This window comes from Lysobacter daejeonensis GH1-9 (assembly GCF_000768355.1).
Taxonomy (GTDB): Bacteria; Pseudomonadota; Gammaproteobacteria; order Xanthomonadales; family Xanthomonadaceae; genus Aerolutibacter; species Aerolutibacter daejeonensis.
This window is the reverse complement of sequence record NZ_AVPU01000008.1, coordinates 57,320-114,990: the sequence shown is the minus strand read 5'-3', so window position 1 is coordinate 114,990 and position 57,671 is coordinate 57,320. Positions and strand designations below refer to the sequence as shown.

General features: G+C 65.5%; 49 protein-coding genes (2 of these 49 running past the window's edge). 21 read left to right on the top strand and 28 right to left on the bottom strand.

All coding sequences use genetic code 11. The features are described 5' to 3' along the window. Positions 1-500: the final stretch of a glutathionylspermidine synthase family protein gene (locus tag N800_RS06745; RefSeq protein ID WP_036136279.1), read on the top strand. 685 nt of this gene lie to the left of the window's left edge; only the last 500 of its 1,185 coding nucleotides appear in the window; its start codon lies off the left edge, out of view; the stop codon is at positions 498-500. A 164-nt stretch (positions 501-664) separates the two neighbouring features. On the opposite strand, the gene N800_RS06740 is transcribed toward N800_RS06745, so the two are convergent. From N800_RS06740 to N800_RS06715, 6 genes are all read right to left on the bottom strand, one after another. Continuing rightward, positions 665-2,212 carry an efflux transporter outer membrane subunit gene (locus N800_RS06740; protein WP_198032487.1) on the bottom strand — a complete coding sequence of 516 codons (1,548 nt, stop codon included), beginning with the start codon at positions 2,210-2,212 and terminating at the stop codon, positions 665-667. Positions 2,213-2,268: 56 nt separating this feature from the next. After that, positions 2,269-2,739 (bottom strand): cytochrome c, encoded by a 471-nt coding sequence (locus N800_RS06735; RefSeq protein WP_036136277.1) that lies wholly within the window; start codon positions 2,737-2,739, stop codon positions 2,269-2,271. Between the two features lie 37 nt (positions 2,740-2,776). Next, complete coding sequence (locus N800_RS06730; protein WP_036136275.1) at positions 2,777-3,502, bottom strand: ABC transporter ATP-binding protein; 726 nt, start codon at positions 3,500-3,502, stop codon at positions 2,777-2,779. Further along, a complete protein-coding gene (locus N800_RS06725; protein WP_232227557.1) occupies positions 3,495-4,628 on the bottom strand; it encodes an ABC transporter permease in 1,134 nt (377 codons plus the stop codon). The genes N800_RS06730 and N800_RS06725 overlap by 8 nt, the downstream gene beginning before the upstream one ends. 68 nt (positions 4,629-4,696) lie before the next feature. After that, a complete protein-coding gene (locus N800_RS06720) occupies positions 4,697-5,848 on the bottom strand; it encodes an efflux RND transporter periplasmic adaptor subunit (RefSeq protein WP_036136271.1) in 1,152 nt (383 codons plus the stop codon). Beyond that, positions 5,845-6,453 carry a TetR/AcrR family transcriptional regulator gene (locus N800_RS06715; protein ID WP_036136269.1) on the bottom strand — a complete coding sequence of 203 codons (609 nt, stop codon included), beginning with the start codon at positions 6,451-6,453 and terminating at the stop codon, positions 5,845-5,847. The genes N800_RS06720 and N800_RS06715 overlap by 4 nt, the downstream gene beginning before the upstream one ends. Before the next feature lie 435 nt (positions 6,454-6,888). Here N800_RS06715 and N800_RS06710 point away from each other — a divergent pair, with 435 nt between their 5' ends. The 3 genes from N800_RS06710 to N800_RS06700 are packed head-to-tail and all read left to right on the top strand — an operon-like array spanning position 6,889 to position 10,357. Further along, complete coding sequence (locus N800_RS06710; RefSeq protein WP_036136267.1) at positions 6,889-8,304, top strand: MBL fold metallo-hydrolase RNA specificity domain-containing protein; 1,416 nt, start codon at positions 6,889-6,891, stop codon at positions 8,302-8,304. Then, positions 8,301-9,194, top strand: a complete 894-nt coding sequence (locus tag N800_RS06705) for an LOG family protein (RefSeq protein WP_084087295.1) — start codon at positions 8,301-8,303, stop codon at positions 9,192-9,194. Before N800_RS06710 ends, N800_RS06705 begins: the two co-directional genes overlap by 4 nt. Positions 9,195-9,241: 47 nt before the next feature. Further along, positions 9,242-10,357, top strand: coding sequence for a lipid A deacylase LpxR family protein (locus N800_RS06700; protein WP_232227556.1), 1,116 nt, complete (start codon positions 9,242-9,244; stop codon positions 10,355-10,357). Between the two features lie 447 nt (positions 10,358-10,804). On the opposite strand, the gene N800_RS06695 is transcribed toward N800_RS06700, so the two are convergent. Both N800_RS06695 and N800_RS06690 read right to left on the bottom strand, forming a co-directional pair. Further along, a complete protein-coding gene (locus tag N800_RS06695) occupies positions 10,805-13,783 on the bottom strand; it encodes a DEAD/DEAH box helicase (protein WP_036136265.1) in 2,979 nt (992 codons plus the stop codon). A 2-nt stretch (positions 13,784-13,785) separates the two neighbouring features. Further along, positions 13,786-14,577: a Hachiman antiphage defense system protein HamA gene (locus N800_RS06690; protein ID WP_036136263.1), complete on the bottom strand. Its 792-nt coding sequence runs from the start codon at positions 14,575-14,577 to the stop codon at positions 13,786-13,788. A gap of 437 nt (positions 14,578-15,014) precedes the next feature. Here N800_RS06690 and N800_RS06685 point away from each other — a divergent pair, with 437 nt between their 5' ends. After that, complete coding sequence (locus N800_RS06685; RefSeq protein ID WP_198032486.1) at positions 15,015-15,827, top strand: S1 family peptidase; 813 nt, start codon at positions 15,015-15,017, stop codon at positions 15,825-15,827. 522 nt (positions 15,828-16,349) lie between these two features. Here the strand turns inward: N800_RS06685 and N800_RS15855 are convergent. The 17 genes from N800_RS15855 to N800_RS06590 all read right to left on the bottom strand — a co-directional run bounded on the left by N800_RS15855 (position 16,350) and on the right by N800_RS06590 (position 37,075). Then, positions 16,350-17,480, bottom strand: a complete 1,131-nt coding sequence (locus tag N800_RS15855; protein WP_156962897.1) for a hypothetical protein — start codon at positions 17,478-17,480, stop codon at positions 16,350-16,352. A 346-nt stretch (positions 17,481-17,826) separates the two neighbouring features. Continuing rightward, positions 17,827-20,955, bottom strand: a complete 3,129-nt coding sequence (locus tag N800_RS06665) for a type I restriction endonuclease subunit R (protein WP_036136249.1) — start codon at positions 20,953-20,955, stop codon at positions 17,827-17,829. A 74-nt stretch (positions 20,956-21,029) separates the two neighbouring features. Beyond that, positions 21,030-21,530: a hypothetical protein gene (locus N800_RS06660; RefSeq protein ID WP_036136247.1), complete on the bottom strand. Its 501-nt coding sequence runs from the start codon at positions 21,528-21,530 to the stop codon at positions 21,030-21,032. Between the two features lie 30 nt (positions 21,531-21,560). Further along, a complete protein-coding gene (locus N800_RS06655) occupies positions 21,561-22,514 on the bottom strand; it encodes a phospholipase D family protein (protein WP_156962896.1) in 954 nt (317 codons plus the stop codon). A 36-nt stretch (positions 22,515-22,550) separates the two neighbouring features. Beyond that, positions 22,551-25,142 (bottom strand): DUF4268 domain-containing protein, encoded by a 2,592-nt coding sequence (locus N800_RS06650; RefSeq protein ID WP_036136240.1) that lies wholly within the window; start codon positions 25,140-25,142, stop codon positions 22,551-22,553. Beyond that, positions 25,139-25,363 carry a hypothetical protein gene (locus tag N800_RS06645; RefSeq protein ID WP_198032485.1) on the bottom strand — a complete coding sequence of 75 codons (225 nt, stop codon included), beginning with the start codon at positions 25,361-25,363 and terminating at the stop codon, positions 25,139-25,141. The genes N800_RS06650 and N800_RS06645 overlap by 4 nt, the downstream gene beginning before the upstream one ends. Positions 25,364-25,401: 38 nt before the next feature. After that, entirely contained in the window at positions 25,402-26,643 is a 1,242-nt protein-coding gene (locus N800_RS15280) for a restriction endonuclease subunit S (RefSeq protein WP_156962895.1), read from the bottom strand. Continuing rightward, positions 26,633-28,231 (bottom strand): type I restriction-modification system subunit M, encoded by a 1,599-nt coding sequence (locus N800_RS06635; protein ID WP_036136235.1) that lies wholly within the window; start codon positions 28,229-28,231, stop codon positions 26,633-26,635. The genes N800_RS15280 and N800_RS06635 overlap by 11 nt, the downstream gene beginning before the upstream one ends. A gap of 113 nt (positions 28,232-28,344) precedes the next feature. Then, a complete protein-coding gene (locus N800_RS06630) occupies positions 28,345-28,971 on the bottom strand; it encodes an HD domain-containing protein (RefSeq protein WP_036136306.1) in 627 nt (208 codons plus the stop codon). A 763-nt stretch (positions 28,972-29,734) separates the two neighbouring features. Then, positions 29,735-30,439 carry a YiaD family glycine zipper/OmpA-like lipoprotein gene (locus tag N800_RS06625; RefSeq protein WP_425476501.1) on the bottom strand — a complete coding sequence of 235 codons (705 nt, stop codon included), beginning with the start codon at positions 30,437-30,439 and terminating at the stop codon, positions 29,735-29,737. A 76-nt stretch (positions 30,440-30,515) separates the two neighbouring features. Further along, positions 30,516-31,931: a WS/DGAT/MGAT family O-acyltransferase gene (locus N800_RS06620; protein WP_232227555.1), complete on the bottom strand. Its 1,416-nt coding sequence runs from the start codon at positions 31,929-31,931 to the stop codon at positions 30,516-30,518. A 110-nt stretch (positions 31,932-32,041) separates the two neighbouring features. Beyond that, positions 32,042-33,466 (bottom strand): cryptochrome/photolyase family protein, encoded by a 1,425-nt coding sequence (locus N800_RS06615; RefSeq protein ID WP_036136227.1) that lies wholly within the window; start codon positions 33,464-33,466, stop codon positions 32,042-32,044. 59 nt (positions 33,467-33,525) lie between these two features. Further along, positions 33,526-34,938 (bottom strand): replicative DNA helicase, encoded by a 1,413-nt coding sequence (locus N800_RS06610; RefSeq protein ID WP_036136226.1) that lies wholly within the window; start codon positions 34,936-34,938, stop codon positions 33,526-33,528. Positions 34,939-35,272: 334 nt separating this feature from the next. After that, complete coding sequence (gene rplI, locus N800_RS06605; RefSeq protein WP_036136224.1) at positions 35,273-35,725, bottom strand: 50S ribosomal protein L9; 453 nt, start codon at positions 35,723-35,725, stop codon at positions 35,273-35,275. 131 nt (positions 35,726-35,856) lie between these two features. Continuing rightward, positions 35,857-36,087: a 30S ribosomal protein S18 gene (gene rpsR, locus N800_RS06600; RefSeq protein WP_036136221.1), complete on the bottom strand. Its 231-nt coding sequence runs from the start codon at positions 36,085-36,087 to the stop codon at positions 35,857-35,859. Between the two features lie 11 nt (positions 36,088-36,098). Beyond that, entirely contained in the window at positions 36,099-36,530 is a 432-nt protein-coding gene (gene rpsF / locus N800_RS06595; protein ID WP_036136217.1) for a 30S ribosomal protein S6, read from the bottom strand. Between the two features lie 206 nt (positions 36,531-36,736). Next, a complete protein-coding gene (locus N800_RS06590; RefSeq protein ID WP_036136214.1) occupies positions 36,737-37,075 on the bottom strand; it encodes a HesB/IscA family protein in 339 nt (112 codons plus the stop codon). A gap of 172 nt (positions 37,076-37,247) precedes the next feature. Between N800_RS06590 and asnS the strand changes: the two genes are divergently transcribed. From asnS to N800_RS06510, 16 genes are all read left to right on the top strand, one after another. Continuing rightward, positions 37,248-38,648, top strand: a complete 1,401-nt coding sequence (asnS, locus tag N800_RS06585) for an asparagine--tRNA ligase (RefSeq protein ID WP_036136211.1) — start codon at positions 37,248-37,250, stop codon at positions 38,646-38,648. Between the two features lie 3 nt (positions 38,649-38,651). Then, the gene (locus tag N800_RS06580) at positions 38,652-38,960 is read left to right on the top strand and encodes a hypothetical protein (protein WP_036136208.1); all 309 of its coding nucleotides are present in this window, start codon (positions 38,652-38,654) and stop codon (positions 38,958-38,960) included. Then, entirely contained in the window at positions 38,957-39,259 is a 303-nt protein-coding gene (locus N800_RS06575; protein ID WP_036136204.1) for a hypothetical protein, read from the top strand. The genes N800_RS06580 and N800_RS06575 overlap by 4 nt, the downstream gene beginning before the upstream one ends. Positions 39,260-39,265: 6 nt before the next feature. After that, positions 39,266-39,901, top strand: a complete 636-nt coding sequence (locus N800_RS06570) for an FMN-binding negative transcriptional regulator (RefSeq protein WP_036136202.1) — start codon at positions 39,266-39,268, stop codon at positions 39,899-39,901. A 1-nt stretch (position 39,902) separates the two neighbouring features. After that, a complete protein-coding gene (locus N800_RS06565) occupies positions 39,903-40,691 on the top strand; it encodes an SDR family oxidoreductase (protein WP_036136200.1) in 789 nt (262 codons plus the stop codon). Between the two features lie 140 nt (positions 40,692-40,831). Further along, on the top strand, positions 40,832-42,256 hold the full coding sequence (locus N800_RS06560) for an aldehyde dehydrogenase (RefSeq protein ID WP_036136198.1): 1,425 nt from the start codon (positions 40,832-40,834) through the stop codon (positions 42,254-42,256). Positions 42,257-42,263: 7 nt separating this feature from the next. Further along, positions 42,264-42,926 carry a carbonate dehydratase gene (gene can, locus N800_RS06555; RefSeq protein ID WP_036136196.1) on the top strand — a complete coding sequence of 221 codons (663 nt, stop codon included), beginning with the start codon at positions 42,264-42,266 and terminating at the stop codon, positions 42,924-42,926. 1 nt (position 42,927) lies between these two features. Next, entirely contained in the window at positions 42,928-43,371 is a 444-nt protein-coding gene (locus N800_RS06550) for a RidA family protein (RefSeq protein ID WP_036136193.1), read from the top strand. 24 nt (positions 43,372-43,395) lie between these two features. Further along, the gene (locus N800_RS06545) at positions 43,396-43,944 is read left to right on the top strand and encodes a 3-hydroxyanthranilate 3,4-dioxygenase (protein WP_036136190.1); all 549 of its coding nucleotides are present in this window, start codon (positions 43,396-43,398) and stop codon (positions 43,942-43,944) included. A gap of 13 nt (positions 43,945-43,957) precedes the next feature. Beyond that, complete coding sequence (locus N800_RS06540; RefSeq protein ID WP_036136187.1) at positions 43,958-44,968, top strand: amidohydrolase family protein; 1,011 nt, start codon at positions 43,958-43,960, stop codon at positions 44,966-44,968. A gap of 49 nt (positions 44,969-45,017) precedes the next feature. After that, a complete protein-coding gene (gene kynU, locus N800_RS06535; protein ID WP_036136304.1) occupies positions 45,018-46,313 on the top strand; it encodes a kynureninase in 1,296 nt (431 codons plus the stop codon). After that, the gene (locus N800_RS06530; protein ID WP_036136185.1) at positions 46,303-47,661 is read left to right on the top strand and encodes an FAD-dependent oxidoreductase; all 1,359 of its coding nucleotides are present in this window, start codon (positions 46,303-46,305) and stop codon (positions 47,659-47,661) included. Before kynU ends, N800_RS06530 begins: the two co-directional genes overlap by 11 nt. A 4-nt stretch (positions 47,662-47,665) precedes the next feature. Next, positions 47,666-49,108 (top strand): exodeoxyribonuclease I, encoded by a 1,443-nt coding sequence (sbcB, locus tag N800_RS06525; protein WP_036136182.1) that lies wholly within the window; start codon positions 47,666-47,668, stop codon positions 49,106-49,108. Between the two features lie 39 nt (positions 49,109-49,147). Then, positions 49,148-49,834, top strand: coding sequence for a DUF2461 domain-containing protein (locus N800_RS06520; RefSeq protein WP_036136181.1), 687 nt, complete (start codon positions 49,148-49,150; stop codon positions 49,832-49,834). Positions 49,835-49,836: 2 nt separating this feature from the next. Further along, positions 49,837-51,150 (top strand): MFS transporter, encoded by a 1,314-nt coding sequence (locus N800_RS06515; protein WP_036136179.1) that lies wholly within the window; start codon positions 49,837-49,839, stop codon positions 51,148-51,150. Then, positions 51,147-51,710 (top strand): DUF2939 domain-containing protein, encoded by a 564-nt coding sequence (locus tag N800_RS06510; protein WP_036136177.1) that lies wholly within the window; start codon positions 51,147-51,149, stop codon positions 51,708-51,710. Before N800_RS06515 ends, N800_RS06510 begins: the two co-directional genes overlap by 4 nt. Positions 51,711-51,719: 9 nt before the next feature. On the opposite strand, the gene N800_RS06505 is transcribed toward N800_RS06510, so the two are convergent. From N800_RS06505 to N800_RS06495, 3 genes are all read right to left on the bottom strand, one after another. Beyond that, positions 51,720-52,628, bottom strand: coding sequence for a 5'-nucleotidase (locus N800_RS06505; RefSeq protein ID WP_036136174.1), 909 nt, complete (start codon positions 52,626-52,628; stop codon positions 51,720-51,722). Positions 52,629-52,892: 264 nt separating this feature from the next. Then, the gene (locus N800_RS06500; protein WP_036136172.1) at positions 52,893-53,666 is read right to left on the bottom strand and encodes an NAD kinase; all 774 of its coding nucleotides are present in this window, start codon (positions 53,664-53,666) and stop codon (positions 52,893-52,895) included. 66 nt (positions 53,667-53,732) lie between these two features. Next, positions 53,733-57,671, bottom strand: partial view of an NAD-glutamate dehydrogenase gene (locus tag N800_RS06495; RefSeq protein WP_052107979.1) — the 3' portion only. The gene runs 1,044 nt beyond the window's last position; only the last 3,939 of its 4,983 coding nucleotides appear in the window; its start codon lies beyond the right edge, outside the window — the gene reads right to left on this strand; its stop codon occupies positions 53,733-53,735.

Genomic DNA, 57,671 nt, shown 5'->3' with positions numbered 1-57,671 from the left:
CGCTGTTCAAGCTCTACCCGCTGGAAGACCTGTTTTCCGATCCGTTTGGTCTTGAGTTGCTGCGGTCAAACCTGCAGTTGCTGGAGCCGGCGTGGAAGCTGGTGTTGAGCAACAAGGGTGTGCTGCCGTTGTTGTGGGAACGCCATCGCGGCCACCCCAACCTGCTCGAGGCCCACTTCGACGATGGCGTCCGTCTCCCGCCGGGATGGGTGCGCAAGCCGCTGTTCTCCCGCGAGGGAGCGAACGTCGAGATGCACTTTGCCGACGGGCGGTTCCTGCACGAGGTGGGGCCATACAGCGATGCGACCATCCGGCAGCAACTGCATTCGCTGCCGTCCTTTTCGGGGCACTATCCGCTGATCGGCAGCTGGGTAGTGGGCGACGCGGCCAGTGGCATCGGCATTCGCGAAGACTCCAGCCCGATCACGCGTGACTCGGCGCGGTTCGTGCCCCATGCGATCGTTGGCGAGGCCGGCGGGCCCATCACCATCGAGGTTTGAGCGCTGTCGAGCCGCTACGGGTGGGCCCCGAGTGCACCTTGCCTACCCCCGATAAACAGCCCTAATCCCCTCTCGTGCCCCCAGCAGGTCGACTGCAATCGGCTCGCAACGGGCATGGCGAAGATGCGGTTGCGACTACGTCGGCCACTAACGCGAATAATCTGTCAGGGAAATTCCCATCGAGGTGACTCAGCGTGCACATCCTCTGAGGGTGGCAATTCCACCTCGGTCGGAATCGCGTATAGGGGACTTGGCATCGGCGCTTCCGCGCGCCTGGAAACGCTGAGGGCGTGGCTTTGAGCTGCGCCGCGCTCGCCGCTCGTCATGGCTCGCATGAGATCGGCGGTAGCCACCAGTCGGTCCGCCATTGCGTTGCTCAATCGGACTTCTGCCTCCGCCAACGCGATCAGTTCCGGCAGCAGACTTGCTCGGCTAAGGGCCCCATTGGCGTGCATTGTGCGTCGACTCTCAACGACGACGACGGTGTCTTTGTAGGCTTCGTTGGCGAGGGAAAGGTTCGTGGCGGAAACTTCAACTTTTTTCAATACGTCCGCGACATCTGCTAGTGCTGAGAGGACCTTGCCACGGTATTGGGCAGCAGCGGCGTCAATGGCAGCGAGCTTGACGCGTTGCATGCCGCGGAGCTCCCCATCAAGCAACGGCGCGGTTAACTGGGCCAGCAGGCTCCAAGCCTGAGTGGCGCTGCTGAAGAGACCTCCGGCGCCCAGTTGATATACGCCAGCGGTGGCGTTGATGGTGATGTCAGGGTAGAGCGCGGCCACCGCGACGCCATAGTCCGCGGTCGCCGCCTCGAGCAGCGCCTCGGCCGCTAGGATGTCGGGCCGGCTTCGGACTAGCTCGGATGGGATTACCACGGGGAGGTTCGCTGGAAGCTCGAAATCGCGCGTCGAGAAAGGCTCTCCCTGGTAGGCTGACGGCTCCACGCCCGCGAGCACGGCCAGCCGCCGGTTAAGCGTTTCGATGTCGGTCTCGAGCTCAACGACAGTTTGCTCGGAGAGTCGCAGGTCTCGCTGGACCGCATGCACATCGGCTCTCGTCGCGTGACCCAACCGCAGACGCTTGAGGGTCAGGGACAGTAGTTCACCGAAGGCGCCACGCCTCGCGCTCTCCGCGCGCAACTGCTCCAGCAGCCGTGCCTGCTGGATTGCCGTCACGACTATCTCGTGGGTCATGTCCCGACGTGCCGCCAGCGCTTCGTACTGGCGGGTATTGGCCCGTGCAGCCAGGACCTCTAGTTCACGACGTGTTCTACCTGCCATGTCCAGACGAAAGCTTCCGAGGAGGCTGACACCCTCCTTGCTGACGACTTGGCCCAGTGCGCTACCGGACGTGCCGGGCAGACCATTGGTCCGCTCGCCGGTCACCCCCCCCATCAACCGTGGCAAGGCTGCCCCACTACGCTTTGCCATGTAGAGGGCGTCGGCCTCTCGCACCCGGGCGAAGGCCTCTTCTACTGTTGGGCTATTGGCCAACGCCTGGTCGATGAGCTGGGTCAGGCGCGCAGACTGGAATACATGCCACCAGTCACCATCGAACGAACCGGTGGGCTCAAGGCGCTGAGCGTGGCCGTGCAGGATATGCGAATGCGTTGTTTCTACTTGCATTTCCCCAGACAAATACGCGTCGCTAGCCGGTTCCTGCGGGCGGATGAAGTCTGGGCCAACAGTGCAACTGGCCAGCGTCAGACTCACTAGCGCGGCTAGCCATAGGGGCTCCAAAGAGCCGAGGTGTGAGCATCGGACGGGCATTAGGGACGGTTTCCATAGAAGTGCGCCCGAAATTCCTGCCGGTGAGCCTGATGGCAGGCTAAGCAGGCCTGCTGCACTTCCGCGTAAGCATTGATCGCGGCGGCGCCGTCGCGTCGCTGCGCCGCTACGCCCATTTTCATGGCAGCCCGCTCGACTTGCCGATCCGCTGCGCGAAATTGGCCAGCGTTGCTGCCCAAGAACGCCATGATGCGGGCCTTCTCGCTAAGGGCTGGTGTTCGGTGCTTGCCAATCTTGGGCGCCGCTGATGCGACCGCATCCCAATCCTCACGGGAAATGGCGCCGGCGACGAATCGCATTTGCTTGCCGAGTTCCTGCATGATTTCTTGCAGTTCCAGTGGTTGACTGACCGCAGCCGCCACAGAAGAAGTAAAAAAAAGCGAGAGCGCCAGTAGGACAGTTGCGGCTCCCGTGCCCGAGGGGACATTCGGGCTAATTGGCTCAGTAGTCATAGATGGGATTCTCCGAGTGCTGGGCGGGATTCGGGACTCAAGGACTATCAATTGGCCTGCCCTCTCCTGCTTCTTCATGCGTTACGCCGTCGCGGATGTGGTAGATGCGGCGGAACGTCGGAATGATCTTTTCATCGTGGGTGACCACGATGATTGCGGTCTCGTATTTCATGGCCATGGTGTTGAGAATGCGGATTACCGCCATGGCGCGTTCGCTGTCGAGCGGCGCCGTGGGCTCGTCGGCCAGGATCACGGGCGGGCGGTTCACCAGACCACGGGCGATGGCCACGCGCTGCTGCTCGCCACCGGAGAGCTGAGAAGGCATGGCCATCGCCCGGTGCTGGACATCCAGCGCCGTGAGCAGCTCCAAGGCACGTTCGCGAGCCGCGCCGTTGGCCATCCCGGCGAGCATAGGCAACAGCGCCACATTGTCGGTCACGTCCAGAAATGGGATGAGGTACGGCGCTTGGAACACGAAGCCGATCTTGTCGCGTCGCAGGGCGCGCAGGTCGTGGGTGATCCAGCCGTTGTCGTAAATCACCTCCCCGCCTAGGGTCATCTTGCCGGCCGTGGGGTCAATCACCGCCCCCAGACACTTAAGCAGGGTGCTCTTGCCGGAACCCGACGGGCCGATGAGTCCGACCACTTCGCCCGGGGCGACATGCATGTCGACCCCCTTGAGCGCGTCTACGGCCGAGTCACCGGCCCCGTAGCGCTTGCGCAGCCCTTCGATTTTGATACCCAGTCCACGCGAGTCAGCCACCGATCGCCTCCGCAGGATCCACCTTGAGGGCCATCCGGATGGCGATCAGGCTCGCCAGGGCGCAGATGACCAGAACCGAACCGAATCCCATGGCGGCGTCCACGGGCAAGAGCAGCACGTATTTCGGGAACAGCGGCGCAGCAAACGTGGCCGTGATCTTTCCGACCACGAAGCCGATCACGCCCAGCACCAGCGACTGCTGCAGGATCATCCAGGCGATGGTGCGATTCTTCGTGCCGATGAGCTTGAGGACCGCGATCTCGCGGATCTTGTCCATCGTCAGGGTGTAGATGATGAAAGCCACGATTGCGGCACTGACGACGGCCAGGATCATCAGAAACATGCCGATCTGCTTGGCCGAGGTGGCGATGAGCTTACCGATCAAGATCTTTTCCATGTCGGCCCGGGTGTATGCCGTCAGGCGCTTCCACTTCTCGATCTCGTTGGCTGTCTGTTCGGGGTCGACGCCGGGGTCTAGACGGACCAGGACGGCGTTCACGAAGCTGTTCGTTGCCTTAGACGCGTTCACCGACTCGAGCAGGTCGGGTACGCCGGGGCGGTTGAAGGCCGGGTTCTCCGCAGTGCGTCGGCGGCTCTGGTGGATGGCGTCGTTGTCGCGCAGGAACTGCGCTTCCTGAGCATCCTTGAGCGGAATGAATACCATCGGGTCGCCGCTAGAGGACACCATGCGGCGAGTCAAGCCGACGACGGTGTACTGGTTGCGCCGGATGGTGAGCCGGTCGCCGAGGGTAAAGCCGGTGGCCACGTCGGCCACGGCCTCGTAGTGGCTCCGGGTTATCTGGCGGCCGGTGATCAGGTACGGGGGCCAGCCGGCGCTCGTGCCGTTGCCGCCCGGGGCGATGCCGACCACCATCGCGCGCACGTCGGATTCGTCCTTGCGCACCTGCATGGTCAGGTAGGTGATGTTGGAGGCTTCCTCCACGCCCTGCATGGCCGAAAGGGTGCGGTACATGTCGTCATTGACACTGGAGGATTCCGCATAGGGCCCGAGCGTACCCTGCTGGACCACCCATAGGTCGGCGCCGCTGTTGTCGAGCAGCGCCTTGCCGTCATCCACCATCCCCCGGTACACCCCGGCCATGACCAGGGTGACGCCGATCAGCAAGCCCAGGCCGATGCCCGTGAATACGAACTTTGCCCAGGCGTGCAGGATGTCGCGGCCGGCGAGGCTAATCACGGAGCGGCTCCCGGCAGCGCCCCGGCCTCGCTGATCCGGGTGCGGGCGGTCAGGGTGGATTCGCTATAGAGCACGACTATGTCGCCCACTTTCAGCCCGTCGAGCACTTGGACGTAGCCGTGCAGGTCCGTCGGGCCGGTTCGCACCGGGGCGAACTCGATATCGCCGTCGACCACCTTCCAGACGCCGGTCGCGTGGTCAACCCGGCGCAGCGCGGCCGAGGGGATGGCGAGGGCTTCCTTGCGCACCGGCAGTTGCACGGTCAGGTGGACGATCTCGCCCAGCGGCGGCAGCGGCTCGACTTTCTCCGCGAACGCTATCTTCGCGACGGTTTCCTCGGTGATCGGGTCGGCCTTGGGCTCGGCGCGGACGACTTCGCCGTCGAAGAGCTCACCTTCGCGCGAGCGAAGTTCGATGACGGCCGGCAGGCCGGCGGCGAGCCCGTTGGCGCTGACCTGGTCAAAGCGGGCGTTGAGCCAGACCTCGCCTGGCTCGATGACCTCGATCACCGACTGGCCGGCAACGACCGTCGTGCCGGGGTCCGCCGTGCGGGCGGCGACGATGCCGTCGACCGGGGCGCGCAGGATCAAGCTGTCGCGCTGGATCTCGGCCGCCCGGACATCGGCGCGGGTGCGAGCAATCTCCTTGTGCCCTGCATTGAGGGCCGACTCGGCGATCCGTAGCTCCTGGCGCTTGGTGATGACCTGTTCCTCACTCACGACCTGGGCCGTAAAGAGCTTTTCGTAGCGATCAGCCTGCGAGGCCGCGAAGGCATGCCGCGCCTTGAACTCGGAGAAGGCCGCCTCGGCGCGGTCAGCGGCGGCGCGCACGGCGTCGAGCCGCTGTTCTAGGTCTATCGGATCCAGTTCGGCCAGTACCTGGCCCGCCTCGACGGTATCGCCCGGCTGCACGTCGACCCGAAGCAGGCGGCCGGGCGTGATCGGGCCCACGCGATGGGCATACCGGGCCTCGACCGTCCCGATGCCGGCGATCTGAGGCTGAAGCTCGCGCATGGTCGTCGAGACCGTCGTGACCGACACCGGCGCCATGGGGCCGGAGCGAATCACGACGTAAATGAACAAGGCGATCAGCGGGATCGCTACGGCGATTAATCCCCAGGTGCGCCGGAAGACGGGTGCTAGCTTCATCGACTTGCCTTCAAGCCACGGCGGTAAATAGCAAACGCCTTGGGCGCTTCGGCCTTGAGCACCTTGAGGTCACCTGCCAGCATCGACTGCATGACGATCCCTTGGATCAGCCCGATGAACAGGATCGATGCGGTATCCGGATCCGTTTCCGGGTCGATCTCGCCCAAGGCAATGCCATGCTGGATCTGCATCCGCAGGCGATCGCCATAACGTGCCATCAGGGTGCGGGCCATTTCCTTGGCTGGGCTGGACTCCTTGCGCTGCAGCTCGCTGAACATCATCCGGGGGATGCCCGGATGCTCGGACACGAACTCGATATGGCTCAGGAACATGGCCTCCATGGCGGCCAGCGGGGACTCGACGCCTGCCGCGGCGTGCTCGATACGCGTAAGGAGCCGGGAGGCCACCCACTCCATGACGGCCTGCCAGATGGCGTCCTTGGAGGGGAAATGGCGGAACAGCGCGCCCTGGGTCAGTTTCATGTGCTTGGCGATGGCCGCGGTGGTGATCTCGGCAGGGTTGCTCTCGCCCGCCAGCGCCACGACGGCTTCCACCGTGACAGTGCGGCGCTCATCGGCAGGCAGATGCTTTGGATGCGTGCTCACAGGTCGCTCCGTGAATTGCGTGAGTGAGTACTTACTATCTTTGTGGAAATTAAAGGCGTCAAGCCCCTCGGTGCGAACTCGGCGGCTCGGTTGGCGATTGTTCAGCCTACGTCCCGTCTGCCGGGCCGAGGCTTATGGCTGCTAACCATGGCAAATCTTGCTATCAGCGTGACGGCGGCGGGGGGAACCGTGACCTCCGCCGCTTCGGAAAACTGATCGGTACCCAGACGAGCGAACTTGCCAACCTATGGGGCGAGTAATAAGGTAGTGATCGCTTACTTTGCTCGACGGGATGCTCCCCCGCGGCCCGGGCACTACGCCGGCGCGCGGGCAGACCCCTCCCCTCCCGGCCTGCCGGAGGGAGGCGAGCCACCCCTCCAAGCGCTGCGATCTCCCCGTGATCCCAGGCAGCGCTCGCCGAAGAAGGTCTCCCACGTGAAGATCCATTTTGTTGGCGCAGCCCGAGAGGTCACGGGCTCCTGCTACCTCATCGAAACCGACCAAGTTCGCTTCCTCGTCGATTGCGGCATGGTCCAAGGCGGACGCGAGGCCAAGGCGCGTAACCATGCGCCCTTCCCTTTCAATCCCGCGTCCATCGATTTCGTCCTGCTCACGCACGCCCACATCGACCACAGCGGCTTGTTGCCCAAGTTGGCCCGCCACGGTTTTAAGGGACCGATCCACACGGTGTCGGCCACACGTGACCTGCTGGAGGTGATGCTGCGCGACAGCGCCCACATCCAGGAGTCCGATGCAGAGAGGGCCACGCGGCGACACCCCAAACAGCGCAAGCCGCCGCGCCCGGAAGACGCGGCCATCTACGGGATGGCGGATGCCGAGCAGGCCTTGCGGCAGGTTCGGCCCACCCCCTACGACCAGCGCGTGGAGGCACATCCACAGGTGATGTGCATCTTCCGCGAAGCGGGCCACATTCTCGGGTCGGCCATCATCGAGGTCTGGGTCTCGCAGAGCGGAGGACGAACGACGAAGGTCGTATTCAGCGGTGATCTTGGGCAGCCAGGTCGTCCAATCCTGCGGGACCCTACGCTGATCGATGACGCCGACCTGCTGTTCATCGAATCGACGTACGGCGACCGGTCGCACAAGGACCAGGAAGCCACGCGCGACGAGCTGGCCAGGATCGTTGAGCAGACTCTGGCGGGCGGCAACGTCATCATCCCCGCGTTCGCGGTGGGTCGCACTCAGGAAGTCATCTACCACCTCCACCGACTGACGCGCGAGGGGCGCATCGCCCCAATTAACATCGTCGTGGACTCTCCCATGGCCACGCAGGCGACCCGCATTACCCAGAAGCATGCAGCGCTTTTCGATGAAGCCGCCCGGGAGTTGGTGCAGTGGAAGGAGGCCGGCACCGGCTTGCCCCGCCTGCGCTTCACTGAGACCGCGCAGGAGTCGATGGCGCTCAACAATGTGCAGTCGGGGCTGATCATCATCTCGGCTAGCGGCATGTGCGATGCAGGTCGGGTCCGGCATCACCTCTTCCATAACCTCAGCCGACGTTCTAGCGCGGTGCTCATTACCGGCTACCAAGCCCGCGGCACCTTGGGCCGCCGCCTAGTCGAGGGTCACCAGACGGTGCACCTGCTCGGCCAGGATATACGCGTCCGGGCCAAGATCCACACGGTGGGAGGCCTCTCCGCCCACGCCGATCGGGAAGCCCTGATTGGCTGGGCCGATGGCTTCAGCAAGCCTCCGCGGCAGGTGTTTGTCATCCACGGTGAGGACGCTTCGGCCCAGGCGCTGGCCAGCGCGCTTGCCAGCCGTCCTGGCTGGACGGTCACCGTGCCGCGCGTGGGCGATGTCTACGAATTGCCGGATGCCGTCGCATGAGCGCCGTCAACGACGAAGCTCTGGCGAAGCCGGCGGAAATGGCCGACCAGATTGCCGCGGCCAGCGCCTATCGCCTAGCCCACGAGGATGCGGAGCTATTGTCCTCCGATGACCTGCGTCCCCTCCGACTGCAGCTCGAGTATCTCAAGCCTGAGCGCGCGATGCGGGCGGCCGGGATCAAGTCGACGATCGTGGTATTCGGCAGCGCCCGGATCCTGTCCCTCGGGGACGCTGCTGCTCGACTCGATCAGGTTCAGTCCCAGAACCGTGAGAATCCGGGGCGCCCGAATGCTCACACCGAGATGATGGCTGCACTGCGGGCGGTTAAGTACTCACGCTACTATTCCGAGGCCCAGCGATTTGCCTCCTTGGTCTCGCGCCGTTTTCAGCATGAAGGGCGCCGCGAGTTTGTTGTGGTCACTGGCGGCGGCCCTGGCATCATGGAGGCCGCAAACCGAGGGGCCTTTCAGGTCGGAGCCCCCTCGGTAGGGCTAAATGTGGCACTTCCGCATGAGCAGCAGCCGAACCCCTACATCACCCCCGAGCTTGCCTTTCGCTTTCGCTACTTCTCCTTGCGAAAGATGCATTTTCTAATGCGGGCCAAGGCGCTCGTCGCATTTCCCGGCGGTTTCGGCACGATCGACGAGCTCTTCGAGGTTCTGACCCTTGTGCAGACCTGCAAGATGCCCAAAGTCCCGGTGATCTTGGTCGGGTCGGCGTTCTGGAAAAGCCTGATCGACTTCGACTTCCTCTGCGAAGAAGACCTGGTCTCCCGTGAGGACCTGACGTTGTTCTCCTACGCGGAGTCCGCCGATGACATCGTCCGGCAACTCGAGACCTACTACGGCGATCAGGTGCCGAGCGCCACCACGCCGGAGTCGGTGCCATGACGCGCCGCCGACCGAATACGCAAGGGACTGGCTCGCTCTCGGGAACTATGCAACAGAAGTCGATGGCGGCGGTCCTGCTCTGGGCTGCAGCCGGAGCATCGGTGGCCAATGCGCGGGAGGCCTGCGAGCCCGGATCGGGTTTCGAACTCCGTGGCGGCGCCCTGCGTCTGGAAAACGATCTGTTCGCCGGGACGGATCAGAACTACACCAACGGCGTGTCGGCCACGCTGGTCTCGGAAGACCGCCCATCGGGAGCCTCCCGCGATTGCCTACCCGGCCTGCTGCGTGCTCAGGCGGAGGTGATCGATGCCATCAACCCGAGCTTCTGGGCTGGCGACCCTGCGACGACGCGCGAAAATGTCGTGGTGAAGTTCGGGCAGTCGATGTACACGCCCGAGGACTACGCGAGGTCCGATCTGATCGAGAGCGACCGCCCATACGCGGGACTGCTCTACGTCGGCTCGTCCTGGAATCGACGTCGCCCGCTACCGGCCCCGGGGCGCGAAGTACTCGACACACGTGAATTGACCTTCGGCGTGATCGGCCCGCTCTCGCTCGCCAAGCAGTCCCAGGACTTTGTGCACAAGTTGATCGGCGAGGAGACCTTCCAGGGCTGGGATCACCAGTTGGGGAGCGAACCGGCTTTCCAGGTCGCGGCCGACCGGAAAATCCGGTACCGAAATGCTGCGTTCGGCGAGACCGGCGCGTGGGGCATAGACCAGATCACCACCAAGGGTGCTCGTCTGGGCAGCATCGAGACGTCCGCCACCCTCGGATGGGAAGCCCGCTTTGGCTTGAGCCTCCCCGACGACTTCGGCACCTACCCCATACGGCCCGGCGCCGAAAATCGCTCGCCAAGGTCTGCTGGCGGCAATACCGAATCGCCAGAGGACACCCCTTTCCAAGGTGGCCATTTCTTCGTCCTGCTTGAGGCCAAGGCGGTGGGCTATGACTTTTCGCTGGACGGGAACCTGTTCGCGGACAGCCATTCCGTGAACCGTCGTCCCTTCGTCGGCCAGGCTGCCGTCGGATTCGCCATGCAGGGGTCGCTATTCGGGCGGCGAACCAAGCTCGCGGTCATGCGTGTCTTCAAGACGCGGGAGTTCGACGAGCAGGAATCACAACATGCTTATGGTTCGCTTGCGCTGAGCGTTGATATGTAAAAAATGACCGGCTGCCGGCGCAGTGAGTCACTGATCCGCGTGTCGGGCCGCATGATGAGCGATCGTGCACGACGAATCTTCCGCTAACGAATCCCGATAACCATTGTTTATCCGGTACCCGAATCCTGTCCGCTTTCGGCCACAAGCGGCCATTCGATGAGCAGGCAAAGCCTGAGCTAGGCGGCCGTTCCAATCGCAAAGCGTTTAAGCGTATGGCCATGCGAATTTCAGGCCTGAGCCCCGTTCCTTCGGGTAATCAAGATACTGCAGCCGGAACGCCCGGGCGATCTGTTGGACTTCAGTGCCGAGGCCCTCGTGCACCGCACAGCGCGGGGCCGCGAGAGCGCCGACGCGTTTCTGGCGCAGTACGCGAAGTGGCTCGAGTCCGTGACGGCTTTCCGCGCGAAAGCGGCCCGTGCCCGTGAGGCCTGAGCCGAGTCACTCGGCTCAGGCCAGGTCCTTGAGTGTGTTGGCGTAGACCAGGTCGCCCAAATAGGCGCGCCACTCGGCCTCATGCTGGCGCAGTCCGTCGCGCGCGTTGGCCTTGATGTTCGTGAGATCCGGCGGTGGCCCGGGTTGAGTGATGGCGTTGCCCAGCGCCACGTAGGCACGACGGTGACGCACGCCCAACTCCGCGAGCAATCGCGCAGCGACATTCGGCGCACCAAAGCGCAGCTGTTGCGTGAAGTTCGACACACCCGCCGCGAGTTCCAGGCCATCGGCCTGCAGGCGGCGCGCAAGCAGGCTCAGGCCCTGCTCCACCAACGTTTGCAGGGTGTAGGCGATCGCCCGTGTGTGGAGGGCCAGCAGGTCGCCCATGTCGATCTGGAGCTGTTGACCGATCTCGACGAACGACTCCCCAAACATCCACCGCCGGACGATCTCGAAGAAGCGCGGCTTCGCGACTTCCACCTGATCTGCCTCGACACGAAACCCCTGCAACACCGCGTGCTGCAGTTCGGCGTGCGTCCACGCCCATTCGAGGATTACCGTGCGCAATCCATCATCCAGGACATCGACCGGATCCTGCCAATTTGGCCGAGCCGGCCAAAGCCCGGCCGATACCGATGCGAGCATGCGCACTTTCGCGCCCGTCTCGCGCACCCATGCCAACTGGCCGGTCGGTCGCAGCCCAATGAGCCGGCGAGCCCGTAGCTCGAAGACATCGCGCAGCAACTCCGCCTGGGCAGGTTCCAACTGCCTAGCCGCAAAGGTCTGCTCGGCGAGTTCCCGAGCACGTGCGACAAACAGATCTTCTCCCACCTCTTCGGAAATGAGGTCGATCAAGGTCGAATCGACGCCGTCCACGACGGGGTAGACGGCGTCGACGCCCTCGAGGAACTCGTTGCTCAGCGACATTCCCTGTCGTGCGAGGAAGTTGCTCAATTGCCGGACCAGGCTCACCAATGAGCCGCGCACCGGCTCCCCGGCCCCTTGCGCCGCGACCGGCAGGACCAGCCCCCATTGGCCGGGATTCGCACAGATCACCAAGCCCTTGGTGTTCACGCCCGCGCGACCGGCACGGCCAACCAGATTCTTGATGTCCCGCGCGAGCATGGCTTCGGGCTGCTGCCTACCGGGTCTGCGACGCTGCACCGAGTATAGGACCAGGCTTCGGATGGGCAGGTTGACGCCCTCGGCCAGCGTGCTCGTGCAGATGACCAGACGAACCGCGTTGTCCCGGATCAAAGCCTCCAGGACCTCGCGCGTCTCTTGCGGAATATCGCCGTGGTGAAGCACTGCACCGTGGCGCACGGCTTGCGTGCCGATCCACGCTGCCCCGTACTCGGCCTCCAGGTAAGCGATGCATGGTGGCAAGGCCCCGGGTTGCGCGTAGTCCATGGGCGCTGGCAACGGCATCGGTTGTCTCAACTGGTTGACGAGTTCTCTCGCGAGGCCCTCGGCTCCCTGGTCGCCTCGCTTGTTGGCGGCGAAGATCGCGGTGGTCCCCATCGGCAGGAGCTTTCGGGCGGCGGCGATGGCCTGCGTCTTGACGGAGGCGAAGCCGTAGGTGTTTGGGCGCCGCGTGACTGGATTGGTGAAAGTGAAGCTGTTGCGATCCAGGAAGCGATCGAGGGTGAAACGCCGCTCGGGCGCTTCGTGCGGGTGCATGGCCAAGCGAATGGTCGCGGCCGCGCCGGTTCCCAGCGGCTGAAGCACGGCGAACTCGGCCGTCGCAGGGCGGTAGTCGCTACGAATGACGGTCTGGTCGGTGCCGCCGAGCCACGCATTGATCTCCTCAATGTTGGGCACGATAGCGGACACGAAGACGAAGCGCGGTGCGGCCCCCGCACGCGACTTCATGCGCGCCAGCAGCAACTCGAGCCCGATGCCGCGCGCATCGCTGTCCAGCAAGTGGCCCTCGTCGCAGATCACCAATGAAATGCGCTGGGCGAAGGTCGGCTCGGCGCTGAGGATTCCCGACAGCGACTCGGGCGTCGCCACCATGGCCCGGATCTGGTCTAGGCCGTGGACTTCTTCGCCCGAGGGCACCGTGCCACCGTATGCGCAACGCGCAGGCAAGCCCATCGCGTTCAAGCGGGTGACGAGGGTTCCTTTCAGTTCTGAGGCGAGGGAGCGGAAGGGCACGAGCAGCACCGCGACATCGTCGGGATGAACGCCCAGGTGCCAGTAGAGCAGGGTCTCGCACAGCGTCGTCTTGCCGGCGCCGGTTGGCATCTGCATCGCGTAACTGTTCGCGTTTGTCAGCAACCCGCCGCGAATGGCCTGGATCTGCGAGGGAAAGAACTCCCAGCTTGAGGGCTGTCGGTCGACCAGCGAACGCACCAGCGGCGTCCAGAATGGGCTGGCGCCCTGCGGCAGGACCGCCCGCAAGTTGGTCTGCTGAAAACGCTCGAGCAGGCCGCGCAGCAGTCGGGCCACGATCCAAACCTCGGGGCCCTCTTCCAAGGCGCGGACCTCTCGCTCCCGCAGCGCCGCGCTCCGCAACGCGATGCGATCCAGGTCGCCGGCTTTGAGCTCGTCCTGGACGGCCCGCGAAAAATCGGACTGCAACGTGCCCGGTCGCGCCAGAAAGTCGTAGCAGGCAGCGCGCAGGCTGGCCGGATTGGCCGGCCGTGCAGAACGCCGCATCGCCAGGCACGCCGATGCGGGGAAGTCGCCGAAATAGAACGCCGCCGCGGCGAACAACGTCGCGTCTTCGCGGGAAATGCCCCGGTCACCCAATTGGTCATCGGCTATCTCGACCGAGAACTGCAAGAACGCATTGCCCAGCTGCGCCCAGTCCGCGGGCGCGACCTGGGGTTGGTGCAGGTTGGCGAACAGCTCCCCGACCAAGGATATGTAGTAATCGTCGAGGCGATGGTCGATGGCCCCCAGCTCGATCGGAAGTTGCGCGAACTGGAAGTGACGCAGGTGTCGGGCGGTGTCGGCATTGTTGATCCACCGCTGCAGAGACGCGCGCATGACTAGGCCGAGGCCTGCGCGGCTGCGAATGCCGCCGTGTACGTCTGCTGCAGGTTTGGCACGCCGATCACGACGAGGGTGAACTCCGGATCGGCCACGCTCGGCGCTGCGACCAGCTCGTTGGTCAACAGCGCGTTGCAGATGACGGCCACCGCGCGGAAACGCTTGGCGACCGGCGGGCTGTCCACGGCTTGGATGAATCGGTCCAGCAACGGCAGGTCAACATCCCCGAGGTCCGTGGTCAGGGCCCGCTCGCGTAACCACACCAGCGTGCTGGCTAGGCGGCTGGTTCGATCCTTCTTGCAGTCGGCAATGGCATCCGCGATCGGGGTGGACGTGCCGGCGGTGGCCTTGGCCTTGACCTCCGCACACAGGATCGCATCCGCCGCACTGGGATGCGGACGGTTCGGCATCACGAAATGCACCACGTCCGACTTGGGCGCCGGCTTGGTCCGGTCCTGCTTCAGGCGCCACTTCTTCGGACCGATGGCGGTGGCCGGCAGTTCGCGGGCCGCCTGATAGAAGTAGCCGAGCACCTCGCCAAAATCGCCGGACATAGTCGCCCCGGCGTCGGGAAGCTTGGAGCGGATGATCTCGGCGCGCGTCACGCCGGGTCGCTGCGCCGCGGAATCGAGATCGGCATCGGTGATGTAGCAACGCCTGAGTGGCACGCCGATGCTTTCCACCAGTTGCGTGACACTCGCCGGGCTGACATGGATCAGGACGTACGGCTGGTCCTGAGCGTGTGCGAACCACGGCACGGCGTCCACGAAATCAATCCCAAGTTCATCCATGGCGCCGACTTCCCTGCAGTCTCGAACGGGCTTGCGATCGGTTCACGGAAGAACCGGCCTGACCCGGCCTATGGGTGGGGGGTGGCGTCAGTGTGCCCGACTTTTGTGAAGGTCAGGGGCAAGGGATGCATTGGGAGCCTGGCCTTGCTTAAGGGCAGATCGCTTTCTAAGGCTGAGCGGCGGTGATCGCAGCGACGATCTTCCGGAGCGAGACCAGATTCTCACCGTCGACCCGCGGCATCTGCCGGGATGGCTCGCCGTCGAGTGTGAGAAATTTTCCCACCCCCCCCATCGATCGGGATCCTGGCGCCGCACCGTTGCACGCCGAGCCGAGGTTGCCGTTCAATCACTACATTTAGCCAGTGGACCAGAAGGCGACCTCGATTAGTACCTACCAACAGACTAGGCCGGACGATTCCCGGCTCCACTACACGGGCGTGCTGGTCGCCGGCGATGCGTGGGACACCGTCGGCCACAGCCTGCTGCCCTTGGGGTCCGGCTTCTTCGTTGCGCCCTTCCTCGTACTCACGGCGCGCCACGTCATCGACGAGGTCTCCGAGCAGTTCCACGGCTGCCGCATCCACGAGATCGTCGGCGACATGAAGTTCGGCATTGACTTTTCGATCCAGCACCCACGACACGGCCAAATGAAGTGGGCCGTGATGGGCTACGGTTACACACCGACCATCGACGTGGTGGCCCTGTGGGTCGAGCTGCGCACGCCGGCCGAATTGCCGGCGGACTTCGTGTGGGAACTGCCAACCCTGTCGCTCGCGCAGGCTAGGGTCGACCAGGCGGTCAACGCGCTCGGCTATCCGCACTCCACGCATCGCCTGGATGAGCAGGGCCATGCGAAGGTCGGCCTCAATCCCCACGAGTCCTCGGGCACCATCGCCGCGATCCACGAGCGCAGCCGGGACCGCGTCATGCTCCCGTACCCGTGTTTCGAGGCGAGCGCCGCCACCAAAGGCGGGATGAGTGGCGGGCCGGTTTTCTCGGGCGACGGGCACGTCATCGGAGTGGTCGGGTCCAGTTTCGAACTGGGGGAGAGCGACGAGTCGGAGGTGTCCTATGTCTCGGCCGTCTGGCCCGCGGTCGGCATCGAGTTGCGGCACACCGCCGCCCCGGTAACGCCGGCGGCGGTACCCTATCTATTGCAGGCGCTGGTGGATGCCGGCGCTGTTCGCGCCGTCGATCGCTTCACCTCGGTGGATGCGGCGGGCACGGTCACGCTGCTCATTCCAGGCTGATTGGCGAATACGAGCACGCCTGCGCCACGGCGAGAGCCGTCGGCGGGGCTCAGTCGGCGAATCCGTAGATCGTCCGGCGCAATCTCGCGAACCGTGCCGATCTGGCCCTCCGCCACGAGGAGCACCAACGACCGCCGTTGCGAGGGCCCGCGGCGAGCAGCCAACGCGTCGCGGCCTCCGGGGTCTCGAACAGTCGCTCCAACGCGGCGGCGAACGCCGGCTCGATGTCGAGCAGGGCGAGCCACACGCTGCGCCGCTTGATCTCGAACGCCCCCTGCGTATCACACGTCGTCGGCGTAAGCTGAAGCCATTCCAGCTGAGGAGCCGACCGATGCTAACGTCGCGACAGATCGAACCGCTGTTGAGGCCGAAGGCGTACCCCGCGGACGTGGCTGCGCAGATCCGCGCTACCTCGCCGTTGGCGGTGCAGATCGCGAACCGCTGGATGCTGGGCTGGCCGACCCGGGTCAAGACGCTGCTGGCAGCGGGGAGCTATTTGCCAGCGCTCAAGGAGCAGGAGACTCAGGAACGCGAGGTGTTGGCAAACAGCCAAGTGACACACCTGGCGCGGCACGAACTGATGGAGGAGTTCGGGCTGAGCCCCGCGCCGCCGCTGGCGTAAGCAACTTCGACCTGATCTATGAGGCGATCGGCACTGATGGCCTCCTGAACCTCCAAGCTCTTACTCGTCGGATCGTTCCAAGCACGCTGAAACTCATTGCAGTGCACGAAATCGCCATTGACGAAGCACTGCTGGCCTGTGCGGGTTTCGGTGGCGAAGTTGGAACCCGAAGGCTGGGTGTAGCTGTTGCCTTGGTAGTCACGGAACTGGCGCGGTTCTGGCGCTTCTGGAACGGCGTGCCGGTAGGGTGCGGTCTCGTAATTACTGGCCGAGGCGGTGCCGTAGCTGCGACTCGCGTACGAAGCCTCGCGCTCGGCACGACGTGCCTGATAGCTGGCCTCGTCCGCCGCTCGGCGTGCTTGGATCCGCTGTTCCTCGGCCAGGCGTCTGGCCTGGTACTCGGCCTCGGCGGCCGCTCGCCGCTGTTGGCGCTGTTGCTCGAGGTAGATCGCCTCCTGTTGGGCGGCCTGCAAGGCGCGCGTGTTGCCCTGCTCGACCTCGGCGCGGTGCAGGGCCTCAGCCCGTTCGGAGTATCCTCCTGCCAGCGCTATGCGCGCCTTGGCACGGTTGAGTGTTTCGACGTAGCTGATAGTGCCCTTGGATTCTTGAAACACAGCGTTGAGCGTCGTTTGGAACGTCGCGCGTTGGGCTTCGCTGGCCAGAAGCCCGACATTGTCCGGGGCGGCGAAGAATGCCGCTTGGGCGTACCGCCAGGCTCGTTCCGCTTCCTGTTCGCTCGCGTAGGCGCTTGCAGGTGGATTCGGGTCGACGCCCGCGGTTGAGGCGATAGAGCCCCCTGGGCCGACGACCTCGCCGGGCGCCGCCGCTGAGCCCGGGCGATCAGCTATACCCTGCTGCCTCTCGCAAGACTCCGTTCGCGGGTTATAGGTGGTCCCTTCAACGCAATAACCCCAGGGCGCTAGGGGTTGGGGGTTAGCTTCCCCCTCTTTGCTCGGGATAGTAACGATGACGCCTGCGATGGCGACACCAAACACGCCCGCGCCCAGAATCGACCAACCATGCGCTCTCATGACATCCCCTCGTCCTTAGGTCGCCGGATTGACCATTGGGGTTTTACGCGCAAACCGGCCTCTTTGGACCGGCGAAAATGTCTTAGTGGGGCGCTGAGCGGTGCGGGACAACGCGACACCCAGTCCTGCAAGCCCCGGATTAGCAATGCGGCCGTGATCAAGGCCCCGCGCAGCCGGCGTCCCCGCAAGGCCCTGATCAACTCGAATCAAGGCTCCCATTATGCGAGCGATGCTTGGCGGCGCTTTTGCAAGGACATCCGCCTTGAGTCCAGCATGCAGGCGTGCCAACTGCTGGGGCATGGCGGTCGCCCAGTCCTCTGACCTGCCCCTCTGGTGCCGGGGCCCTTCAGGCCGGCACTGCTCTACCCTCCGCGCTCCACGTATCAGCCATTAGTTCCGCCTGCGCGATCACCTTCTCGGTCGCCTCGGCCTGCTTGTCCGGCGGGTACTTGTGGATCGCCAGCAGCACCTTGACCATCGCGATCATCCGGGCGCGCGCGTCCTTGCGGTTCTGCCAGTTGATGCTGGCCGAGCGGCGCAGCTTGTCCGTCAGCTCCTGTGCCAGTGCGCGCAGCGAAGGGTGTCCCAGCTCACGGACCGCCGATTCGTTCTCGCAAAGCGCCTGGTAGAACGCGTACTCCTCTTCGCTCATGCCGTCGGGCGGGCGGGCGTCGTTGATCTCGCGGGCCAGCTTGATCAGTTCCTCGATCACCTCAACCGTGGTCAGGGCGCGATTCTGGTAACGCGACACCGCCTCTTCCAGTCGCTCGTTGAAGGCCTTGCCCTGCAGCGCGTTGCGTTGCCCACGCGCGCGGATCTGATCGGCAATCAAGCGCTCCAGCAGCTCGGCGGCCAGGTTGCGCGTGGGCATGGTGCGGATCTGTGCCAGGAAGGCCTCGTCCAACAGTGAGATGTCGGGCTTTCCCAGTCCCAGCGTGCCGAAGATGTCGTTGACCCCATCCACCAGTACGCCCTTGGCCACCAGCTGGCGCAGCGCGGCCTCCTTCTCCAGGCGCGAGCGGGTCTCGCCAGCCCGGGTCAGCTTGATCAGACACACGCGCACCGCCTGGTAGAACGCGATCTCCTCGCGCAGGGCCATGGCCTCGGCTCGGGTGCCGGCCAGCGCCTGCGCCTTGGTCAGCTTGGCCACCTGGTCCATGTAGCGGCGGATACCGCGATTGCGGCCCTTCTCGTCCGCCACCGGGTCCAGTTGGGTGATGTGTTCCATGGCCGCGCCCAACAGCGCCACCGCACGCTTGGCATCCTCGATGCCGCTGCAGTCAAAGCCATGGAAGAACTCGCGGCGCACCACGTCCAGCGTATCCAGCAGGATCGCCAGCGCTTGGCCGGAGGTGTCCACCGGCTCGCGGCCGCTACCGGCGTCCTTGGTGTACTGCTTGATCGCCTTCTTCAGTTCCTCGCCGATGCCGATGTAATCGACGATCAGCCCACCCGGCTTGCCCTTCCAGATGCGGTTGGTGCGCGCGATGGCCTGCATCAGGCCGTGGCCTTGCATGGGTTTGTCCACGTACAGCGTGTGCACCGGCGGCGCGTCGAAGCCGGTCAGCCACATGTCGCGCACGATCACCAGTTGCAACGGGTCGTCGGCGTCCTTGAAGCGCTTCTCCAACAACTTGCGCTGCTGCTTGTCGGTGCGGTGCGGCTGGTAGTGCAGCGGGTCGGACGAGGCCCCGGTCATCACGATCTTGATCCGGCCCTTGGTGATGTCCGCGTCGTGCCAATCGGGACGCAGCTTTACGATCTCCTCGTACAGGCGCACCGCTGCCTCGCGGCTGATCGCCACGGTCATCGCCTTGCCCGACAGCGATTCGGTGCGCGCATCCCAGTGCGCCACCAGGTCGGCGGCCAGCGTGGCCAAGCGGTCGTCGGCCATGGCCAGCGCCTCCAGCCGGGTCAGGCGGCTGGCGGTCTTGCCCTGCTCGCTTTCGTCCTCGTCGTCGGTGACCTCCAGGAACTCGTCCAGCAGCGCCTGCTTTTCGGCCTCGTTGAAGCGCAGGGCGATGATCCGCGACTCGTAGCTGACCGGCACCACCGCCTCGTCCTCCTGCGCGGCGATCATGTCGTACACGTCCACGTAGGCGCCGAACACCGCCTCGGTGTCGCGGTCGTCCATGCTGACCGGGGTGCCGGTCATGCCCAGGTAGATGGCCTTGGGCAGCGCGTCGCGCATGTACTTGGCCAGGCCGTACTTGGTCTGGCCGCTGGCCGTGTCCAACTGCGCGGTGAAGCCGTACTGGGTGCGGTGCGCCTCATCGGCAATCACCACGATGTTGTCGCGGTCGGACAGCACCGGCACGCCGGCCTCGCCCACGCGCGGGGCGAACTTGTTGATGGTGGTGAAGTACACGCCGCCGGCCTTCACCTGGCCCAGCAGGTCGCGCAGGTGCTCGCGGCTCTCGGCTTGGCGCGGGGTGGCGCGCAGCGACCACGCACAATCGGCGAAGGTCTCGTACAGCTGGCCGTCCAGGTCGTTGCGGTCGGTGACCAGCACCACGGTGGGGTTGCGGAACTCCGGGCGGTCGCGCAGCGCCATCACGTAGAACAGCGCCAGCAGCGACTTGCCCGAGCCCTGGGTGAACCAGATCACCCCGCCCTTGCCGTCCTTGCGCTGGACCAGCGCCTCCACCGCGCGATCCACCGCCTTCCGCACGCCGTGGTACTGGTGCCACTGCGCGATGATCTTGAAGCTGGCCCCGCCGTCCGCGCCGCCGTAGGCGACAAAGCCGCGGAAGAAATCGAGCAGCGTGGCCGGGTGCAGCAGGCCGCGGATCAGCACTTCCAGTTCCAGCTGGCCCTTGTCCACCTTGCGCCCGTCCAGCAGGCGCCAGCGCGCATGCCGCGCCAAGTCGGCGCTGACCGCGCCGTAGCGGGCCACGGTGCCATCGGAGATGACGTTGAGCAGGTTGAACCAGAACAGCTGCGGGATATCGGCCTTGTAGGTCTGGATCTGCTGGTAGGCGGCCTCGTAGTCGGCGTTGAGGTCGGCCGGGTTCTTCAGCTCGATCACCACCAGTGGCAGGCCGTTGACGAACAACACGATATCCGGGCGGCGGATCTTCTGGCCCTGCACGGTGAACTGGCGCACGGCCAGCAGGTCGTTGACGCCGTTGGTGTCGATGACGGGGATGCGGGCCACCACGCGGTGGCCGTCGGCCTCGGTGCGCTCCAGCGGCACGCCGTTGCGCAGCCAGTCGTAGAGCTCGCGGTTGCCGTCCACCAGAGACTGGGCGCCGTAGGTGGCGAGCTTAGTGACTACCTGGTCCGCCTCGGCGGAGCTGAGGCCAGGGTTGAGGCGGGTTACCGCTTCGTGCAGGCGCGGGGCGAGGACAACATCGGACCAGCGGGTGCGGGCGCCGTCAGGCCCGCCGGGAGCTACGGCGTCACCGGCGACGCAGGACCAGCCCATTGCGGCGAGCCAGTCCAGGCAGGCGGTTTCAAGGTGGTCTTCGAGCATGGCCTCTCCGCGTTCCTTCCAGCCTTGCAGAACATCCAACTAGCTGCAGCAGAAATCGCACAACCGGCTAACGACTAGACATATTCTTCCAAATACGATTTGGCGACAGCACTCCCCGCAACGACGAGCAGGCCCACCACTATTGAGCCAGCCATGTACATGTAAGTTCTATTGTTGCGAGAGGAAATCTTGCTCTGCGTGTCGTTGTTCTCCTTCGCCATCCTCTCAACGGTGTGCAGCGCTTCCCTGCGCAGATCTTCGCTCTGTGCTTCCTGCACGATCTTTTCGATGACCCTGAACGCGTCTGCGTGCTCTGCTTTAAGAGCCTCTATAGACGCAATTTGCGCATCTTTTGCGTTCCCCGAGACGCTCTTGAGCGCGGCATTCGAATCCGGAACAACCTTGGACAGAGCCTCTATCCTCTTTTCCTCAATCTGCCCGCTCTTGATGAGGAAAATGAGGCGCTCCTTCTGCTTGATAAACTCGGGACTCTTCTCGTCCTCCAGGACATCAAGAGATATGCCACTTTCCTTGAGCAGCTCAACAAGGCTCTGGGTTTGCTTCTTGCCCGCCATTCAATCCCCCAAAATCGTTAGCTCTAGCGTCTATTTGTATAGCGTCCTTACGTGCTTCAGAAATTCTTCGACCTGCGCCCTGCTAGGGGTGGTCATCACCCTGTCCTTGACATCGGTGCGCATCCGCCAGAACTTTTCCAGTGATATTGCCTGACGAAAGGCGGCCTCGAAGGAACCATCGATTTCAAACGGAAGCGCCGCAGGTGCAGGTCGCGTCGTCTCCGCGACCTGATCGGCATAGTCCTCCAGCCCACTCCTTCCCCGTCGAACCGTGTTTATCCAGATCCACTTGACGGCGCCGTTTTTTGTCGGATACCCGTCATCGTTGCAGCGCCAGCTCAACACCCAATCTCCGACGCCTGCCCGCTCCCGCCCTAACCGGAGGTTCATGTAGTCGCGATCGCCTTCGACCTCGTTTCCCGACTCCCCGCCGGCAGTCCACCACTCCACGAAAATGCGGTGATCGCCGATTCGATAGCGATCAAACGTCGCGCCCTTGCCCGCCTGCTTGAACAACCCAGCGGCTCGCGCCTTGCGAGTTTCAATAACCAGCCTTGCAAGGCGATCTTTCTTTGACTTCGCGGTCGGGTACGCCTTGATGGCGGTCTCACGCAGCTCCGAAAAGGCCGCCATTGCATCGACCCGATGCCCCGCCTGATCCGACAGCATGACGGCTTCAAACAAGTCCGCCCCACCCATCGAGAGGGCATTGGTGGATAGATTCGCACTGCCCACAATCACTCCGGACCGCCCCACGTAGATCTTGGCGTGCAATTGATCGAGGAAGTGGACGTTACCCCAACCCAACCGTTTCCCCAGCGCCTCAATGGCCTTGGGATTGCTACCCACCGTGGGCGAAAGGACGATCTCCTTGAGCTTGTCCCCAACAATCAGATCTGCCCAGTCAATGCCGACGTAAGCAACGGCAATGTGCGTGGGCACCAGCTTCTTCACAGCGCGCCCCACTTCGTCGCGCTGAGTCAACAACCTTACCTTTGCCACGACTCCCCCTGGTCCTGATCACGGCAACTGCTTCACCAGGGGCCGGAACACCCCATCCATCCGGATGATCCGATCCGCCATCCACTCCACGTACTCCGGCCAACGCGCCTGGTCCTGCAGGTGGCTGCTGTTGCGCCATGACACGATCCGGCACTGGTGCGCGTCGGGCAGTTCCATCCAATCCAGCTCAAACCCCAACTGCTGCTCGATGCTGCCCTTCTGCGCCAGCAGCAGTTTGAAGTGTTCCTTGGGCCGCTTGCCCGCCACCATTATCTCCACGCCCAGCCGCCCCACTTGCTGGTTGACGGTGGGGATCACGCCAAAGCCGGCGCGCCCAATCGAAATATTCAGCCAGCTCTGCGCCGCCGGTTTCTGCGGGCGCACCACGCTTGACTGCGCCACTACGTGCGCCACCAGTTGTGTCCAAAATGCCAGTTGGCGCTGGCGGGTGGGCGTGAGCGCCTTGTCGTCGTCCTCGTTGTCGTCATCGTCGGCGCTTACGCCGATGGCCTCGCGCAGCCACGGCAAACCATGGTCACTTACCAGCGCCAGCTTGACAGCCAGCCAGTCATACAGCGCGGGCCAGTAGGCGCTGTCCTTGCTGGCAGGCACGCACTCCAGCGTCATGAGGGCATCGCCGCCGTCACCATCGTCAAACTCCCACGCCTGTCCCACCCAGCCATTGGGCAGTTCAGGGTCATCGCGCAGGGCGTGCCAGTACGCTCGCGCCTTGGGCTTGAACCGCAGCAGCAGCGCCACGGAGCCGTCCTGCAGTTTGTAACGCATGGCCAACCGCAGGTGTGGGATACCGGACTGCAAGCGCACCACGCGCTTGGATTCGGGCACCAGCTGCGGCAACAAAGAGTGGGCGGCGGCCAGGTGCTCGGCGAATCCGGTCCAGAACGCCAGACGCACCGACCGCGCCTCCTGCTCCTGCGCGGTGTCGGCCTCGGCCGCGTACGCTTCCTTGGGGCCTTGCCACAACGCGGCGGCGTCCATCGCCATACGCTCACCGCGCTCCAGGATCTCGGCCTCGCCCCAGTGTGGGTAGTCGCCCACCTCCCGGGTCAGGCTGATGTTGGACTGGGCAAAACGTGCGCGCTTGACCGTGAACCCCTGATTGCCCACTTCCTGGTTGTACGCCGACAGGGTCAAGTTGCCGGGGCGGTGCAGCCACTCGCCATGCACGCGTTCGGCGTCGTCGCCCAGCGCGTCGGCCCAGTCGTCGCTGAGCGTCTGGGGCAGGATGTGCTCGATCTGCGCCTGCGTCAGCGAGCCCTGCTCTTTGTGTCCGCGTGCCAGTTCCAGCGCCTCCAGCACCTCGCGGGCGTAGCCGCGTTTGTACAGCGGAAAACGGGTGAATGCCTCGATGAAGCGCGCATCCTCCGGCCAGCCCCGTTGCAGCAGGAACTGCTCCAGTGCGGCCACCGGCTCGCCCTGGCTGTCACGAATGGCACGCACGAACATCTCGCCATAACCGCGCGAAGTCTCGCCTGCCACGAAGCGACGCAGGATGAAACCGCACAGCATGTCCACCGCACGCGCCAGACCGGCGTCATCCAGCTGCCCGGCATCGCGCTGTGCGAACAACCACAGCAGCAACGGGAACGTGGTGGAACTGTCCAGCCGGTTGAGCCGGGCCAGCGCCCGCGTCAACGCCACGCTGCTGTCCGGCGCGCGGCTGCCGATGACCGCGTACTGCTCGGCGCGCTGGGCCAACTGCGCGGCCAGTGTGTCAGGAGCGAAGCCGGTGGCCTCATGCCGTGCCTCAAACGTGGCAAAGGTCAGCTTGGGCGGCACGTACTGCCCGTCGGCCATGAGCAGGTCGCGGAAGAACCGGGCAAAACGCTCCTCGTCCAGCCGCCCGTCCCCGGCGGCAAAGCGCGCCTCCAGCGGGTTCCAGCGCTCGGCGTCGAACTCGTCCTGCGCATCGGGCGGCACGTGCATGAACACGAAGTTGCGGATCAGGTCGGCCTGGCTCAGCGGCACGCCGGTGGAATTGAGGCTCTTGAAGATGCTGTAGGCGTTCTCGCTCTCCAGCGTGGCACCCATGAAGTCCAGGCGCTGGCAGACCACCTCGAACAGGCGCCTCAGTGCAGCCGGTTGTTCGTCGGCGCGGGCGTGCAGCATGCGCTCGAAGAACGCCACCGCCTGCGCCATGCGCCCCGGTGCCGGCGGCTTGTCGTCCACGATGGCCAGATAGGCAGTCTGGTCGTGCTCCTTGGGCAACAGCCGGTAGCGCTGCTCGCCCTTGCGGCGCGGGTGCACCAAGTAGTCCTCGTGGATCTCCTGCGCCAGTTCTTCCTGCGCGGTGCGACGCGCCACGTTGCGGATGGACGCCAGAAGCAGCGAGAGCGTGGTCAGGCGCTGCTGCCCGTCGATCAGGTGGAAGCGCGTAGGCTGCCCCGGCTGCGGCGTGCTGCCCACCACGTACACCAGGAAGCCCATGAAATGGTTGCCGGTCTTGCCCGGCTGTTGGATCTCCTCAAGGCTGTCCCACAGCCGCTGCCACTGCGGAAGCTCCCAGCGGTAATGGCGCTGGAACACCGGGATCACGTACTGGCTGGGCGAGTACAGGACCTGGCCGAGGCTGTGGATGATGGCCTTCATGCAAGCACCTCGATCACGATGCCGCCGAATCGGTGTTCGTCGGCGTGGCAGGGGATGCCGTCGATCCAGCAGGCGTGGCTGTCGTAGGGTTCGCCCGTGTCGGCGTACTGAGCGATGAATCCACCGCTGAGGCCTTCATTACCAAACACCAGCGGGCGGCCCTCGGCGGTGACCGCGCGAGTGGCGCAGTTCTCGCAGACATAACGCGGGTACCGAGGCATGGGCTCCAGTACAACCGCGCAGATCGGACAGACGTGACTCATGCGAGGGCAGCCTCGACTTCGCGCTCGGCCTCGGGGAGGCGGAGTTTGCCGGAGATCAGGCGGGGGAGAAGGGTGTCGCGGAGTTCGGCCAACAGCAACTCGCGCTTCTCGTTGGCATGAACTGCCTGCAACAGTGTCTCGGCATTCTTTGAATACGTATCGACAAGTGGCCCAGGCGGAACTAGCGCCGCCTTCCCATGCACATGATTTCGATTGAGCGTTGGGACTGCTGATCCTGCGTTGAGATGCCCCAAATTCATGCGCTTCAAGAACTGATAAACATATGGCGCTGGTGCTGCTCGGAACTCCTTTACCCATAGCGAGGTGTTGAGTGGCCAAAAATCGGTCGCTACATGAAAGACCTTTCCAAGCACTCCGCTTCGACCGGTGGTGACGCCTGGCCCAGTAACCATGGATTCGCGATGCGTTCCATTTGGCCCGCTTGCTGCCATAACGGGGTACTCGCCGTCGATTCGTTTCGTATTTGGAAGATCGAAGCCACGCTGGAGGACGAACAGATCTTCAACTGCCCCCACGAGCCAGCCCTTGGGAATCGGCCCAAGTTCGGAATCCTCAAAGTCGCTGGGGAACAGCGCGGCGGTGGCGGCGTCCATGCCTTCCGGCTCGCGGCCTTCGGCCTTGGCGCGCACGGGGTCGAAGTCCACGAACCAGGATTTGAACAGGGCTTGAGCGATGGCTTCGAGGGTGGCGTTCGTTTGACGCAAGTTGTCAATACGGTCGTCGAGCCTTGCCAGCACCTCCGCAGCGTCCCGCCGAATCTCTGGTGACGGGAGCGCGAACTGATAGCCAGCAATAGCCTGCCATGAGACACGTTGGCGACCAGACGTGCCTTCCATTCGCGCAATCGCGAACTCGCGAAAATCGGCACTGCGGCACAAGTAGTAGATGTAATCGTTGTCGGCGGCCTGATGCCCACAAAGGACGATGAACTCAGTAGATCCTTCGCCGATTACGCATTCATCCAGATTCCTTACCTGAGCTGTCTTACCGTTCTCCAAGCAGGGCGTGATCCTGGCCAGAAGAGTGTCGCCGTTCTGAAAGTGGGACCCCGCCGACTTTGCCGCCCGAGTCGAGATCGCTGTTGCCTCGATATCGCGACCACTTAACGGAAGCGCAGACATTTCGATAAAGGGCACCGGCTCGCCCTTATTCACTCTTCTTCGCGGGTTGATTGCTGCGATATCTGTGAGCTTTGCCGCAGGCCATTCAAACGCCATAACCCAGCGCCCCCAACTTCTCCCTGATCACAGTATCCAACTCCGCACCCCTCGCCATCTGCTCGGCCAGCTGCGCGGTCAGCCGCTCCATCTTGTCGTTGAACGCCTCGTCGTCGTCCTCTTCTACCTGCGCGCCCACATAGCGGCCCGGGGTCAGCACAAAGCCGTGCTTCTCCACCTCCGCCAGTGACGCGCTGTAGCAGAACCCTGGCACGTCGGCATACTCGCCGCCATCACTGAAGTCGCTGCCGCGCCAGCGGTGGTAGGCCTGCGCGATGCGCTGCATGTCCTCGTCGGCGAACTCGATCTGGGTGCGGCCGATGCGCCCGCTCGCCGCCTTGCGTGCGTCGATGAACAGCACCTGCCCGCGCCGGTCGGCTTTGCCGTTGCCGCCCGTGCCCTTGTCCTTGGAAAGAAACCACAGGCACGCCGGGATCTGCGTGTTGGAGAACAGCTGCCCCGGCAGGGCCACCATGCACTCCACCACGTCGGCCTGCACCATGGCGCGGCGGATGTCGCCCTCGCCGCTCTGCTGCGAGCTCATGCTGCCGTTGGCCAGCACGATGCCAGCGCGCCCGCGCGATGACAGCCGCGCCAGCATGTGCTGCAGCCAGGCAAAGTTGGCGTTGCCCTTGGGGGGGATGCCGTACACCCAGCGCGGGTCGTCGGCTAGCTTGTCGCCGCCCCAGTCGGAGATGTTGAACGGCGGGTTGGCCAGCACGTAGTCGGCGCGCAGGGTCTTGTGCTGGTCGTTGGCGAAGGTATCGCCGTAGGTCTTGCCCAGGTCGCCGTGCAGGCCGTGCACGGCCAGGTTCATCAGCGCCAGGCGGCGGGTGGCGGCCATCAGCTCCTGGCCGTGGATGGCCAGGTCGCCCTTCCTTGCTTTGGTCTGGTGCGCGTCCTTGAACCGCGCCGACTGCACGAACATGCCGCCCGAGCCGCAGGCCGGGTCGTAGATGGTGCCCTTGAACGGCGCCAGGATCTCCACCAGCAGGTTGACCACGCTCTTGGGCGTGTAGAACTCGCCGGCGCGGGCGCCTTCCTTCAGTGCGAACTGGCCGAGGAAGTACTCGTACACCTCGCCGAACACGTCGCGGCTGCCGTGCTTGCCGGGGTTGAAGTGCAGGCGGGCGATCAGCTGCATCAGCTCGCCCAGCTTGCCGGGCTCCAGCTCCAGGCGACTGAACTCGCGGTACAGCACGCCCTTCAGGGTGGGGTTCTCGGCCTCGATCTCGCCCAGCGCGGTGTCCAGCTTCTGCGCCAGATCGGGCGCGGCGGCCTGCGCCAGCAGGGTGTCGAAGTGCGCCTGCGGCGGCACCCAGAACACGTTGTCGGCATCGAAGAACGTCTTGTCGCCGGTGAATACCGCTTCGCTGTCCTGCCGCACCTGTGGGTCGGCGATGTAGTACTCGGACTTGGGCTCGGCCAGGCGGTGGCGGATCACCTGCGCCTGGGCGTCGTACAGGTCCGACACGTACTTGAGGAACACCAGCCCCAGCACCGGGTATTTGTAGGTGGCGGCGGCCACGGAGCCGCGCAGCTTGTCGGCGGTGTCCCAGAGGGTCTTTTTAAATTCTTCGTTGGTCATGGCGTGTCAATGGCGCGCGCGGTGGCGCAGGCACGTGGGGGCACCGGTGCGGGGGACGATACTGTAGCTCTGACGGGCACGTCCGCTGCATGGGGTGGACGACCAATGTCCGGTCAAGCGGCCAGCGGTCGGCGCTCGGCCGCATCGGCCCATTGGTGCATCTGCGCGACCACCGCATCCAGCACTGGCGCGACCTTGACCTGCCGGGTTGTGAACACGCGCGATAGCGCTTCGTAGTAGCCCAGGGTGCCGACCTTGCCTCCGGTGAAACGCTCGAACACGGCCTGCCCCACTCCGGGGGCTTGCAGGTCCTGCATGATGGCGCGGGCGTTGTGCAGCTTGTCGCAGGCCGACACCAGCAAGGCGGCGGCGTCCACGTCCTGCAGGTGCGCCAAGTACGCCTGCTTACGCTCGGCCCAATGGCGCCGCTTAGCCTCCGGGTCGGTGTGACCGGCCTTGCTCTCGGCAGAGCCGTCGGTGCAGGCCTCCACAATGCTGGCCACGCCCTCACCGAACTTCGCGCGCACGAGGGCGCGATGCGCCTCGCCGCAGTCCTCGACCACGTCGTGCAGCAGGCCGGCGATGGCCTGGTCCTCGTTGCCGCCAAACTCGATCACCAGGCTGGCCACGCCGAGCAGGTGGTACAGGTAGGGGATATTGGAACCCTTGCGCACCTGGGCTGCGTGGGCGATACGGGCGTAATCGACGGCCCGGGTGAAGCGGTCGGTCAGTACGGTCATGGTGCCCCCTGTGGCGTCCGTGCCCATCATGCCTCGCCTCGGTCTCTGCGCGTGAGATGACAAAGTCTCGCGGGCCCCGTCGGGCCCGGTCTCTCACCCCTTGGCGCTCAGAATGCGCTCCAGCCAGACAGGCCGCCGCCGTTGAGGGCCTGGCACCGCGCCGCAGTCCTCACTTGGGAGAGCATTGGCTTCTGACCGTCCCAAGCATGGAGAAGTCCGCGGTTGCGACCGGGCGATCTCGGTCGAAGCTCCACCCCTGCTGGGCGTTAAGGCTCGCATAGACGGCAAAGCTCGACCGCGATGTAGCAGAACACGCGCACCACGTCCTTCTTCAATTGCGGGTCTGGGCACCAAATGTCGGCACGCCCCTGATAGAACTTAATTTCCACCCGAAGAAAGGTGGTGAGCGGTACAGGGTCAGAACCTGTGACCGCTACCATGTCAATCTGACGACAGGCCAATTCAAGGCCCTGGCATAAGACGGTAACAATGACGGTAGGTTGACCAGTGCGAAAGGCGTGGAGCGCGTATCTACAGGCCCGCAGCGCACAATTAGGTAGAGCCCACCCCACCAACACAAACCCCAGTCGGAAACGACTGGGGTTTTTCTTTGGCCTTGGCCCGGTTGCTCGAGTCGCTCCGACTTCGCTCCGCCAACGCGACGCCAGCTACCGTCAAAGTCACGCCCTGGCCACAGCTTCAAAGAAGACGGGCCACCTCGCGGCAGCCCGTCTCCCCGTTGTGACTTTTGTTTCTGTTTCGATTACGAACGCAGCGGCACCAGGGTGATCTCGACGCGACGGTTCTGCGCGCGGCCGGACTCGGTGTCGTTGCTGGCCACCGGGCGGGTTTCGCCGGCGCCGAGCAGGATGAAACGATCGCGCATCAGGCCCTTGCCCATCAGGTAGTTGCCCACGGCCGCGGCGCGGCGCTCGGACAGCTGCTGGTTGTAGCTGTCGGTACCGACGCTGTCGGTATGGCCAGCCACTTCCACGATGGTCTGGTTGTATTCCTGCAGCGTGGCCGCGACATCGTTGAGGACCGGGTAGAACTGCGGCTGCAGGTCGGAGCGGTCGAAGCCGAAGGTGATGTTGCTCGGCATGTTCAGTGTGATGTTGTCGCCGTTGCGCACGACTTCGACGCCGGTACCGGCCATCTTCTCGCGCAGGGCGCGTTCCTGACGGTCCTGGTAGTTGCCGATGGCGCCGCCGGCCAGACCGCCGACACCCGCGCCAACCAGCGCACGCTGGCGACGCTCGGTGGCGTCGTCACCCGACAGCAAGCCTGCCACTGCGCCCACGGCCGCACCGATCAGCGCGCCCTTCTTGGTGCGGCTCATGCCGTCCTGGTCGGTGGTACCGGCGCTGCCGTAGGCGCCGCCACCGGCGGTGGTGGCGCAGCCCGCGAGCATCGCGGTGGAAAGAGCAGCGGCAAGCGCGATCTTGAGCGAGTTATTCATGAGGGTCATTCCTTGGGGGGTGTAGATGACGGGCACAAGCTAAACACGCCCCTGTCAGGAAAGGGTGACGACCCGGGCAGCCTGTTCAGGTTTCGGAAGGAATCAGCTGGAAGGCGCTTTCGGCATCCAGACGGTGATCCCAATTGCCCATCAGCGACAGGTAAAGCAGCTTGTCGAACTCGCTGCCAAAACGCTGGATGACGTTATCCGGGTCTGGAATCAGCTTGGCGTCGGAGATCAGGCCGAAGTGCACGCGCCCGTTGTAGCTGAGAATGGAAATGCCGACCCCGACGGTGCCGGTTTGCGGCACCCAGAACATCATTTCCCGCAACTTGCACCCGGCCATGTACAGCGGCTGCTGCGGCCCCGGCACGTTGGTCGCCACTGCCGACGCCTTCCGGCTGAACAGATCCAGCGCCAGGCTCTGCACCGCCGAGGGCGCCATGCCCAGCGCGGCCAGCAGGCCATAGGCGACGATGGCCTGCCGTGAGTTCTTGAGGGAATTCATCGATTCGGCCACGCGTTCGATACGACGGATGGGATTGCCCTCGCCCACCGGCAGGTCCAGGAACACCAGGCCAAAGTGGTTCCCCAGCTTCTTGGCATGTTCGAGTGGCCGCAGGTTCACCGGCACCGTGGCCCGCAGGGTCAGCCCTTCGACACAATCGCCGCGTTCGATCATGTAGCTGCGCAATGCGCCGGCGGCGGTGGCCATGAGTACGTCGTTGACCGTGCATTCGCAGGCACGTCCCACCGCCTTGACCTCTTCCAGGTCCAGGGGCTCGGCCCAGGCCACGCGCTTGCTGACGCCCAGCGGGCCGCGCAACACCGAGGGTGGATCATCCGACAAGGCCACCGCATGCACCAGTTCGCGGGCGATCTCGCCACCCTCCTTGGCCAGCACGGCGGCGAGGCTGGGGTCGCGGTACATCTCCATGCCCTTCTCCACCGCGCGCGTGCCCAGTTGCACATAGCGGTCCACCGCACCTACGCGGCGCGCGACATGGGCGTGGTCGTGCTTGAGCCAGGACGCATGCAGTTCATCGCCAGCCACCGGTTCGCGCGTGGTATCCGTCAGCGAGAGCAATACCTGCACCAGCGCGATGCCGTCGGCATAGCTGTGGTGGATGCGTGCCACCAGCGCCGAGCCACCCCGGTAGCGCTCCACCAGCTGGAACTGCCAAAGCGGGCGGCCGTGGTCGAGCGGGCTGGAGGCCAGTTGGCTGACGAAGCGCTCCATGGCCCGCTTGTCGCCACGGCCCGGCAGCGCCGCCGCCTGCACATGCCAATCCAGGTCGAAATCGCGATCGGTCACCCAGGAGGCACCGGTCGGCGCGTCCACCGCCTTCTGCGTGAAGCGTCGATAGGCCAGGAAGCGCTGCTTCACGACCTTGCGCAACCGCTCGACGTCCATCGGCTCGGCAAACATCAGCACGCCGGTGATCATCATGGGGTTGGTGGGTCGCTCCATGCGCAGCCACGCCGTGTCCACCTTGGACATGCTTTCCCGACGCGGCCCCCTGGGCCTGCGCGCACGCTGCTTGGGCGCCGCTGTGGCCATGCAACCCTCCCGTGGTTTGCTGCGAGTGAATCACGCAGCCGTGAGGAGCGTCAACGCGAGGCGCGCAGGGTCCGGTAGGCACCCAAGGCGGCGTCGCGTCCAGACGCCAGGTCCACCAGCGGGTGCGCCGGATAGTCGGGGGCCAAGCGCGCGGCCACGGCAGGATCGGTCCATGGAGCAAAGCGCAGCGCCGTTGGCAACTTGGCGAGTTCGGGAACCCAACGGGTGATGTAACGCGCGTCGGGGTCGAAGCGGGTCGCCTGCGTGACCGGATTGAACACGCGGAAGTACGGGGCTGCGTCCGCGCCGGTTCCGGCTACCCATTGCCAGCCCAGCGTGTTGTTGGCCAGGTCGGCGTCGACCAGCGTGTCCCAGAACCAGCGTGCGCCCTCCAGCCAGTGCGCACGCATGTGCTTGGTCAGGTAGCTGCCGACGATCATGCGCACGCGGTTGTGCATCCAGCCGGTGGCCAACAGCTCACGCAGGCCGGCGTCGACGATCGGCACGCCGGTGCGTCCGGTGCGCCAGCGCTCCAGCGTCTCCTCGCGCAGGTTCGCCCATGCAAACCGGTCGAACGCCGGGTTGAAGTTGTGCTGCGCCGATTGCGGGAAATGATGCAACAGGTGGTGTGCGAACTCCCGCCAGCCCAGTTCTCGCAGCCAGGCATCGACCCCGGCGGCCGACGCCGCCGATCGCGCCGACTGGATTGCCGCCGCCAATCGCCAAGGGGCGATTTCACCAAAGTGCAGGTGTGGCGACAGGCGCGAGGTGCCCACCTGGTCGGGGCGATCGCGGCTGTCTGCATAACCATGCAATGCGCCGTCAATGAAGACCTCAAGCGCTGCATGGGCACCTGCTTCACCGGGCGTCCAGTCGCTCCAGAACGGCATGTCCCATCGCGGCGTGGGCAAGAGCCCAAGCGCCGCCAGCGGCACCCCGGCGGGACCGGTGTCGGCCTCGGCCAGTGCGGCTGGTGCCTCCCAGAGCGGTTCGTTCCGCCACTGCGCCGACGCCGCGCGCCAGAATGGCGTGAATACCTTGAACGGGCCACCCTGCTTGGTCTGGACCGCCCATGGTTCGAACATCAGGCTGCCGTTGAAGCTTTCCACGCGCAGTCCTTGCGCGCGCAGGGCCTGCTTGATGCCGGTATCCCGCTGCTCGATGGCGGGCTCGTAACGCCGGTTCCAGAAAACCGCTTCAGCGCCGCTGGCGGCCACCACCGCCTGGAGGATCGCCAGGCTGGGCCCATGGAACAGCCGCAGGTGCGTGCCACGTTGGCGCAGGTCCGCATCCAACGCAGCCAACGATTGGTGGCGCCAGGCGAGGCTGGCCGCACCGGGAGCCCAGGGGAACTCTTCCTCGGGGGCATGGATGTAAAGCGGCAGTGGTGTGTATCCGCCGTCCAGCGCGGCTCGAAGTGCCGGGTTGTCGGCCAGGCGCAGGTCATTGCGGAACCACACCAGCGCGATGGGCATCGTCGTCGGCTTCCAGACAGGGACGGCTCATTCTGCCAGAGCCGCATGCGCCCCTTGCGCTATTCGAAACTGCCCATCGAGTCGTGCGAGAGGTTGTCGAAACGCGTGTACTCGCCGAAGAACTTGAGCTTGATCGAGCCGGTCGGGCCCGAACGCTGCTTGCCGATGATGACTTCGGCCAATCCCTTGTCCGGCGAGTTTTCCTTGTTGTAGTAATCGTCGCGGTAGATGAAGACGATCATGTCCGCGTCCTGCTCGATGGCGCCCGATTCGCGCAGGTCGGCCATCACCGGGCGCTTGTCGGCGCGCGTTTCCAGCGAACGGTTGAGCTGCGAGAGCGCGATCACCGGCACCTGCAGTTCCTTGGCCAGGCCTTTGAGCGAGCGCGAGATCTCGGAGATTTCCGTCGCACGGTTCTCGTTGTTGCCGGGCACGGACATCAGCTGCAGGTAGTCGATAACGATCAGGCCCAGGCCATGCTCGCGCTTGAGGCGACGCGCCTTGGCGGCCAGCTTGACCGGCGACAGGCCCGGCTCGTCGTCGATGAAGATCTTCACTTCCTTGAGCTGGCGGATCGCGCTGGTGACGCGGCTCCAGTCCTCGTCTTCCAGTTGGCCGGTGCGCAGTCGCTGCGCGTTGACGCGGCCCACCGACGAGATCAGGCGCAGCGCCAGCTGGCTGGCCGACATTTCCATCGAGAACACCGCCACCGGCTGCTTGCTCTTGAACGCTGCGAATTCGGCCATGTTCAGCGCGAGCGTGGTCTTGCCCATCGCGGGACGCGCGGCGAGGATGATCAGGTCGGTCTTCTGCAGGCCGGCCGTGAGCTCGTCGAACTCGGTGTAGCCCGTGGGCAGGCCGGTGACGCTGCCGCCGTTGGCATAACGGGTCTGCAGCACGTCGAAGGCCTCGACCAGCGCCTTCTGCACGTCGGTGAAGTCCGAACGGCCCGACGTGCGCGACTGGGCGATGGCGAGGACCTGCTTCTCGGCCTCCTCCAGGATCATGTCGCTGTCGCGGCCATCAGGCTGGAAGCCGTCGTTGACGATGCCCGTACCGACGTCGATCAGCTGGCGCAGCACGGCCTTGTCACGCACGATCTCGGCGTAGGCCAGGATGTTGGCCGCCGACGGCGTGGTGCTGGCGAGTTCGATCAGGTAGGCGCCGCCGGCCACCTGCTCGGCCAGGCCCATCGACTCGAACCACTCACCCAGCGTTACCGCATCGAACGGCTTGCTCTTCTGCGCCAGCTCAGCGATGGCACGGTAGATCAGCTGGTGGTCGCGACGGTAGAAGTCGTTGTCGTTGAGCTGGTCGGCAATGCGGTCGTAGGCATTGGGGTCCAGCATGAGGCCGCCGAGCACGGCCTGCTCCGCCTCGACCGATTGCGGGGGCACCCGCAACTGGTCCATGCGCTGGTCGGAACGGGTCTCGAACCGCTTGTCGTTGCGGAAACCGGGACGTGCGCTCATGGCTAGTGGAATCCCCTGGAATGGGCCGTCTGCGCGGCCTTGGTGAAACGACTGGTCGGCCATCCTATGCCCCGATGGCCGCCGGGTGTTGCAGACAAGTCTGTGGATAAGCTGCGGATAGCCGCGCGCGGGGACATGGCCCGGAACCTAGCCCACCGCTGTCTCATTGCCTGCGACGGCGAGTGGGCACGCACCCGGTGATGGGCTCGCGCCCAGCCAGGCATGCCAGGGCCTTGGCTTGCCCGCGCATCGCCCCGCCGACTTCACACCCCGGGCCTGGAAACACGAAGGGCGCCTTGCGGCGCCCTCCGGCAGCACAGCCTGGATCGGTGGATCAGGCGGCTTCGGCTTCGACGATCACCTTGACGGTGGTCTCGACGTCGGCGTGCAGGTGGACCAGCACGTCGTATTCGCCGATGTGGCGGATGGCGCCCTCGCCCATGATGACTTCGGACTTGGCGACCTCGTAGCCGTGCTTGGTCAGCGCGTCGGCGATGTCACGGGTGGTGACCGAGCCGTACAGCTTGCCTTCGGTGGCGGCGTTGGCGCGGATGGTCACCGACACGCCTTCCAGCTTGGCCTTGCGGGCTTCGGCGTTGTCGTGGATCGACTTGGCCTTGGCTTCGTACTCAGCGCGCTTGGCTTCGAACTCGGCCAGGTTGGCGGCGGTGGCCGGCACGGCCTTGCCCTGCGGCACGAGGTAGTTGCGGCCGTAGCCCGGCTTGACGGTGACGGTGTCACCCAGGCCGCCGAGGTTGGTGACCTTCTGCAGGAGGATCAGCTTCATGGTGTTGCTCCGGATTCGTTAGCAGGGCGTCGCCCTGCAGCAATGGCTGTTGTCCGAATGAGTGCGGCAGGAAGGCAGGCGTCGCCTGCCCTCCGCCGGCTACCCGCGGGATGGCCCCGCAGGTGCGCCAATCAAACGTTGTGATTGTCGGTGTACGGGATCAGGGCCAGGAAGCGGGCGCGCTTGATCGCGGTCGACAGCTGGCGCTGGTACTTCGACTTGGTGCCGGTGACGCGGCTCGGGACGATCTTGCCGGTCTCGGTCAGGTACTGGCGCAGGGTGTTGAGATCCTTGTAATCGATCTCCTTGACACCCTCGGCGGTGAACTTGCAGAACTTGCGGCGGCGGAAGAACTTGGACATGTCAGTGATCCTCAGGCGGCTTCGGCGTTGTCGTCGGTGGACTCGTCGGCGGCAGTGCCGGCGTCGGTGCCTTCGTCGTCACGGCGGCGGCGCTCGCCACGCTCCGGCTTGTCACCCTTCTCGTCCTTGAACTTCATGATCAGGGACTGTTCGGTGTCGGCCTCGTCACGCTTCATGACCAGGTGGCGCAGGACGGCGTCGTTGAAACGGAAACCGTCGACCAGCTCGTTCAGCACGCTCTGGTTGCACTCGATGTTCAGCAGCACGTAGTGCGCCTTGACCAGGTTCTCGATCGGGTAGGCCAGCTGGCGGCGGCCCCAGTCTTCAAGGCGGTGAACGGTGCCCGAACCGTTCTCGATCAAGCCCTTGTAGCGCTCGATCATGGCCGGGACCTGTTCGCTCTGGTCCGGGTGGACCAGGAACACGACTTCGTAATGACGCATTGTGTTGTTCCTTGTGGATGAAGGCCGGCGAAAGCTGGCCTGTTCAGCCCTCCGCCACCCTCGCATCGGGTGGATGCCGGGCGCGGTCGGGCAAGGGGCTCCTGCAGCCAAGGCCGCGGGAGCCGGAAAGTATGGCAGGACGCGGACTTAGACGCAAACGAGGAAGCCGGGCGGGAGGCCAGATCCGGCCCCTGCCCAGGGCTGGGTCAGGCCGCGTGTACCGTGGTGGTGAAGCTCTCGCCGCAGCCGCACTCGTCGGCCACGTTGGGGTTGCGGAACACGAACTGCTCGCCCAGGCGCTGCTTGACCAGGTCGATCTCGGTGCCGTCGACGAGCGGCAGGCTGATGGCGTCCACGTAGATGCGCACGCCCTCCTGCTCGAAGACGGTGTCGCCAGCACGCTCATCCTTGGCCAGGTCCGCTGTGTGCTGCCAGCCCGAGCACCCGGTCTTGGTGACGCCAAAGCGCAGGCCGACGGCCTCGGGGGTCTCGACGAGGTAGCGCTGCACGCGGGCAAGGGCGGCGGGGCTGAGGGTGACGGCCATGGACGACTCCAGAAGTACGGCAACAGTATACGGATAGGACCCTGACAGGACCGGCAACGCCCACCGGGCACGTCAGCGTCGGAAACTGGCCGCCGACTCGCAAGCACGCGCCGGCAACCGGTAAACTCGACCTCTTTCCCCATATCGGCCCTTTGCGGCAAGGATTCAAGGCATGACGGTGGTCAGCGTCTCGCAGGCGCTCGCGGGCAAGGTGCCCGCTGGCGGAGAAGTCACGGTCCGCGGCTGGGTACGCACCCGGCGCGACGCCAAGGCCGGGCTGAGCTTCGTGAACGTCAGCGACGGCTCCTGCTTCGCGCCGATCCAGGTGGTGGCGCCCAATACCCTGTCCAACTACGAGGACGAGGTGAAGCGCCTCACGGCCGGCTGCGCGGTGATCGCCACCGGCACGCTGGTGCAGTCGCAGGGCCAGGGCCAGGCCTACGAACTCCAGGCCAGCAAGGTCGAGGTCGTGGGCTGGGTCGATGACCCGGAAACCTACCCGATCCAGCCCAAGGCGCACTCGCTGGAATTCCTGCGGGAAGTGGCGCACCTGCGCCCGCGCACCAACCTGTTCGGTGCGGTCACCCGCATCCGCGACTGTCTGGCGAAGGCCGTGCACCGCTTCTTCCACGAGCAGGGCTATTACTGGATCAGCACTCCAATCGTGACCACGTCCGATGCGGAGGGCGCGGGCCAGATGTTCCGCGTTTCCACGCTGGACCTGGCCAACCTGCCACGCACGCCCAAGGGCGAGGTCGACTTCAGCCGCGACTTCTTCGGCAAGGAGACCTTCCTGACGGTGTCCGGCCAGCTCAACGTGGAGGCCTACTGCCTGTCGCTGAGCAAGGTCTACACCTTTGGCCCGACCTTCCGCGCCGAGAACAGCCACACCACCCGCCACCTGGCCGAGTTCTGGATGGTGGAGCCGGAAATCGCCTTCGCCGACCTGGCTGAAGATGCGCGCGTGGCCGAAGATTTCCTCAAGTACCTGTTCCGTGCCGTGCTGGCCGAGCGCGCCGATGACCTCGCGTTCATCGCCGAGCGCGTGCAGCCCGATGCGATCACGCGCCTGGAGAAGTTCGTCAACGCGCCGTTCGAACGCATCGAGTACACCGACGCGATCAAGCTGCTGCAGAACGCCGGCAAGAAGTTCGAGTTCCCGGTGGAATGGGGGCTGGACCTGCAGACCGAGCACGAGCGCTGGTTGACCGAGGAGCATGTCGGTCGCCCGGTGGTGGTGACCAACTATCCCGAGCACATCAAGGCGTTCTACATGCGCCTCAACGACGACGGCAAGACCGTCGCGGCGATGGACGTGCTGGCGCCGGGTATCGGCGAGATCATCGGCGGTTCGCAGCGCGAGGAGCGCCTGGACGTGCTCGATTCGCGCATGGCGCAGTTCGGCCTCGATCCGGCGCATTACGAGTGGTACCGCGATTTCCGCCGTTACGGCACGGTGCCGCACGCCGGTTTCGGCCTCGGCTTCGAACGCCTGGTGGTCTACGTGTGCGGCCTGTCCAACATCCGCGACGCGATCCCCTACCCGCGCGCACCGGGCAGTGCGGAGTTCTGATCGGTGATCCTGTTCTTGGCCCTCTGCTGCCTGGCGCTGGCCATCGCCGGTGCCACCGCGCTTGCGATCTTCTGGCCGCTGACCCTGGTGCACGTGCGTGACCGCCATCCGGAGTTGCAGCGCAACCTGGGCGAACTGGCGTTCGCCAAGCCGGCGTCGCTGTGGTGGCTGCTGCGCGGCGGCTACCGCGCAGCGAACGACCGCAACCTCAACGGGCTGGCCACGCCGGCCCGCATTTCGCTGATGTGCATCATCGGCGGCCTCGTGGCAGGCGGTCTGCTCTGGTTGTTGTCCATGGTGGTGTCGGCATGAGCACGCGTGACGAATGGTGGTTGGCCACGTTGGGCCGCACGGTGGTCTGGGCGCGGCTGCGCGTGCTCGACGCGGGCACCGCCGAGGTGTTCGACAGCGATGGCAACGCCCAGCCCTACGACAGCGAGGACAGCGCTCGCGCGGCGCTGATGGATGCGGAGTACGTGGCGCTGGAGGGCATGGACGCGGATGACGCGGCCGCACGCGGCTTGGCGCTGGATGAGTTGGTGCCACCCCAGTCGGCCGATGACGCCCAGCTGCGTGAGTTGATGGTCCAGAAACTGCCATCCCGCCACTAGCCTGCCATGCATCAGCCTCGCACCTTCGTCGAGACGGATCTCGCGGCACTGGACGCACTGGTCGGGCGTGACAACTTCATCACGCTGGTCACGGTCAGCGACGGTCATGCCGAGGCCAATCACCTGCCGGTGCTGTACCACCGCGATGGCGACCGGGTGCAGCTTCAGGGGCATGTGTCCCGTGCCAACCCCGTCCGTCGCACCGCGGGCCGGTGCCTGGCCATCGTGCACGGCCCCAACGCCTATGTGTCACCGGGCTGGTATCCGGACAAGGAGGAGGAGGCCCGGGTTCCCACGTGGAACTATGCCGTCGCCCACCTGGAGGGAGTACTGGAATTCTTCACGGATGAAGGCGCATTGGCCGGGATCGTGGACCGGTTGAGCCTCCAGCATGAAGCGGCCGTTGGCAGCGATTGGCGATTCGAGATGGATCGCGAGGATCACCGCAACCAGTTGCGCGGCATCGTCGGTTTCCGCGTCGAGGTGGCGCGGATCACGATGAAGTTCAAGCTCAACCAGAACCACCCGCAGGCAAACCGGGTCGCCGTGTCCGACCAATTGGCGATTTCAGCGCGCGAGTCGAGCCGCGACACTGCCGAATTGATGCGCGCACGACTAGCCGCCCCCATCGCTGGAGACTGAGATGAACCTGAACCTGTCTGGCAAGCACGCGCTGGTTTGTGGCGCCACGCAAGGCATCGGCCTGGCCACCGCGAAGGCCCTTGCCGAACTCGGCGCCGACGTCACCCTTCTCGCCCGTCGCGAAGACGTGCTGGGCGAAGTGGCGACCGCCCTGCCCCGCCCGCAGGCCGGACAGGTTCACGGCTGGATTTCGGCCGACGCCACGGACACTGAAGCGCTGCGCGCGAAAGTGGAAGCGCTGGCAGCCGGAAAGCCGGTCCACATCCTGGTCAACAACAGTGGCGGCCCGCCGCCTGGCACGGTGCATGGCACCGATATTGCCGCGTTCGAAGCCGCTTACCGCCAGCACCTGTTGGCAAACCACGTGTTGGCCGAGGCCGTGATCCCCGGCATGGAACGCGATGGCTACGGCCGTATCGTCAACGTGATCTCGACCTCGGTGAAGGAACCGATTTCCGGGCTGGGCGTTTCCAACACCACCCGCTGGGCGGTGGCCAGCTGGGCCAAGACGCTGGCCACCGAACTGGCCGTCAAGGGCATCACCGTCAACAACGTACTGCCCGGCTCCACCGAGACGCCGCGCATCGAGCAGATCATCGACACCACCGCAGCCAAGACCGGACAGAGCCGTGAGGCCGTGTTCGCGAAGATGGTGGCGGAGATCCCGATGCGCCGTTTCGCCAAGCCCGAGGAAACGGCAGCCGCCATTGCCTTCCTGTGCTCGCCGGCCGCGGGCTACATCACCGGCGTGAACCTGCCGGTCGACGGCGGTCGCACCCGGTCCCTGTAGCCGCATCGGAGATGCGGCCCGCTCGTGGCAACGAGGCGTTTGCCGGTGCGCACCTTCCGATCAAGGGGATCGGCGGACCATTGAGACCCACCTCCTCCATACCGTGCCGGAGGGATTGACGCGACTGGTACATTAACCGGATGCGTCTCGGTCATTTCATTGCCGGTGAATACCGCGCCCCCTCCGGAGGGCAGTGGCTCGATGTTTTTGACCCGGCGCGGGGCGAAGTTTTCGCCCAGGTCGCACGGGGCAACACCGCGGATGTGCAGGCGGCGATAGCCGCCGCGGAAGCCGCCGCGCCGGCCTGGGCTGCGCTGCCCCATACCGAACGCGCGCGCTGGATGGAACGGCTGGCCGACGCCCTCGAGGCGCGGCTGGAAGATTTCGCCCACGCCGAGTCGCGGGACGGCGGCAAGCCGATCAAGCTGGCTCGGGAGGCGGAAATTCCGCGCGCGGTCAGCAACCTGCGGTTCTTCGCCCACGCCGCCACGCAGTTCGCCAGCGAGTCCCACCACGGACAGGCCGGCCTGAACTACACGCTGCGGCAACCGCTGGGCGTGGTGGCGACCATCTCGCCGTGGAACCTGCCGCTGTACCTGTTCACCTGGAAAATCGCACCGGCATTGGCTGCCGGCAACACGGTCGTGGCCAAGCCGTCCGAAGTCACGCCCCTGACCGCGACGATGCTGGGCGAGTTGATGCAGCAGGTGGGGTTCCCCAAGGGCGTGCTCAACATCGTGCACGGGCTCGGACCGGAGGTAGGCGAGCCGCTGGTAATGGATGCGCGGGTCAAGGCCGTGTCGTTCACCGGCAGCACGGCGGTGGGAAAGCGCATCGCTGGTCTGGCCGCCCCCATGCTCAAGAAGGTGTCGCTGGAGTTGGGCGGCAAGAACCCCACGCTGGTGTTTGCCGACAGCGACTGGCGCGACCACCTCGACACCATTGTCCGGTCCGCGTTCCAGAACAGCGGCCAGATCTGCCTGTGCGGATCGCGCATCCTGGTCGAGCGCCGCATTTACGCTGAGTTCCGGGATGCACTGGTGGAGTGCGCACTGGCGCTGCGCGTGGGCGACCCGATGGACGATGACAGCCAGATGGGGCCGCTGGTATCGCAGGCGCATTTCGACAAGGTCACCGCCGCGCTGGCACGGCTCCGCGATGAAGGTGGCCATGTGCTGTGCGGAGGCAACGCCCTCGACCGGCCTGGCTGGTTCGTGGCGCCCACCGTGGTCGATGGGCTGGGACCTGATTGCGCCAGCAACCGCGATGAGATCTTCGGCCCCGTCGCCACCCTGCAGCCCTTCGACAGCGATGACGAGGCGCTAGCCTTGGCCAACGCGAGCGAATACGGACTGGCGGCCAGCGTGTGGACGCGCGACCTCAACCGCGCACACCGCATGGCGGCGAAGCTGCAGGTGGGCATGGTGTGGATCAATACCTGGCTGATGCGCGACCTGCGCACGCCGTTTGGTGGCGTGGGGGCTTCCGGTCTGGGCCGCGAAGGCGGCTTGGAAGCCATGCGCTTCTTCACCGACGCAAAGAACGTCGGACTCAATATTGGATAAGGATCTGATGAACCCGCTCAACGAACTGCTGGAACGCAACCGCGCCTGGTCCGAACGAATCTGCGAGGAGGACCCGGGGTTCTTCGAACGGCTCTCCAAACAGCAGGCGCCGGAGTACCTATGGATTGGATGCTCCGATTCGCGCGTGCCGGCGAACCAGATCACCGACTTGGCGCCAGGCGAGGTCTTCGTCCATCGCAACATCGCCAACGTGGTGGTGCACACCGACCTGAACTGCCTGTCGGTGGTGCAGTTCGCAGTGGACGTGCTGAAGGTCAAGCACATCATGGTGGTGGGCCACTACGGCTGCGGCGGCGTCCACGCGGCCCTGACGGGCCAGCGACTGGGACTGGTGGACAACTGGATCCGCCATGTCGCCGACGTCGCCGACAAGCACACGCGTTGCCTGCATGGCTTCAAGAGTGAGCGCGACCAGCACGACCGCCTGTGCGAGCTGAATGTGTTGGAGCAGGTGGTGAACCTGGCCCACACCAACATCGTGCTTGATGCGTGGACCCGCGGCCAAGACCTGACCGTGCACGGCTGGGTGTACAGCCTCGGCAACGGGCGGGTGAACGACCTGGGCATCAGCATGAACAGACAGGAACAACTGGCTTCGACCTATGCATTGTCGCTGGCCCGCATCGCTGACGGCTGTGGGGTTACCTGAGATGACCGATGTGATCCGCACCGACAGCGCGCCTCGGCCAGTTGGCCGCTACCCGCATGCGCGCCGCGTGGGTAACCTGCTGTTCCTGTCGGGCATTGGTCCGCGGCACCCCGACGGCGATCACATCCCGGGTAATGAATACTTCGCCGATGGTCGCCTCAAGCATTACGACATCGCCGCCCAGACCCATGCCGTGTTCGACAACGTCCGCTCCGTGCTGGAAGCCAGTGGTGCGCGCTTCACCGACCTGGTGGACGTGACCGTGTACCTGACCGACATGGCGCGGGACTTCAAGACCTACAACGCCATCTGGGCCGAGTACTTCCCCGACATCGACACCGCACCCTGCCGCACCACCTTGGGCATCACCGCCCTGCCGACGCCGATCGCGATCGAGCTCAAGTGCGTCGCGGTGCTGCATGATGGGCCCCAGCCCACCGCCTGACCACAGCCACCAGGATCTGCCGCCATGCTGCCCGCCCCGATCAACCTGCAGGCCTGGATCGACGAACACCGCCACCTGCTCAAGCCGCCGGTGGGCAACAAGTGCATCGTCGACGACGACTACATCGTGATGATTGTCGGCGGGCCGAATGCGCGCACCGACTACCACTGGGAAGAAGGACCGGAGTTCTTCTACCAGCTCGAGGGGGAGATGGTGTTGCGCATCCAGGAAGATGGCGCGCCGCGTGACATCCCCATTCGTGCCGGCGAGATGTTCTACCTCCCGCCGCGCGTGCCGCACAGTCCGCAGCGCATGCCTGGGTCGGTCGGCCTGGTGATCGAGCGCAAGCGGCTCGCCCACGAGGATGACGCGTTGATGTGGTTCTGCGTGAACTGCAACCACAAGTTGTTCGAGGAAGGCTTCCACCTCGTGGACATCGAGCAGGATTTCTTCCGCATCTTCGAACGCTTTTACCGCGACGACGCACTGCGCACCTGCCCCCAGTGCGGCACCCTGAATCCCCGACCCAGCCGTTACGAGCTGCAGGCTGACTCGCAGGCGGACATCACCTGACCATGGACGCGCGATGCTGAAGATTGACACCCACGCCCATTACCTGCCTCGTGACTGGCCGGATTTGGCGCGCAAGTATGGCGACCTGCGATTCCCGGTCATCCACCACACGGAAGACGGCCGGCACCGCATCTACAAGGACGGCAAGTTCTTCCGGGAGGTCTGGTCGAAGACGTGGGATCCGCAGGAGCGGATCGACGACTACGCCCGCTTCGGGGTGCAGGTGCAGGTGATCAGCACCGTGCCGGTGATGTTCAGCTATTGGGCCAAGCCGCACCACGCGCTGGAGCTGCACCAGGCGCTCAACGACCACATGGCCAAGGCCTGCCGCGACTATCCGCGCCATTACGCAGGCATCGGAACCGTGCCCATGCAGTCGCCGCGGTTGGCCATCCAGGAGCTGGAGCGCTGCATGGACCAGTTGGGCCTGCAGGGCGTGCAGATCGGCAGCCACGTCAACGACTGGAACCTGGACGCACCGGAACTGTTCGATTTCTTCGAGGCCGCCGCCGAGCTTGGCGCCGCGATCCTGGTGCACCCCTGGGACATGATGGGTACGCCGTCGATGCCCAAGTACTGGTTGCCGTGGCTGGTGGGCATGCCGGCCGAGCAATCGCGCGCCGCCTGCTGCCTGATCTTCGGGGGCGTGTTGGAACGCCTGCCCAAGCTGAAGGTGTGCCTCGCCCACGGCGGAGGAAGCTTCCCGTACACCATCGGTCGCATCGAACACGGCTTCAACATGCGCCCGGACCTCGTCGCCACGGACAACCCGCGCAATCCGCGCGACTACCTGGCGCAACTGTATTTCGATTCGTGGGTGGCCGACGACCGGGCGCTGCGCTATCTGCTCGACACCTGCGGCACGAATCGGGTGATGCTGGGCACCGACTACCCGTTCCCCTTGGGCGAACAGGAGCCGGGGGCTGGTATCGCCTCGCTGGCCTTGTCTGCCGACGACCAGGCCCGGCTGTACCACGGCACGGCCTTGGAGTGGCTCGGCCTGCCGATGTCGCGCTTCACCTGACCCCGCCCCATTGACCGACTGTCCCGCCTGGGACATGGAAACTCCTTACGTGACCGACGTAACCACCCAAGCGCATGCCGATCCGTTTTCCGACGCCCACGCCGCCCACCTCGATGCCGTTGCGCCGCGCTCGCGCCGCGCCGACTTCCTGATTCCGCACCACGAAGGCCGCGAGATGGCCTATTTCGTCGGCAATTCGCTGGGCCTGCAGCCCCGTGGCGCGCGTGCGCACGTCGACGAGGTCCTGGACAAGTGGGCGGTGGAAGCGGTGGAGGGTCATTTCACCGGGCAGGCGCAGTGGATGACCTACCACGAACTGGTGCGTGATCCGCTCGCACGTCTGGTGGGTGCGCTGCCCTCCGAAGTGGTGGCGATGAACTCGCTGACCGCCAACCTGCACTTCATGATGGTGAGCTTCTACCAGCCCACCGCGGAACGCCCGGCCATCCTCATGGAGGCAGGCGCGTTCCCGTCCGACCGCTACGCACTGGAGTCGCAGGTGCGTTTCCACGGATTCGATCCGGCCACCGACCTGATCGAGCTGCAGCCCGATGAAGCCGATGGCACGTTCTCGATGGAAGCAATTGCGCGCGCCATCGCCGAGCACGGTCCGCGGCTTGCCTTGGTCGTGTGGCCCGGGGTGCAGTACCGCACCGGACAGGCATTCGATCTCGCAGAAATTACCCGGCTCGCGCACGCGCAGGGCGCGCTGTGCGGCTTCGACCTCGCCCATGCCGTGGGCAACCTGCCCCTGCAGTTGCACGACGCGGGACCGGACTTCGCGGTGTGGTGCCACTACAAGTACCTCAATTCGGGTCCGGGGGCGGTAGCCGGATGCTTCGTGCATGAGCGGCATGCCCACACGCAGCGTCCGCGTTTTGCCGGCTGGTGGGGCCACGATGCATCGACACGTTTTCGCATGGGGCCGGACTTCGTGCCGACCCCCGGTGCGGATGGCTGGCAGCTCAGCAATCCACCCATCCTTGGGGTGGCGCCGTTGCGGGCGTCGCTGGCGCTGTTCGACGAGGTGGGCATGCCCACGCTCCGGGCCCGCTCCGAGTCGTTGACCGGCTATCTGGAAACCCTGATCCGTCAGCGCCTCCCGGATGTGCTGCAGATCGTGACGCCGACCGAACCTGCACGTCGTGGCTGCCAGCTTTCGATTCGCGTGGTCGGCGGCCGGCCGCAGGGGCGTGCGCTGTTCGATTATCTGGCGGCCAACGGCGTGCTCGGCGATTGGCGCGAGCCCGACGTGATCCGCATTTCCCCTGCTCCGCTCTACAACACCCATGCCGACGTGTTGCGCTTTGCACGGACGGTGGAGGCTTGGCGCGATGCCCGCTGAAAGACACATCACCCTGATTGGCGCCGGCCTGGCCGGTGCCCTGCTCGCCACCCTGCTCGCCCAGCGCGGCTGGAAGGTGGACGTGTACGAGAAGCGTGGCGACCCGCGGGTCAAGGGTTACGCAGGCGGACGATCGATCAACCTGGCGCTGGCGGAGCGCGGCCGCCACGCCCTGCGCTTGGCCTCGGGCGACGACGAGGTGATGGCGCAGGCCGTGATGATGCGTGGCCGCATGGTGCATTTCCGCGATGGCCGCACCGACCTGCAGCGCTACGGCAAGGACGACAGCGAAGTCATCTGGTCCGTGCATCGCGGTGATCTCAACATCGTGCTGCTCGACATTGCCGAGCAGGCCGGTGCCCGCCTCCACTTCCACCGTGGGCTGGACAGCGTGGACTTCGAGTCGCGCATCGCCACCTTCACTGATGACGTTTCCGGCACTTCACATGCGGTGGGCTTCAACGCCCTGGTCGGGGCGGATGGTGCGGGTTCGTCACTGCGGACGGCGATGGCCCGTGAGGGCGACCTTGGTGAGCGCACCGAGTTCCTGGGCCACTCCTACAAGGAACTGGAGATTCCGCCCGCTCCGGACGGCAGTTTCAGCATCGAGCCCAACGCGCTGCATATCTGGCCGCGCGGGCGCTACATGTGCATCGCCCTGCCTAACGACGAGCGCACGTTCACCGTCACCCTGTTCCTGCCCAACGAAGGCGATCCGAGCTTTGCCACCGTGCGCACCGGTGCCGATGCGCGCGCACTGTTCGAGCGCGACTTCGCCGATGCGCTGCCGTTGATCCCCGAGCTGGAGGACGACTTCGAACGCAACCCCGCCGGGCTGCTTGCGACGCTCTATCTGGATCGTTGGCACCTGGATGGTCGTGCCGTGCTGATTGGCGATGCCGCGCATGCCATGGTGCCGTTCCATGGCCAGGGGATGAACTGCGCGTTCGAGGATTGCGTGGCCTTGGCGGAACACGTGGATCGCGACACCGACCTCGCGTCGGCCTTTGCCTCGTTCCAGGCCGAGCGCCTGCCCAATGCCCGCGCCATCCAGCAGATGGCGCTGGAGAACTACCTCGAGATGCGCGATCGGGTAGACGATGACGACTACCTGCTGCAGCGCGCACTGGAGCTCAAGCTGGCGGAGCGTCACCCGGACCGGTTCATGCCGCGCTACGCGATGGTGACCTTCCAGCGCATGCCGTACGCGGTTGCCTTCGAGCGCGGACAACTGCAGCGCCAATTGCTGGTGGACCTGACCCGCGGTCACGACACACTCGATTCGCTGGACTGGAGCCTCGTGGATGCCACCGTCCGCGAACGCCTGACCCCGCTGCCGCGCGACTGAGCCGATGCCCGCGAGCTTCCTGTTCTACGACCTGGAGACGTTTGGCAAGGACCCGCGAACCACGCGCATCGCGCAGTTCGCGGCCATCCGCACGGACACCGATCTCAACGAGATCGAAGCACCGATCAGCGTGTATGTCCGGCCAGCGGACGACCTGCTGCCATCGCCCGGCGCCACCCTGGTCACCGGCATCACGCCGCAGCAGGCATTGCGCGATGGCATGAGCGAAGCAGCGGCCTTTGCCCTCATCCACGATGAGATGTCGCGGCCGGAAACCTGCAGCCTAGGCTACAACTCGCTGCGCTTCGATGATGAATTCGTCCGCTTTGGGCTGTTCCGCAACTTCCATGACCCTTACGAGCGCGAGTGGCGCGGCGGCAATTCGCGCTGGGACCTGCTGGACGTACTGCGCATGGCCCACGCCCTGCGCCCGGAAGGACTGGTCTGGCCGCGCAACGACAAAGGCGACCCATCGTTCAAGCTGGAACACCTGGCCGAGGCCAATGGCGTACGCGAAGGCGATGCCCACGAGGCCCTGTCGGACGTCAGGGCCCTGATCGGACTGGCACGCAAGCTCAAGGCCGCGCAACCGCGGCTCTGGGAGTACGCGCTGCGGCTGCGTGACAAGCGTTTTGCCGCCAGCCTGGTGGACGTGGCGGCGATGACGCCCCTGCTGCACATTTCGCAGCGTTACCCCGCCAACCGGCTGTGCGCGGCGCCGGTGCTCCCGATCGCCCGCCACCCGCGCATCGACAACCGCATCATCGTGTTCGATCTGACGCAGGATCCGCTGGCCCTACTGGAGCGCGACCCCGACGAGATCGCCGCCACGATGTACCTGCGCACCGAACAACTGGCGCCGGGCCAGGAGCGCGTTGCGTTGAAGGAGTTGCACCTCAACCGCTGCCCCGCGTTGATGGCATGGCAGCACCTGCGCCAACCGGATTTCGAGCGCCTGGGCATTGACCCCGAGGCGGTGGCCGCCAACGCCAGGCGGTTGCAGGCCGTCGGCCCCGCCCTCGCCGAGAAGGTGCGGCGCGTCTTCGGCAAGGACGAACCGCGCGCACCCGCCGACGCGGATGCCTCGCTCTACGACGGATTCCTGGCCGATGGCGACAAGCGTCTGTTGCAGGACGTACGCTCCACGCCGCCGGAATCGCTGGGCGAGCGCAGCATTCCATTCCGCGACCAGCGCCTGTCCGAGCTGCTGTTCCGCTATCGGGCGCGCAACTGGCCGGCCACACTGACGCCGGAGGAGCGGCAACGCTGGGATGACTTCCGCCGCCGACGCCTGCGCGGCACTGCCGGTCTGTCGGAATACACCTTCGACAGCGTCCGCCAGGAACTGGGCGAACTGCGGGCCCATGGTGATCTCGATCCAAGGCAGCTGGCCCTTCTGGACCAGATCGAGGCCTGGACCAACGATCTTGATGCAGGCTTGTCCTGACGCGCGCAATACTGTCGCCCCGCCCGTCGACGCCCTACCATGAGCCAGTACTTCAGCGACGCCAGTTTCAAGTTCCTGCGCGGCCTGGCCCGGCACAACAACCGTGAGTGGTTCCTGTCGCACAAGGCCGATTACGAAAGCCACGTGCGCGCGCCCTTCCAGCGGCTGCTCACCGACCTGCAGCCGGCGCTGGCCGCCATCAGCCCGAATTTCCGGGCCGATTCGCGACCGGTGGGTGGATCGCTGTTCCGCATCCAGCGCGATACCCGTTTTGCCAACGACAAGGCGCCATACAAGCCGTGGCAGGGCGCGCGGCTGTTCCATGAGCGCCGGCGCGAAGTCGCTGCACCGTCTTTCTACCTTCACCTGCAACCGGGCGACTGCTTCATCGGCGCTGGACTGTGGCACCCGGAGACCGAGACCGTGCGCAAGGTGCGCCACTTCATCGTTGACAACCCGGGCAGCTGGAAGGCGGCGGCGCACGCCCCGACGTTCCGCAAACGCTTCGATCTGGAAGACAGCGAGATGCTGGTGCGCATGCCGCGCGGCTTTCCCGACGACTTCGAGTTCGCGGACGACCTTCGCCGCAAGAATTTCGTGGCATTCCGGGCGCTGGACGATGACCTGATGACCGGGCCGCGCCTGCTGCAGACGGTGGAGAAGGACCTCGCCGCGCTCGGCCCCTTCACCGACTACCTCTGCGCCGCCCTCGACCTCGAGTTCTGACGGTGTCGCCCGCGGATTTTCGACGTTACTCGCTGTTCTACCTGGGGTACTTCGGGGCACTGGGTGCCTTCACCCCCTACATTGGCCGCTGGGTGGTCGCCCAAGGGCACGGCGGCTACGTGGTGGGCGCCGCACTGGCGCTTTGGTACGGCGGCCGCATGCTGGCACCGCCCACGTGGTCGCTCTGGTCGGCCCGCAGCGCGGTCCCAGGCCGCTGGCTGGTGGCGGGATGCCTGCTGGCCCTGTTGGGTTTTGCGGCCCTCGCCGGCGCGACCGGTGTCGTGCCCATCTTCCTTGCCATTGCCTGGTTCGCGCTGTTCTTCAACGCGGTGATGCCGCAGTTCGAAGCGATGACGCTGTCCGCGCTTGCCCATCGCAGCCACGAATATGGGCGCATCCGGGTCTGGGGCTCCATCAGCTTTCTCGTGGTGGCGGCCAGTTACGGCTGGCTGTTGGACCGCTTGGGCGAAGGCGCGTTCGTCTGGCTGACGCTGCCGTGGCTGGCCCTCACCACGGCTGCCGCGTGGCTGCATCGGCACGACCGTCCGCATCACCCGCGTTCCACCGGCTCGAGTAGCCCGCCCCCGCCAGCGGCCGCAATGTCCGCAGCGGACGGGCAGCCAGCACACTCAGCCCCTGCGGCCACCAACTCGGATTCGGACTCAGGCGTCGGCGCGAACGCGCGCGACGCACTGCGCGCCCCACGCCCTCTGTGGCGAAGGCCGGGCGTCCGCAGCCTGCTGCTGGTGACGCTGTTGATGCAACTGGGCTTCGGCCCGTTCTATGTGTTCTATACCCTGCACCTGCAGGCGCAAGGCCACGACGGGACTGCCGTCGGCGTGCTGTGGGCCATCGGCGTGATCTGCGAAGTGGCCATGTTCTGGCTGGCGCCGAAACTGCTGCAACGCTTTGGCGCCTGGCGCGTGATGGCGACCTGCATGGCCTTCACCGTGGCGCGCTGGCTGATGGTGGCGTGGCTGGGGCCCTCTTTTGGCTGGATGGCCGTGGCGCAGACCGGGCACGCGCTCAGCTTTGCCGCGTTCCATGCCGGATGCATGCGCCGCATGGCCGAGCTGTTTCCCAAACGCCACGACATGGTGGCCGCGCAGGGACTGTTGTATGGCTTCAGCGGCGGGATTGGCGGGGTGCTCGGTGCGGGCCTGGCGTCGGTGGCCTGGCAGCACGGCGGGGGGCGATGGGCATTTGTCGCCGCCGCGTTGGCCACGCTGGTGGGCTGCATCGTGCTGCTTGCCTCGGCACGGTCGTTCCGTCAGCGGATATCCTCAGGGCAACGCACCGAGGAGTATGTGGAATGAAGAAGCTGCTGACTGTCGGCCTCGTGATCCTGGCCTTGCTGCTGGGTGTCTGGGCGTCGGGTCCGTTCCTGGCCGTCCATCAGATGCGCAAGGCCGTCGCGGCACAGGACACCGCGGCCCTGTCGCAGCACATCGATTTCCCCGCGCTGCGCGCCAACTTCAAGCAGCAACTGGACGACCACCTGGTCCGCCGCGCCGGAGCGGATGCACAGTCCAGCCTGCTCGGTGCCCTGGCCGTGCGGATGGCCGGTGGCCTCACCAATGGGCTGGTCGAGGTGCTGGCCACGCCGGCAGGCCTGGGCGCATTGATCGAAGGCCGCGGCCTGCTGCATCGCGTGACCGGCTCCGGCATCGACCCGGGCGACAGCTACGCGCACACCGGCCCCAGCGACCCGCTGGAAGGTGCCAAGTACCGCTTCGAGTCACTTTCGCGCTTCACCATCACGCTGCATCCGGAGTCGGAGCGACCGCTGGTGGTGGGAATGACCCGCGATGGCTTGCGCTGGCGCGTCACCGACATCCGCCTGCCGTTGGATGCCATGGCACTCCCCGGCGAATAAGCCGCAATTTCAGCGCGGATTGGCCACGCCGTGGGGCACGTGGCCGGCGGCGACGTGATCGCGCGCCGACACGATGTTGTGCTCGGAATCGTCGAAGAAGATGTCGGCGCCAAACGCCTCCAGGAAGGGGCCCTTCGCCCGCCCCCCCAGGAACAGCGCTTCGTCCAAGCGGATGCCCCAATCGCGCAGCGTGCGGATCACCCGCTCGTGCGCCGGCACCGATCGCGCCGTGACCAGCGCCGTGCGGATGGGAGCGGCTTCGCCGGTCGGGAACGCGGCCTGCAATCGATGCAACGCATCCAGGAACCCACGGAACGGCCCACCTGACAGCGGCTGCCCTGCATTCGCCCGCTCATAGGCGGCGAAGGCCGCGAGCCCGCCTTCGCGCGAGACCCGCTCGCCCTCGTCACCGAAGATCACCGCGTCACCGTCGAAGGCGATGCGCAGCTGGTCATGGCGGTGCTGCTGCGCCTGCGCAGGCAACAGCGTTGCAGCCGCGATGCCCGCGGCCAACGCGGCGCGCACGTCTTCGGCATGGGCGGACAGGAACAGGTCGGAGCCGAACGGCTTGATGTACGGGTACGGTGGCGCGCCATTGCTGAACGCCGCCCGCTTGATCGACAAGCCATGGTGTTCGATCGAGTTGAAGATACGCAGCCCTGTGTCCGCCGAGTTGCGCGAGATCAGGATGACCTCCACCCGCGGCGCTTCCGGGGGCGCACCTTCGTTGAGGCCCAGCAGCTTGCGTACCAGCGGAAAGGCGACGCCCGGCCGCAGAATGTCGTCCTCATGGCTACGCTGGAAGTCGGCATAGGCATCCAGCCCCTCGCGTTCGAACAACGCGTGGCTGTCCTCCATGTCGAACAACGTGCGCGAGGAGATGGCGACGATCAGCGGGTCGGCATTGGCGTCTGGCATGGGGGTATTGTGCCGCCTCTTGGTCTCGCCCGCTGAGACGGTATGGGACGCGCGAACCGGTTGGTCCGCGAAGTCGCTCCCCGATACTCGCTTGGTTCGCGGACCAACCGGTTCGCGCCCAGGCCGTGAAGGGGGACCAAGAGCCGTTGCTTTTGCTCTGGACTTCGACCACACCGTGGGAGGGCGGGTATCGGCAGGTTCGGGCACCGAGCGAATCTCGTGGAGCGAATGCCCGGACCTGCCGATACCCGCCCCCCTGAAACCTCACCCGCTGGTGAACTGCTCCGCCAACATCCGCTCCTCGAGGTTGTGCTCCGGGTCGAACAGCAGCGTGACCGTGCGGTCATGCGACTCGCGGATCACCACCTCCACCACATCGCGCACCTCGTGCGAATCCGCGGTGGCACTGACTGGCCGCTTGTACGGGTCCAACACCTGGAAACGCACCTCGGTGTCGGCCTTGAGCACCGCGCCGCGCCAGCGACGCGGCCGGAAGGCGGCGATTGGCGTGAGCGCCATGACGTTGGCACCCAATGGCAGAATCGGTCCGTGCGCGGAAAAATTGTAGGCGGTACTGCCCGCCGGCGTGGCCACCAGCACGCCGTCGCAGATCAGCTCGTCCAGCCGCGTCTGCCCATTGAGCTCGATGCGGATGTGCGCTGCCTGCCGCGTCTGGCGCAACAACGAGACCTCGTTGTAGGCCAACGACCCGACCGTGGCGCCCGATTCAGTTTGCGCCAGCATTTCCAGCGGGCGCAGCACGGCCGGCTCGGCCGCCTGCAGGCGTTCGAGCAGCCCGTCGGGGCTGTGGTGGTTCATCAGGAAGCCCACCGTGCCGAGCTTCATCCCGTACACGGGCTTGCCCAGCGTGCCGTGGCGGTGCAGCGTCTGCAGCATGAAGCCATCGCCGCCCAGGGCCACCACTACATCAGCCTCGGCGGGGGCATGCTGCCCATGGCGCTCGACCAGCTGGGCGAGCGCGCTCTGGGCGTCTTCGGTGTGACTGGCCAGGAAAGCGATGCGGGGCGTCTGGGTCATCGGAGGCTCCGGGTCATGCGGACAGCATAACCCGGAGTCCAGCCGCGACCGTTACACCCGCCTCGCTTACTCCGCCGCCGAGGCGAGCTGCGCCAGGCGACGCGCGGCGACCGACAAGGTCGGGTAGTCGAGCGACTTCTGGCTGAGCAGGTCGTTGAGCATCGTCAGGGTGAAGCGCAGGGTCGAGTCGTCACGCTGCATCCACGCCTCCACCTTCGCTTCCGGCGACTTTTTGCCACCACCGGCCAGGATCTGGCTGACCAGGCTGCGCTGTTGGGTGCCGAGCTCGTCGCGCAGCGCCCCACGGGCCAACGCCTGCCAGCGGCCATCCACGTCCAGCGCGTCGACCTGTTCGTACAGCCACGGCAGGTGCAACGCCGCACCGAGGGCGAAGTAACCCTTGGCCGCGTCGGTCGGGGTCAGCTTGCGCGCCTGCGCAATCTCGACGATGTCGCAGGCGAATTCCAGCGTCGGCAACGCAGCCAGCTGGGTCGCCAGCGCTGTCGGCACGCCCTTGGCCTTCCACTCGGCCAGGCGCGCGTCATACGCCGCGCGGCGGGCATCGGACAGCACGCCCGGCAGCGCTTCGCGAACCGACTTGATACCCTCGCCGTAGCGGGCCATCGCCGTGGTGATCTCGGGGATCGCGCCGGGGCGCGACAGGATCCAGCGGCTCATCAAACGCAGCAGCGTCCAGATGGTCTTCAGTGCGTCGATCTGCACGCTCTCCGGCACTTTGCCGTCCAGCGCGTCGATCTGCGCCCACAAGCCACGCGCATCCACCGCCTCGCGGGCGATGGTGTAGGCCTTGGCCACCTCGGCCGGCGTGCGGCCGGTGTCCTCGGTCATGCGCAGGGTGAATGTCGCGCCCATGCGGTTGACCATCGAGTTGGTCACGGCCGTGGCGATGATCTCGCGCTTCAGGCGATGACCTTCCATCACCTTGGCGTACTTCTCCTGCAGCGGCTGCGGGAAGTAGCGCACCAGTTCCTTGGACAGGTACGGGTCCTCCGGCACGTTGGAGTCCAGCAACTGCTGGAACAGCACCAGCTTGGAGTAGGACAGCAGCACCGACAGTTCCGGACGCGTCAGGCCCTGGCCGCGCGACTTGCGGTCGCTGATCTCGGCATCGGACGGCAGGAACTCGATCTGGCGGTCCAGCAGGCCCTGCGATTCCAGCGTACGGATGAAGTGTTGCTTGGAGCCAAGGCGGCTGAGGCTCATCCGCTCCATCAGGCTGATGGCCTGGTTCTGGCGGTAGTTGTCGTTGAGCACCAGCTCGCCGACTTCGTCGGTCATCGCCGCGAGCAGCTTGTTGCGGCCCTCGACGGTGAGCTTCTTCGACTGCACGACGTCGTTGAGCAGGATCTTGATGTTCACCTCATGGTCCGAGGTGTCCACGCCCGCCGAGTTATCGATGAAGTCGGTGTTGAGCAGCACGCCGTGCTGGGCGGCCTCGATGCGGCCCAACTGGGTCATGCCCAGGTTGCCACCCTCGCCCACCACCTTGCAGCGCAGGTCGCGGCCATTCACGCGCAGGGCGTTGTTGGCGCGATCACCGACGTCGGCGTGGGTCTCGCTGGCCGCCTTGACGTAGGTGCCGATGCCGCCGTTCCACAGCAGGTCCACCGGTGCCTTCAGGATCGCACTCATCAGGTCGGTCGGGCTCATCGCCGCGATCGATGCGTCGATGCCCAGCACCGCCTTGGCTTCGGCCGACAGCGGGATCGACTTGGCCGAACGCGGGAACACGCCTCCGCCCTTGCTGATCAGCTTGGCGTCGTAGTCGGCCCAGCTGGAGCGCGGCAGCTTGAACATGCGCTGGCGCTCCTTGAACGTCACCGCGGCATCCGGGTTCGGGTCAAGGAAGATGTGGCGATGGTCGAACGCGGCCAGCAGGCGGATGTGCTTGCTCAGCAGCATGCCGTTGCCGAACACGTCGCCCGACATGTCACCCACGCCCACCGCAGTGAAGTCCTGCTTCTGGCTGTCGCGGCCCATGGCGCGGAAGTGGCGCTTGACCGACTCCCACGCACCACGCGCGGTGATGCCCATGCCCTTGTGGTCGTAGCCCACCGAGCCACCCGAGGCAAACGCGTCGTCCAGCCAGAAGCCGTGTGCGCGTGCGATGCCATTGGCGGTGTCGGAGAACGTCGCGGTGCCCTTGTCGGCGGCCACCACCAGGTACGGGTCGTCGTTGTCGTGGCGTACCACGTTGAGCGGCGGCACGATCTTGCCGTCGACGATGTTGTCGGTGATGTCCAGCAGGCCGTTGATGAAGCGCTTGTAGCAGGCCACGCCCTCGTTGAACCACGCATCGCGGTCCACGCTCGGGTCCGGCAGTTGCTTGGCGAAGAAGCCGCCCTTCGAGCCCACGGGCACGATCACGGTGTTCTTCACCATCTGCGCCTTCACCAGGCCCAGCACCTCGGTGCGGAAGTCCTCGCGGCGGTCCGACCACCGCAGGCCGCCGCGGGCGACCGGCCCAAAACGCAGGTGCACGCCTTCAACGCGCGGGCCGTACACGAAGATTTCGCGGTACGGACGCGGCTTGGGCAGGTCCGGCACCTTGGACGAGTCGAACTTGAAGCTGACATAGTCGGCCGGGCCGCCATCGGCGCGCAGGCCGTCCTTGCGATCCATGTAGTAGCTGGTGCGCAGCGTGGCTTCGATCACGCCGATGAAGCTGCGCAGGATGCGATCCTCGTCCAGGCTGCTGACGCGGTCCAGCAGGCCCAGCAGGGCAGCGCGTGCAGCCTCGGTCTGCGCTTCGCGCTTGCCGGCGCGGGCATCGATAACCGGCTTGACCACCGCCATCACGGCCTCGTCGCCGCCCGCCAGTGCCTGGATCTGGCGGGTGAATTGCTCCATGCCCGCCTTGATCTCGGCCTTGCTCTCCTTGCCCGTCGACGGGTCGAAGCGGGCCTCGAACAGCTCGACCAGCATGCGAGCCAGCAGCGGGTAACGGTTGAAGGTTTCTTCCACGTAATGCTGCGAGAACGGCACGCCCACCTGCAGCAGGTACTTGCAGTAGGCGCGCAGCATGGCGACCTGTCGCCACGACAGACCCGCACCGAGCACCAGGCGGTTGAAGGCGTCGTTCTCCACTTCGCCGCGCCACGCGCGAACGAAGGCATCCTCGAACTGCGCGCGGTTGGCCTCGACGTCCAGGTCCTTGCTGGCCACGGCCACATCGAAGTCCTGGATGTAGGCGATCGTGTCGCCGGCCGCCACGCGGTATGGGTGCTCGGTGAGCACGCGCAGGCCCATGTTCTCCATCAGCGGCAGCGCGTCGGACAGCTGCAGGTCCGAGCCCAGGCGGTAGAACTTCAGGCGCAGGTCGCCGATGCCGTATGCGCGATACAGGCTCAGGCGCAGGTCGTCCTCGCCCTTGAGCGCGGACAGGTTCTCGACGTCATCGGCGGCGACTGCCACCGAAGCGCCTTCGATGTAACCGCGCGGAAGCGCGCGGCCCAGGCTGTTGGCCAGCTTGAGGCCCTTTTCCTCGCCGTGGCGCTTGACCAGCGCTTCGCGCAGGTCGTCCTGCCAATTGCGCACGATGGCGGCCAGCTCGGTTTCGATCGCGACGTTGTCCACCTCGCCCGTTTCGCCCGACTTCGGGCGCACGATCAGGTGCAACTGGGCCAACGGAGACTCACCCATCACCACGGACGAGTCGATGTGTTCACCGTGCAGCACGCGCTTGAGCATCGCCTCGATGCGCAGGCGCACGTCGGTGTTGAATCGCTCGCGCGGGATGTAGACCAGGCCGGAGAAGAAACGGCCATAACGGTCACGGCGCAGGAACAGCTTGCTGCGCACGCGCTCCTGCAGGCCGAGGATGCCGCTGGCAGTGCTCAGCAGTTCCTGCTCGTTGGCCTGGAACATCTCGTCGCGCGGCAGCGTCTCGAGGATGTGGCGCAGCGCCTTGCCGCTGTGGCTGTCCGGCGCCAGGCCGGACTGGGCCATCACGTACTCGTGGCGCTGGCGCACCAGCGGGATGTC

What these genes read in the sequence shown, in the direction of transcription:
- N800_RS06540 (WP_036136187.1), top strand. Translation starts at nt 43,958, where the DNA reads ATGCTGAAGATTGACACCCACGCCCATTACCTGCCTCGTGACTGGCCG.
- N800_RS06510 (WP_036136177.1), top strand. Translation starts at nt 51,147, where the DNA reads ATGAAGAAGCTGCTGACTGTCGGCCTCGTGATCCTGGCCTTGCTGCTG.
- N800_RS06630 (WP_036136306.1), bottom strand. Translation starts at nt 28,971, where the DNA reads ATGACCGTACTGACCGACCGCTTCACCCGGGCCGTCGATTACGCCCGT.
- N800_RS06565 (WP_036136200.1), top strand. Translation starts at nt 39,903, where the DNA reads ATGAACCTGAACCTGTCTGGCAAGCACGCGCTGGTTTGTGGCGCCACG.
- N800_RS06575 (WP_036136204.1), top strand. Translation starts at nt 38,957, where the DNA reads ATGAGCACGCGTGACGAATGGTGGTTGGCCACGTTGGGCCGCACGGTG.
- sbcB (WP_036136182.1), top strand. Translation starts at nt 47,666, where the DNA reads ATGCCCGCGAGCTTCCTGTTCTACGACCTGGAGACGTTTGGCAAGGAC.
- N800_RS06520 (WP_036136181.1), top strand. Translation starts at nt 49,148, where the DNA reads ATGAGCCAGTACTTCAGCGACGCCAGTTTCAAGTTCCTGCGCGGCCTG.
- N800_RS06550 (WP_036136193.1), top strand. Translation starts at nt 42,928, where the DNA reads ATGACCGATGTGATCCGCACCGACAGCGCGCCTCGGCCAGTTGGCCGC.
- N800_RS06695 (WP_036136265.1), bottom strand. Translation starts at nt 13,783, where the DNA reads ATGCGCGCGTCTCTGCAGCGGTGGATCAACAATGCCGACACCGCCCGA.
- N800_RS06705 (WP_084087295.1), top strand. Translation starts at nt 8,301, where the DNA reads ATGAGCGCCGTCAACGACGAAGCTCTGGCGAAGCCGGCGGAAATGGCC.
- rplI (WP_036136224.1), bottom strand. Translation starts at nt 35,725, where the DNA reads ATGAAGCTGATCCTCCTGCAGAAGGTCACCAACCTCGGCGGCCTGGGT.
- N800_RS06645 (WP_198032485.1), bottom strand. Translation starts at nt 25,363, where the DNA reads ATGCCTCGGTACCCGCGTTATGTCTGCGAGAACTGCGCCACTCGCGCG.
- N800_RS06505 (WP_036136174.1), bottom strand. Translation starts at nt 52,628, where the DNA reads ATGCCAGACGCCAATGCCGACCCGCTGATCGTCGCCATCTCCTCGCGC.
- N800_RS06500 (WP_036136172.1), bottom strand. Translation starts at nt 53,666, where the DNA reads ATGACCCAGACGCCCCGCATCGCTTTCCTGGCCAGTCACACCGAAGAC.
- N800_RS06650 (WP_036136240.1), bottom strand. Translation starts at nt 25,142, where the DNA reads ATGAAGGCCATCATCCACAGCCTCGGCCAGGTCCTGTACTCGCCCAGC.
- rpsF (WP_036136217.1), bottom strand. Translation starts at nt 36,530, where the DNA reads ATGCGTCATTACGAAGTCGTGTTCCTGGTCCACCCGGACCAGAGCGAA.
- N800_RS06625 (WP_425476501.1), bottom strand. Translation starts at nt 30,439, where the DNA reads ATGACCCTCATGAATAACTCGCTCAAGATCGCGCTTGCCGCTGCTCTT.
- N800_RS06545 (WP_036136190.1), top strand. Translation starts at nt 43,396, where the DNA reads ATGCTGCCCGCCCCGATCAACCTGCAGGCCTGGATCGACGAACACCGC.
- N800_RS15855 (WP_156962897.1), bottom strand. Translation starts at nt 17,480, where the DNA reads ATGAGAGCGCATGGTTGGTCGATTCTGGGCGCGGGCGTGTTTGGTGTC.
- N800_RS06620 (WP_232227555.1), bottom strand. Translation starts at nt 31,931, where the DNA reads ATGTCCAAGGTGGACACGGCGTGGCTGCGCATGGAGCGACCCACCAAC.
- N800_RS06615 (WP_036136227.1), bottom strand. Translation starts at nt 33,466, where the DNA reads ATGCCCATCGCGCTGGTGTGGTTCCGCAATGACCTGCGCCTGGCCGAC.
- N800_RS06735 (WP_036136277.1), bottom strand. Translation starts at nt 2,739, where the DNA reads ATGACTACTGAGCCAATTAGCCCGAATGTCCCCTCGGGCACGGGAGCC.
- N800_RS06570 (WP_036136202.1), top strand. Translation starts at nt 39,266, where the DNA reads ATGCATCAGCCTCGCACCTTCGTCGAGACGGATCTCGCGGCACTGGAC.
- N800_RS15280 (WP_156962895.1), bottom strand. Translation starts at nt 26,643, where the DNA reads ATGGCGTTTGAATGGCCTGCGGCAAAGCTCACAGATATCGCAGCAATC.
- N800_RS06660 (WP_036136247.1), bottom strand. Translation starts at nt 21,530, where the DNA reads ATGGCGGGCAAGAAGCAAACCCAGAGCCTTGTTGAGCTGCTCAAGGAA.
- N800_RS06635 (WP_036136235.1), bottom strand. Translation starts at nt 28,231, where the DNA reads ATGACCAACGAAGAATTTAAAAAGACCCTCTGGGACACCGCCGACAAG.
- can (WP_036136196.1), top strand. Translation starts at nt 42,264, where the DNA reads ATGAACCCGCTCAACGAACTGCTGGAACGCAACCGCGCCTGGTCCGAA.
- N800_RS06700 (WP_232227556.1), top strand. Translation starts at nt 9,242, where the DNA reads ATGCAACAGAAGTCGATGGCGGCGGTCCTGCTCTGGGCTGCAGCCGGA.
- N800_RS06530 (WP_036136185.1), top strand. Translation starts at nt 46,303, where the DNA reads ATGCCCGCTGAAAGACACATCACCCTGATTGGCGCCGGCCTGGCCGGT.
- N800_RS06665 (WP_036136249.1), bottom strand. Translation starts at nt 20,955, where the DNA reads ATGCTCGAAGACCACCTTGAAACCGCCTGCCTGGACTGGCTCGCCGCA.
- N800_RS06590 (WP_036136214.1), bottom strand. Translation starts at nt 37,075, where the DNA reads ATGGCCGTCACCCTCAGCCCCGCCGCCCTTGCCCGCGTGCAGCGCTAC.
- N800_RS06610 (WP_036136226.1), bottom strand. Translation starts at nt 34,938, where the DNA reads ATGAGCGCACGTCCCGGTTTCCGCAACGACAAGCGGTTCGAGACCCGT.
- N800_RS06560 (WP_036136198.1), top strand. Translation starts at nt 40,832, where the DNA reads ATGCGTCTCGGTCATTTCATTGCCGGTGAATACCGCGCCCCCTCCGGA.
- N800_RS06690 (WP_036136263.1), bottom strand. Translation starts at nt 14,577, where the DNA reads ATGGATGAACTTGGGATTGATTTCGTGGACGCCGTGCCGTGGTTCGCA.
- rpsR (WP_036136221.1), bottom strand. Translation starts at nt 36,087, where the DNA reads ATGTCCAAGTTCTTCCGCCGCCGCAAGTTCTGCAAGTTCACCGCCGAG.
- asnS (WP_036136211.1), top strand. Translation starts at nt 37,248, where the DNA reads ATGACGGTGGTCAGCGTCTCGCAGGCGCTCGCGGGCAAGGTGCCCGCT.
- N800_RS06720 (WP_036136271.1), bottom strand. Translation starts at nt 5,848, where the DNA reads ATGAAGCTAGCACCCGTCTTCCGGCGCACCTGGGGATTAATCGCCGTA.